The organism is Streptomyces sp. NPDC111744 (assembly GCF_055634995.1).
The window spans coordinates 227,668-285,338 of the sequence record NZ_JBVKCG010000010.1 but is presented as its reverse complement, the minus strand read 5'-3'; the positions used below and the strand labels follow the sequence as shown (position 1 = coordinate 285,338).

At 69.5% G+C, this 57,671-nt stretch carries 43 protein-coding genes, 3 pseudogenes and 1 riboswitch (1 of these 47 running past the window's edge); of the genes and pseudogenes, 12 read left to right on the top strand and 34 right to left on the bottom strand.

Features of this window, described 5'->3' with window-relative positions; genetic code table 11:
* Window positions 1-387: the 5' portion of a helix-turn-helix domain-containing protein gene (locus ACZ7OO_RS23860; protein WP_471507378.1), read on the bottom strand. It extends 360 nt beyond the left edge of the window; only the first 387 of its 747 coding nucleotides appear in the window; its start codon is at window positions 385-387; the stop codon falls past the left edge of the window.
* 255 nt (window positions 388-642) lie between these two features.
* Between ACZ7OO_RS23860 and ACZ7OO_RS23855 the strand changes: the two genes are divergently transcribed.
* Window positions 643-885: a hypothetical protein gene (locus ACZ7OO_RS23855; RefSeq protein WP_471507376.1), complete on the top strand. Its 243-nt coding sequence runs from the start codon at window positions 643-645 to the stop codon at window positions 883-885.
* A complete protein-coding gene (locus ACZ7OO_RS23850) occupies window positions 873-1,118 on the top strand; it encodes a DUF7848 domain-containing protein (RefSeq protein WP_471507374.1) in 246 nt (81 codons plus the stop codon). The genes ACZ7OO_RS23855 and ACZ7OO_RS23850 overlap by 13 nt, the downstream gene beginning before the upstream one ends.
* 678 nt (window positions 1,119-1,796) lie before the next feature.
* On the opposite strand, the gene ACZ7OO_RS23845 is transcribed toward ACZ7OO_RS23850, so the two are convergent.
* The gene (locus ACZ7OO_RS23845; RefSeq protein ID WP_471507372.1) at window positions 1,797-2,222 is read right to left on the bottom strand and encodes a winged helix-turn-helix domain-containing protein; all 426 of its coding nucleotides are present in this window, start codon (window positions 2,220-2,222) and stop codon (window positions 1,797-1,799) included.
* 311 nt (window positions 2,223-2,533) lie between these two features.
* Here ACZ7OO_RS23845 and ACZ7OO_RS23840 point away from each other — a divergent pair.
* The 3 genes and pseudogenes from ACZ7OO_RS23840 to ACZ7OO_RS23830 form a co-directional block, all read left to right on the top strand.
* A pseudogene (locus ACZ7OO_RS23840) lies at window positions 2,534-3,016 on the top strand (replication initiator); the annotation flags it as partial.
* Window positions 3,013-3,204, top strand: coding sequence for a helix-turn-helix domain-containing protein (locus tag ACZ7OO_RS23835; protein ID WP_471507370.1), 192 nt, complete (start codon window positions 3,013-3,015; stop codon window positions 3,202-3,204). The pseudogene ACZ7OO_RS23840 and the gene ACZ7OO_RS23835, both read left to right, overlap by 4 nt.
* Window positions 3,204-4,532 carry a tyrosine-type recombinase/integrase gene (locus tag ACZ7OO_RS23830; RefSeq protein ID WP_471507368.1) on the top strand — a complete coding sequence of 443 codons (1,329 nt, stop codon included), beginning with the start codon at window positions 3,204-3,206 and terminating at the stop codon, window positions 4,530-4,532. Before ACZ7OO_RS23835 ends, ACZ7OO_RS23830 begins: the two co-directional genes overlap by 1 nt.
* Window positions 4,533-4,650: 118 nt before the next feature.
* Here ACZ7OO_RS23830 and ACZ7OO_RS23825 read toward each other — a convergent pair whose 3' ends face one another.
* The 3 genes from ACZ7OO_RS23825 to ACZ7OO_RS23815 form a co-directional block, all read right to left on the bottom strand.
* Window positions 4,651-5,277: a hypothetical protein gene (locus tag ACZ7OO_RS23825; protein WP_471507366.1), complete on the bottom strand. Its 627-nt coding sequence runs from the start codon at window positions 5,275-5,277 to the stop codon at window positions 4,651-4,653.
* A gap of 869 nt (window positions 5,278-6,146) precedes the next feature.
* Window positions 6,147-6,500 (bottom strand): hypothetical protein, encoded by a 354-nt coding sequence (locus ACZ7OO_RS23820; protein WP_471507364.1) that lies wholly within the window; start codon window positions 6,498-6,500, stop codon window positions 6,147-6,149.
* Between the two features lie 728 nt (window positions 6,501-7,228).
* A complete protein-coding gene (locus tag ACZ7OO_RS23815) occupies window positions 7,229-7,645 on the bottom strand; it encodes a winged helix-turn-helix domain-containing protein (protein ID WP_471507362.1) in 417 nt (138 codons plus the stop codon).
* A 314-nt stretch (window positions 7,646-7,959) separates the two neighbouring features.
* On the opposite strand from ACZ7OO_RS23815, the gene ACZ7OO_RS23810 reads away from it, so the two are divergent.
* From ACZ7OO_RS23810 to ACZ7OO_RS23800, 3 genes and pseudogenes are all read left to right on the top strand, one after another.
* Window positions 7,960-9,696: a replication initiator gene (locus ACZ7OO_RS23810; protein ID WP_471507360.1), complete on the top strand. Its 1,737-nt coding sequence runs from the start codon at window positions 7,960-7,962 to the stop codon at window positions 9,694-9,696.
* A complete protein-coding gene (locus tag ACZ7OO_RS23805) occupies window positions 9,693-9,884 on the top strand; it encodes a helix-turn-helix domain-containing protein (protein WP_471507358.1) in 192 nt (63 codons plus the stop codon). The genes ACZ7OO_RS23810 and ACZ7OO_RS23805 overlap by 4 nt, the downstream gene beginning before the upstream one ends.
* Window positions 9,884-11,224, top strand: a pseudogene (locus ACZ7OO_RS23800) (tyrosine-type recombinase/integrase). Before ACZ7OO_RS23805 ends, ACZ7OO_RS23800 begins: the two are co-directional and overlap by 1 nt.
* Window positions 11,225-11,548: 324 nt before the next feature.
* On the opposite strand, the gene ACZ7OO_RS23795 reads toward ACZ7OO_RS23800, so the two are convergent.
* The 4 genes and pseudogenes from ACZ7OO_RS23795 to ACZ7OO_RS23780 form a co-directional block, all read right to left on the bottom strand.
* Window positions 11,549-22,618: a LamG-like jellyroll fold domain-containing protein gene (locus tag ACZ7OO_RS23795; RefSeq protein ID WP_471507356.1), complete on the bottom strand. Its 11,070-nt coding sequence runs from the start codon at window positions 22,616-22,618 to the stop codon at window positions 11,549-11,551.
* 162 nt (window positions 22,619-22,780) lie between these two features.
* Window positions 22,781-23,794 (bottom strand): hypothetical protein, encoded by a 1,014-nt coding sequence (locus ACZ7OO_RS23790; RefSeq protein ID WP_471507354.1) that lies wholly within the window; start codon window positions 23,792-23,794, stop codon window positions 22,781-22,783.
* A 126-nt stretch (window positions 23,795-23,920) separates the two neighbouring features.
* Window positions 23,921-25,138, bottom strand: a pseudogene (locus ACZ7OO_RS23785) (IS30 family transposase).
* A gap of 268 nt (window positions 25,139-25,406) precedes the next feature.
* Window positions 25,407-26,681 (bottom strand): MBL fold metallo-hydrolase, encoded by a 1,275-nt coding sequence (locus ACZ7OO_RS23780; RefSeq protein ID WP_471507352.1) that lies wholly within the window; start codon window positions 26,679-26,681, stop codon window positions 25,407-25,409.
* Between the two features lie 106 nt (window positions 26,682-26,787).
* Between ACZ7OO_RS23780 and ACZ7OO_RS23775 the strand changes: the two genes are divergently transcribed.
* Window positions 26,788-27,966 (top strand): glutamate dehydrogenase, encoded by a 1,179-nt coding sequence (locus ACZ7OO_RS23775; protein ID WP_471507350.1) that lies wholly within the window; start codon window positions 26,788-26,790, stop codon window positions 27,964-27,966.
* A 45-nt stretch (window positions 27,967-28,011) separates the two neighbouring features.
* Here ACZ7OO_RS23775 and ACZ7OO_RS23770 read toward each other — a convergent pair whose 3' ends face one another.
* Entirely contained in the window at window positions 28,012-28,614 is a 603-nt protein-coding gene (locus tag ACZ7OO_RS23770; protein ID WP_471507348.1) for a helix-turn-helix domain-containing protein, read from the bottom strand.
* On the opposite strand from ACZ7OO_RS23770, the gene ACZ7OO_RS23765 reads away from it, so the two are divergent.
* Both ACZ7OO_RS23765 and ACZ7OO_RS23760 read left to right on the top strand, forming a co-directional pair.
* Complete coding sequence (locus tag ACZ7OO_RS23765; RefSeq protein WP_471507346.1) at window positions 28,613-29,131, top strand: GNAT family N-acetyltransferase; 519 nt, start codon at window positions 28,613-28,615, stop codon at window positions 29,129-29,131. The two genes, ACZ7OO_RS23770 and ACZ7OO_RS23765, sit on opposite strands and share 2 nt — an antisense overlap.
* 43 nt (window positions 29,132-29,174) lie before the next feature.
* On the top strand, window positions 29,175-29,777 hold the full coding sequence (locus ACZ7OO_RS23760) for a TetR/AcrR family transcriptional regulator (protein WP_471507344.1): 603 nt from the start codon (window positions 29,175-29,177) through the stop codon (window positions 29,775-29,777).
* A gap of 44 nt (window positions 29,778-29,821) precedes the next feature.
* On the opposite strand, the gene ACZ7OO_RS23755 is transcribed toward ACZ7OO_RS23760, so the two are convergent.
* The 4 genes from ACZ7OO_RS23755 to ACZ7OO_RS23740 form a co-directional block, all read right to left on the bottom strand.
* Window positions 29,822-30,607, bottom strand: coding sequence for an SGNH/GDSL hydrolase family protein (locus tag ACZ7OO_RS23755; RefSeq protein WP_471507414.1), 786 nt, complete (start codon window positions 30,605-30,607; stop codon window positions 29,822-29,824).
* A 145-nt stretch (window positions 30,608-30,752) separates the two neighbouring features.
* Entirely contained in the window at window positions 30,753-31,469 is a 717-nt protein-coding gene (locus ACZ7OO_RS23750; RefSeq protein ID WP_471507342.1) for a DUF6250 domain-containing protein, read from the bottom strand.
* Between the two features lie 208 nt (window positions 31,470-31,677).
* On the bottom strand, window positions 31,678-32,640 hold the full coding sequence (locus ACZ7OO_RS23745) for a M23 family metallopeptidase (RefSeq protein ID WP_471507340.1): 963 nt from the start codon (window positions 32,638-32,640) through the stop codon (window positions 31,678-31,680).
* Between the two features lie 4 nt (window positions 32,641-32,644).
* Window positions 32,645-32,805, bottom strand: a riboswitch (cyclic di-AMP (ydaO/yuaA leader).
* 308 nt (window positions 32,806-33,113) lie between these two features.
* On the bottom strand, window positions 33,114-35,210 hold the full coding sequence (locus ACZ7OO_RS23740; RefSeq protein ID WP_471507412.1) for an alpha-galactosidase: 2,097 nt from the start codon (window positions 35,208-35,210) through the stop codon (window positions 33,114-33,116).
* Window positions 35,211-35,383: 173 nt separating this feature from the next.
* On the opposite strand from ACZ7OO_RS23740, the gene ACZ7OO_RS23735 reads away from it, so the two are divergent.
* The gene (locus ACZ7OO_RS23735) at window positions 35,384-36,181 is read left to right on the top strand and encodes a tyrosine-protein phosphatase (protein ID WP_471507338.1); all 798 of its coding nucleotides are present in this window, start codon (window positions 35,384-35,386) and stop codon (window positions 36,179-36,181) included.
* A 22-nt stretch (window positions 36,182-36,203) separates the two neighbouring features.
* Here ACZ7OO_RS23735 and ACZ7OO_RS23730 read toward each other — a convergent pair whose 3' ends face one another.
* The 20 genes from ACZ7OO_RS23730 to ACZ7OO_RS23635 all read right to left on the bottom strand — a co-directional run bounded on the left by ACZ7OO_RS23730 (window position 36,204) and on the right by ACZ7OO_RS23635 (window position 57,353).
* Window positions 36,204-36,326, bottom strand: coding sequence for a DUF6126 family protein (locus tag ACZ7OO_RS23730; RefSeq protein ID WP_123972047.1), 123 nt, complete (start codon window positions 36,324-36,326; stop codon window positions 36,204-36,206).
* Window positions 36,323-36,946: a helix-turn-helix domain-containing protein gene (locus tag ACZ7OO_RS23725; RefSeq protein ID WP_471507336.1), complete on the bottom strand. Its 624-nt coding sequence runs from the start codon at window positions 36,944-36,946 to the stop codon at window positions 36,323-36,325. The genes ACZ7OO_RS23730 and ACZ7OO_RS23725 overlap by 4 nt, the downstream gene beginning before the upstream one ends.
* Before the next feature lie 91 nt (window positions 36,947-37,037).
* Complete coding sequence (locus ACZ7OO_RS23720) at window positions 37,038-38,423, bottom strand: aspartate aminotransferase family protein (protein WP_471507334.1); 1,386 nt, start codon at window positions 38,421-38,423, stop codon at window positions 37,038-37,040.
* On the bottom strand, window positions 38,420-40,426 hold the full coding sequence (gene dxs / locus ACZ7OO_RS23715) for a 1-deoxy-D-xylulose-5-phosphate synthase (protein WP_471507332.1): 2,007 nt from the start codon (window positions 40,424-40,426) through the stop codon (window positions 38,420-38,422). Before dxs ends, ACZ7OO_RS23720 begins: the two co-directional genes overlap by 4 nt.
* A 27-nt stretch (window positions 40,427-40,453) precedes the next feature.
* Window positions 40,454-41,611 carry a flavodoxin-dependent (E)-4-hydroxy-3-methylbut-2-enyl-diphosphate synthase gene (ispG, locus tag ACZ7OO_RS23710; protein ID WP_471507330.1) on the bottom strand — a complete coding sequence of 386 codons (1,158 nt, stop codon included), beginning with the start codon at window positions 41,609-41,611 and terminating at the stop codon, window positions 40,454-40,456.
* A gap of 4 nt (window positions 41,612-41,615) precedes the next feature.
* A complete protein-coding gene (gene hpnH, locus ACZ7OO_RS23705; RefSeq protein ID WP_471507328.1) occupies window positions 41,616-42,638 on the bottom strand; it encodes an adenosyl-hopene transferase HpnH in 1,023 nt (340 codons plus the stop codon).
* A gap of 5 nt (window positions 42,639-42,643) precedes the next feature.
* Entirely contained in the window at window positions 42,644-43,285 is a 642-nt protein-coding gene (locus ACZ7OO_RS23700) for a 5'-methylthioadenosine/S-adenosylhomocysteine nucleosidase family protein (RefSeq protein WP_471507326.1), read from the bottom strand.
* A complete protein-coding gene (gene shc, locus ACZ7OO_RS23695) occupies window positions 43,286-45,277 on the bottom strand; it encodes a squalene--hopene cyclase (RefSeq protein ID WP_471507324.1) in 1,992 nt (663 codons plus the stop codon).
* A gap of 117 nt (window positions 45,278-45,394) precedes the next feature.
* Complete coding sequence (locus ACZ7OO_RS23690; protein WP_471507322.1) at window positions 45,395-46,522, bottom strand: polyprenyl synthetase family protein; 1,128 nt, start codon at window positions 46,520-46,522, stop codon at window positions 45,395-45,397.
* Window positions 46,522-47,943, bottom strand: a complete 1,422-nt coding sequence (gene hpnE / locus ACZ7OO_RS23685) for a hydroxysqualene dehydroxylase HpnE (RefSeq protein ID WP_471507320.1) — start codon at window positions 47,941-47,943, stop codon at window positions 46,522-46,524. The genes ACZ7OO_RS23690 and hpnE overlap by 1 nt, the downstream gene beginning before the upstream one ends.
* The gene (locus tag ACZ7OO_RS23680; RefSeq protein ID WP_471507318.1) at window positions 47,940-48,080 is read right to left on the bottom strand and encodes a DUF6380 family protein; all 141 of its coding nucleotides are present in this window, start codon (window positions 48,078-48,080) and stop codon (window positions 47,940-47,942) included. Before ACZ7OO_RS23680 ends, hpnE begins: the two co-directional genes overlap by 4 nt.
* Window positions 48,080-49,033 (bottom strand): presqualene diphosphate synthase HpnD, encoded by a 954-nt coding sequence (gene hpnD, locus ACZ7OO_RS23675; RefSeq protein WP_471507316.1) that lies wholly within the window; start codon window positions 49,031-49,033, stop codon window positions 48,080-48,082. Before hpnD ends, ACZ7OO_RS23680 begins: the two co-directional genes overlap by 1 nt.
* Complete coding sequence (hpnC, locus tag ACZ7OO_RS23670; protein WP_471507314.1) at window positions 49,030-49,932, bottom strand: squalene synthase HpnC; 903 nt, start codon at window positions 49,930-49,932, stop codon at window positions 49,030-49,032. The genes hpnD and hpnC overlap by 4 nt, the downstream gene beginning before the upstream one ends.
* Before the next feature lie 359 nt (window positions 49,933-50,291).
* Window positions 50,292-51,086 (bottom strand): ABC transporter ATP-binding protein, encoded by a 795-nt coding sequence (locus tag ACZ7OO_RS23665; RefSeq protein ID WP_471507312.1) that lies wholly within the window; start codon window positions 51,084-51,086, stop codon window positions 50,292-50,294.
* A complete protein-coding gene (locus ACZ7OO_RS23660; protein WP_471507310.1) occupies window positions 51,079-52,008 on the bottom strand; it encodes an ABC transporter permease in 930 nt (309 codons plus the stop codon). Before ACZ7OO_RS23660 ends, ACZ7OO_RS23665 begins: the two co-directional genes overlap by 8 nt.
* A gap of 139 nt (window positions 52,009-52,147) precedes the next feature.
* Complete coding sequence (locus ACZ7OO_RS23655) at window positions 52,148-53,032, bottom strand: glycosyltransferase family 2 protein (protein WP_471507308.1); 885 nt, start codon at window positions 53,030-53,032, stop codon at window positions 52,148-52,150.
* Window positions 53,029-53,772 (bottom strand): CDP-alcohol phosphatidyltransferase family protein, encoded by a 744-nt coding sequence (locus ACZ7OO_RS23650; protein ID WP_352221104.1) that lies wholly within the window; start codon window positions 53,770-53,772, stop codon window positions 53,029-53,031. Before ACZ7OO_RS23650 ends, ACZ7OO_RS23655 begins: the two co-directional genes overlap by 4 nt.
* Window positions 53,773-53,785: 13 nt before the next feature.
* Complete coding sequence (locus ACZ7OO_RS23645) at window positions 53,786-54,847, bottom strand: iron-containing alcohol dehydrogenase family protein (protein WP_471507306.1); 1,062 nt, start codon at window positions 54,845-54,847, stop codon at window positions 53,786-53,788.
* Complete coding sequence (locus ACZ7OO_RS23640; RefSeq protein ID WP_471507304.1) at window positions 54,835-55,584, bottom strand: phosphocholine cytidylyltransferase family protein; 750 nt, start codon at window positions 55,582-55,584, stop codon at window positions 54,835-54,837. The genes ACZ7OO_RS23645 and ACZ7OO_RS23640 overlap by 13 nt, the downstream gene beginning before the upstream one ends.
* Window positions 55,581-57,353 carry a DUF5941 domain-containing protein gene (locus ACZ7OO_RS23635; RefSeq protein ID WP_471507302.1) on the bottom strand — a complete coding sequence of 591 codons (1,773 nt, stop codon included), beginning with the start codon at window positions 57,351-57,353 and terminating at the stop codon, window positions 55,581-55,583. The genes ACZ7OO_RS23640 and ACZ7OO_RS23635 overlap by 4 nt, the downstream gene beginning before the upstream one ends.
* Window positions 57,354-57,671 lie beyond the last annotated feature (318 nt).

Here is a 57,671-nt window from a genome sequence, read left to right as displayed (position 1 = left end):
GGCGGCGCGTTCGGTGAGGAGTTCGTTCAGCCGCGGGTACGCCTCGTGGAGGAAGACGGCTGCGTAGACGAGGATGTCGATCCGTTTCCGGGCCTGGGCGAGGAGGTCGGTGAACGTCGAGACGGGGATGTCGGCCCGCTGCTCGTAGAGCGCGACCAGTTCGGGGCTGATGGCGCGGGCGGGGCGGGCTTGGCGGAGTGCCGGCCAGAGTGCGTGCACGTCTACTCCCAGGGCTCGGGCCGCCTGGAGGGCTGTGGTACGGCGTGGGGTGCGCCCGAGGTTCACCCAGCGCTCGACCGACTTGGGGTCGACCTCGACCTCCTGGGCGAGGGTCGCGTACGTCCAGCCTCCGGCCGCCATGACGGCTCGTAGTCTCTCGTTCGGCATGAGTCTCCCCCTTCGTCTCAGGACGGCACCAGGGACGTTCTACATGGTGCGGGACGTCCCGAAGTGGGGTTTGGTGGAGGTTCCTTCGTCCCGGTGACCGGCGTGAGGATCGGTGCCGACCCTGCGGCACCGACGGGCCCAGGGGCACGCATCCACGCCGCCGAGGAGCGTCACCGTGCGAAAGAGCACCACCCCATCTGTTCCCGCCCTGCGGCTGGACGCCCGATCGCGCACCGCCTCGCCGGGGTGGTCACGATGACGGCCCCCACCCCTGATACCGACGGGCACACCGTCTCGCCCAATGTCGGCGCCCTGGTGGTCGACCGACGGAACGGCAAGGTGGGCGTGGTCATGGGGCATGTGGGGTCGTACGTGCAGCTTCGGCCGCCGCGCGGTGGCCGGGAGTGGGACGTACCGCCCCAGGACGTACGCCCGCCGACCCCGGCCGAGGAGCTGAGCGCCAAGGTGGCCGTGGCCAACCGGAGGTGGGGACGGTGACCCCTCGATCGGTCCTGCGCTACGAGACCTGGACTCTCCAGCCCGACCGCGATCCGGACGCGGAGCCGGTTCTGTACGCGATGCAGTGCGCCGTGGACAGAGAGACGTCGCCGACGAGCGAGGACTTCGCCGAGCCGCAGAACTGGGTGCTGCGGCACTGCGGCCAGAACCCGTCCCACCACACCTACCGGGAGATCATCACCCGGCCCTGGCGGACGTGGCGCCAGCCGTGACCGGCCCTGCTCGCCCCGGAGCCGCACCGCGCTGACCCACCCGACTCCCGTCCCTGCCGGGCGCGACCGATCGAGGCTCCCCCGTCCTCGTCAGCCCGGCAGGGACGGGCCTTCACGTGCGGGCCGTACTCATGGCCATGGTCTTCTGGCCGCCGAGTAGCCGAGGAGAATTTCAGCCCCGGCCCTCACAGAGTGAACGGGCTTGACCATCAGGCAGGCTGGGCGCCTTCCGGTGGCTCGGCGGTCGGCCGCCGGGTAGGCCCTCGGTCAGCGTGCGGCGGGGCTCGGCCAGTCTGGCAGCGCGAGAGCCGGGCCGGGAGCTTTGCTCCCCGCCGGAGGCTACGCCAGCCACCGCCCTCGGTGAGCCCGGCGACGGATGTTGAGGGTCGGCCCCCTGGTCGGCCCTGTGCCTGCGATCCGGCCGTAGGACGGTCGTAGGCGACAACTTGCTGTGCGACGCGCAAGGGCTCCACGCCCACAACATGCTCCCGACGGCACCAGGTTGAGCCCCGCTCGCGCCTGGGACCGGCCGCCCGCCGGCACTCAGCGGGGGGGCGGCTGCTCGCCCGACGGTGGGTCGGTCGGCGATGTTCGGACAGTTCAGACGGGCGGGCGCCGCCTTGAACCTCGTAGAGAAAATCTGAACGCACGTTCCTCGCGCCGCCTGGGGGCGGCGATTCAGCGGCTTCGCTCAATGCCTCCCGCTTCCAGGGCTTCGACGCGGGCGCGGAGGTCGGTGAGCTGCTCGACGGCCTCGGCCAGTGTCTGCTCCAGTGCCTCGACGCGGGCCGCCATACCGCCCCCGGACACAAACGCCGTCTCCGCGTCGGGCCCTGTGTCTGCGTCGGCCCGGTCGTGGTGGGCGACGAAGGCTCCCTTGCCGGGGCGGGAGACCGCCCAGCCGTCCTGTTTCAGCAGGGCCATGGCCTTCTGCACGGTCAGGCTGGAGGCCCCGAACTCCCGCATCAACGTGGTCTGCGTCGGCAGCGCGTCCCCCGGCTTCAGCCCGCCGGAGCGAATCTGCTCCCGCAGGGTTTCGGCGATGACCTCGAACGTCAGCGGCACTCCGCCGCCCGCCGGCCTGCGCCCCCGCCGCGTCGTCATCACGCCCGCCACCCCCGCCTTCCGTGCCCTCTACCAGCAGATTCCGGCCCGTCCAAACCGGGAGACCGGCCCCACACTACCCGCGTCCCGCCACCCACAGAAAGAAATGAGGAGGGATGCACTTGAATGCGCCCGTGGAGCGATGTTAACGTCACGCACCCGCCGGTGATCACCACCGCTCCCGCGCCGACCAGACCTCGCCGGTCCCGGCGTCCGCGCCCAGCTATGAGGCGCCCGTTTCCCTGTGAGCCGACCGCTTCGGCCTGCCCGCGCACCCCGCGCCACCCCTCCTCACGTTCCGCCTTCCGCCGGGCTTCCGAGGCCACTTCTCCACCCGCACCCGCCACTACTCCACCACCCTCGCCCACCTCCGAGCCGAACGCGCCGCCTGGCGCACCGGCCAAGCCGACGCCGCTGCTCCGGCCCCGGTCGGCCCGCGCGCGGAGCAGACGGCCGTCGGCAGCAACGTGTCCACCGGCGGGCAGCCGGTCTCTGACCGGCGCGGTAACCGCGACGACCGCAGTGATCTGACCGCCGGTCACCGAGCCGGTCACTGTGCCGACACGGTCGGTCAGCGCGGCAGCGCGGACACGACCCTCGTCATCTCGCACTGGCAGTACGCCGGGACCGGTCTCCTGCCCGAACTCGCCCACCTCGCCGACCTCCTGGAAGCCAGGTGGCCCACCCGGCCCGACGGACGTCGACCGAATGGCCCCGGTCACTCCGGCGGTCACCGACCCGGTCACCCCGGTCGCCAGCCGTCCGGCGCTGACCGGACGGGAGCCGTCGCATGACCGCCGGCACCGAACTCCTCACCGTCCCCCAGGTCATGGAGCGCCTCCAACTCGGACGCACCGCCGTCTACGACCTGCTGCGCACTCGCCAGCTCGCCTCCATCAGCCTCGGTCGAGCCCGCCGCATCCCCGCCCACGCGCTGGCCGACTTCATCCGCACCCGCCTCGACCAGGAAGCCGCGGCCTGATGACCACGCCCCGAGACACCAGCCCCTCCCGCCGCGTGCGCGCCAACGGCGACGGCACCGTCTACCAGCGCAAAGACGGCCGCTGGGAAGCCGCCGGCTACGTCCTCGCCCCCGGCAACACCCGCAAGCGCATCCGCGTCTACGGCAGCACCCGCAAAGATGCACTGGCCAAGCTCACGGAGAAGATCGCTGTCAGCAACCGCGGCGTCCCCGTCGTCACCGCCCAAGGCAGTCTCGCGGCCTTCCTGGCGTACTGGCTGGCGAACGTCGCCGTCCACCAGCTCCGCGAGACCACCCACACCCGCTACACCGCCGTCGTCGACCAGTACCTGATACCGGGCCTGGGCCGGAAGAAGCTCGCCAAGCTCACCGCCAAGGACGTCCGCACCTGGCTGAACGACCTGCGGACCGTCTGCCAGTGCTGCGCGCGCGGCATCGATGCCGGACGCGACCCCCGTGCGCAGGCCAGCCGCCACCCGCGCTGCTGCGCAATCGGCCAGTGCTGCCGCAGGCGGCTATCACCGCTCACGCTCGCCTACATCCACTCCGTGCTCAAGTCCGCCCTGGAGCACGCCGTCCGCGAGGAAGAGATCCCCCGCAACGTCGCCCGCAACGTCCGCACCGGCACACCCCGCCCCCGCCGCTTCAACCCCCTCACCACCGACGAAGCCCGCCAGTTCCTCGCCGCCACCCAAACGCACCGGCTCGCCGCTCTGTTCGAGCTCGCCCTGCGCACCGGCCTGCGCAAGGGCGAACTCCTCGGCCTACGCTGGGAAGACCTCGACCTCGACAGCGGCACCGCCAGCATCCGCCGCACCCTCCAGCGCACCACCAGCCAGGGGCTGACCGGTCTGCCGACCAAGACCATCAGCTCCGAGCGGCGCATCGCCCTGCCAGCCTCCTGCGTCACCTCGCTTCGCGCCCACCGCGACCGGCAGGCCGGGGAGCGAGACCGGGCGGGCTCGGCCTGGCAGGCCAGCGGGTACGTGTTCACCCGGCCGGACGGGCACCCGATCGAGCCCGCCACACTCACCCGGCACTTCAACGCCCTGCTCCGCGAGGCACACCTGCGACCGATCCGGTTCCACGACCTGAGGCACTCGACCGCGACGCTCCTTCTGGAGCAGGGCGTCGAGCTCGTCGTCATCAAGGAGCTCCTGGGCCATGCCCACATCGGGGTGACGGCGACGGTCTACGCACACGTCCGACTCCGCCTCCAGCGCCAGGCCATCGACCTGCTCGGCCACGCACTCGGGAACCTCGAACAGTCCTCTCCCGAGCCCGACGACAGCGACGACCCGCCGGTTTGTGCAGCACCCGTCCGCTGACGTTGCCGTCAACTACTGCCGTCAGACACCACAGAGGCCCCGTCGATCTCCCGATCGACGGGGCCTCACGCATGGCCGTCTATACGGCTGGATAGCCATTCGCGTGGCACTACCAAATTCAGCGAAGCGCCTGTACCAGGTCAGCACGGACGCTCTCCAGGAAGCCCCAGAGCCCATCAGAGAGCGTCTGCACTCCAGATTCCTCAACTTCGTAGCGTGGGCCCATCAAAGCACCATTGCGGAGCATGAGAACGCGTCCATTCGGAACGGTCATGGCAACAAGTCCACCGCCACCATCCGAACCAAATACAACGACACGCTCAGCGAGGGCCCCTACGACTTCAGTCGGTTGATTGCCAGCCAGTCCATCGGCCACCGAATCAGCAGAGTGAATGAAGATGCCGTTGTCAAGGTCCGGGAGCGAGACGCTCTTGACTCGCGCATAGAACTGAAGAAGTTCCGCCGGAACCCCATGCCCCGAAAGCGCCTGGACTGCCTGCTCGCCCACCTGGGGCGTAGCGCTGACCAGCGCATTAACCCCAGGCGGGTACCCGAACCGGGCCTCGAAGCCGGCAGTGAACTTCGAGGCGAGATCAGCTACCTGGTCCGCCCACTGGTTTAGGTTCTCGCCAGTAATAGTCACCATAGCCTCTATCTGAGCAGCAAAGTCTTGAATTTCAGCGCCCGTGGCATTCGGGTTCATGTCACCAAACCATTTCCACTGATTGGTGATTTCCTGGTGCACATTCGCAAGCCTCGAATTCATCCTGCTACCAGGAATGCCACGCATATTCGAGGGGGCGTCGAAGTCGAAGCCTGCAAAGTCCGGGTGATCGCGGAACTCCTGGTGAATGGCATGGTGGGCATCCCAATCATCCGGAAGGCGCTGGAATCCATTCTTATTGAGCCAGGCATTTGAACCTCCCTCGGTAATTGGTCAGCTTGATGGTCGGGAACTCTGGATCATATCCCGTCGGACAACCCGCGTTGGTGTTGTGGACCAAGATCGGGATGCCGCCCGCCACGACATAGTACGTGTGCTACGCGCACCCTCTCTACCTGCGTTTTCGCAGGTCAAGTGGTATTCGACGGTCCGCTGAGGTGCGGGTTGGGCCGGGGTTGTTCGTGGGTGTTGCCGCTGCGTCAACTACTGCCGTCAAACACCCTCAGCACGCCACAGCGGCCCCACCGGAAGCAAACTCCGACGGGGCCGCTCTACTTTCGCTTATAGCACCCAGAGATCAAACGCTAGAAGCGTGCAGTATCAATCCGTGCGGCGAAAAGGACCGAATCGAGAAGGAGACATAGCATTGCCCTCGTCTTCGTGCCATTCGCAGTGCGTTGCCCTCACAAAGCCAGCAACAGAATTTAGCGAAAACCACTGACCTGGCATCCCCGAAAGATCTCTGAACCCGCATGGATTCCAATCGGGGCGGAGCTCGATTTCCAGCTGCTCATATGTATTCTCTACATGCATAGCCTGGACATTCGAGAAGAGTACATCGACGCGCCCAGGGAGTCCGCCCCCGACGCTCCTGAAGAGCAGCCGCGAGTAACTCACCGAGTAGTGCCAAAGCTGAAATGGCCTATCCCAAGACGCAAGCACGCTGGTCACTAGCGCCTCCCGAAAAACTCAGACTGGTCGAAGATATCGTCCGAGATATCCTGTCCATTCTCATAGAACCTCAATCGACTGCTATCCAAGTTCTCCACCCGGAACGCCCGTTCCAAGAACGCCATTTCCCGTTGCGTTGTATACCAGTTGTCACCCTGGCCCTGACGAACTGCATCATCCAGACGCTGTGCGACAGTACCCTCACTCCCGTCACTCATCTCGAATCCGTCGAGCCTGACGTGAATAGTCGTCTCGGGATGGTCATTTGCCACGTCGCGCACATTTCCCAATGCGCCTTCGAGCGTGTCATTGAGGAAGTGGGTGTAGCCATTCTTACTCGCAAACGACTCCAATCCACCTCCCTTCCTGATACCCAATGCGACATTCGGTATGTCCTTATTGCAATTGTGGACCAAGATCGGGATGCCGCCCGCCACAACATAGTACGTGTGCTACGCGGCCCCTCTCTACCTGCGTTTTCGCAGGTCAAGCCGTATTCGGCGGTCCGCTGAGGTACGGGTTCGGCCGGGGTTGTTCGTGGTTGTTGCCGTCACTACTGCCGTCAAGGGTCTAGACCAATTAGGGGAGCCGTGAGCTCACGGCGGCTCGGCGGTCGGCCGCCAGACCGGCCCTCGGTCGGCTTGTGGCGAGGCTCGTGCGCGGCCAGTCTGACAGCGCGGAGGTCGGGGCGGGAGGGATCGGCCGATGGTGGAGCGCCGGGAGCTTCACTCCCCGCCGGAGACGACGCTGGCCACCGCCCTCGGGGAGCCCGGCGACGGACGTGAGGGTCGGCCCCCTGGTCGGCCCTATGCCTGCGATCCGGCCGTAGGACGGTCGTAGGCGACAACTTGCTGTGCGACGCGCGCGGGCTTCACGCCCACAACATAGCTCCGGCGACACCAGGTTGGGCCCAGCTCGCGCCAGGGTCCGACCGTCTGCCAGCACCTCGCGCGGGCCTCGGCTGCTCGGCCGACGGTGGGTCAGTCGGCGATGTTCGGCCAGCTCAGACGGGCGGGCGCCGCCTTGAACCTCGCAAAGAAAATCTGAACGCACCGCCCTCCGCACCCACCCGGCAAGGGGATCAGCGGTCGCCGGTCTCCAGGGACTCAACACGGGCGCGGAGTTCGGCGAGCTGCTCGGCGGCCTCGGCCAGCGCCTGCTCCAACGCCTCAACGCGGACCATGGTCCCGCCCGCAGGAGCGCTCGCCGCCTCCGGGCCTTCGTCCTTGGTGTGGTCGTAGTGAGCGACGAAGGCGCCCTTGCCGGGGCGGGAGACCGCCCACCCGTTCTGCTTCAGCAGGGCCATGGCCTTCTGCACGGTCAGGCTGGAGGCCCCGAACTCCCGCATCAGCACGGCCTGCGTCGGCAGCGCGTCACCCGGCCGCAGCCCGCCGGAGCGAATCTGCTCCCGCAGGATCTCGGCGATGACCTCGAACGTCAACTGCACCCCGCCGCCCGTCAGCCTGCGCCCGTGCCGCGTCGCCTTTACGCCCCCCACCCCGCCGCCTTCCGTGCCGTCTATCAGCTATTTCCGGCCCGTCCAAACCGGGAAACCGGCCCCACACTACCCGCGTCCTGCCGCCCACAGAAAGGAATGAGGAGGGATGCACTTGAATGCGCCCGTGGGTCGATGTTAACGTCACGCACCCGCCGGTGATCACCACCACCGCGCCTCCGCCGACCAGCCCCTTGGTCCGGCCCCCGCGCCCAACTTCGAGGCGCCCCGTTCCCCTGTGAGCCGATCATTTCGGCCTGCCTACGCCACCCCGCGCCGTACCGCTTCCACGCTCCCGCCGAAAGGCCCCTTTCCGCATGTCCGCACAGCTTCAACTCCCGTACCCCGCGATCGTTCCAGCCACCTCGTTCCCGTCGGCGGCGTTCACGACGCCGACCTGCCCGACAGACTCCACCGCCACAGCCTCAACGGCGACAGGGCGATCGGCGCTGGAACGCCGCGCCAGGCTCACCGCCAAGCTGGCGAAGCTCGCCGCCACCGGCCACCTCGCACCCCTCGCACAGCAGATAGCCGGACTCGGAGGATGCGCGCACCCGATCCGCCTCACCGGCGACCGCACCCGCCTGGACACCGCGACCGGGGAGATCCTCGACCACTTCGACTCCGGCCAGCTCCCGGCCGGCGAAATGCTCGTCCGCTGCGGCAACCGCCGCGCCACCCGCTGCCCCGCCTGCTCCACCGTCTACCGCTACGACACCTACCAGCTCATCGCCGCCGGACTGCGCGGCGGAAAGACCGTTTCGGCGAGCGTGGCCGCGCACCCGCGCGTCTTCGCCACCCTCACCGCCCCCGGCTTCGGCCCCGTCCACAACCAGCCCGACACCAACCGCTGCCACTGCGGCCACACCCACCCCGACAACGACCCGCTTCTCGGCACTCCGCTCGACCCCGAACGGTACGACTACGCGGGCGCGGTGCTGTGGAACGCGCACGCCCCGGCCCTGTGGGCGCGCTTCACCACCCACCTGCGCCGCGAGATCGCGAAAGCGGCGGGGCTCACGCAGCGGTCCCTGCGTGATCACGCCACGCTCTCTTACGCCAAGGTCGCCGAGTACCAAAAACGCGGCCAGGTCCACTTCCACGCCGTCATCCGCCTCGACGGACCCACCGGCCCCGGCAGCACCCCACCCGCCTGGGCCACCACCCAGCTCCTCGACCACGCCGTCCGCGCCGCCGCCGCACGCACCCGTATCCACCACGAGGGCGAACCGCCGAGGCAACCGCAGCCCACCGGATACGTTCCCGCGTCCCAGCCCCAAGGATCAGCTCGGGCAGGGCGGTTGGTGTTCCGATTCGGGCAGCAGATCGACGTCCGCGCGATCCGCGGCACCGACTTCACCGGTAGTGGCCCGGTCACCGACCGGCACGTCGCCGCCTACATCGCCAAGTACGCCACCAAGGGCGCCGAGACCACCACCGGCACCCTCGACCGGCGCCTCCGACTCCTCGCCGAACTCGTCGGCCACGACATCACCGCACACGCCTGCCGCATGATCCACACCGCCTGGCACCTCGCCACCAAACCCCGGCACGCCCACCTCCGCCTGCGGCAATGGGCCCACATGCTCGGCTTCCGAGGCCACTTCTCCACCCGCACCCGCCGCTACTCCACCACCCTCGCCCACCTCCGAGCCGAACGCACAGCCTGGCGAACCCGCCGACACGACACCCAGACCCCAGCCCCATCGTCGGTTGAGACGCAGTCTGGCCAGACGGACGGCAGTCTGATCGGTGACCGCGACGGACACCCCACTGATCTGGCCCCCGGTCACGGCAACATCGCCGGTCAGCGCGTGGACTCCGACACGACCCTGGTCGTCTCCCACTGGCAGTACGCCGGAATCGGTCTCCTGCCCGAACTCGAACACCTCGCCGACCTCCTGACCGCGAAACGGCAGACCCCGCCCAGGCAACCGACCCGAACCCAACGCTCGAAGCACTCCAGTGACCGCGCCGGTCACTCCACCGGTCACCCGGTCGATCACTCCGCTCATCGGCTGCCCCGTGCTGTCCGGACTGGGGCCGTCGCGTGATCGCTGGCACGGAACTCCTCACCGTCCCCCAGGTCATGGAACGCCTCCAACTAGGCCGCACCGCCGTCTACGACCTCATCCGCTCCCGTCAGCTCACCTCGCTCACTCTCGGCCGAGCCCGCCGCATCCCCGCACACGCCCTCACCGACTTCATCCGCACCCGCCTCGATCAGGAAGCCGCCGCCTGATGATCACACCCCGCGACACCCCCGCTTCCCGCCGCACCCGCGCCAACGGCGACGGCGACGGCGACGGAACCGTCTACCAGCGCAAGGACCGCCGCTGGGAAGCCGCCGGATACGTCCTCGCCCCCGGCAACACCCGCAAACGCGTCCGCGTCTACGGCACCACCCGCAAAGAAGCGCTGGCCAAGCTCACCGAGAAGATCGCCGCCAGCAACCGCGGCATCCCCGCCGTCACCGCCCAAGGCAGCCTGGCCGCCTACCTGACGTACTGGCTGGAGAACGTCGCCGTCCACCACCTCCGCGAGACCACGCACACCCGCTACACCACCGTCGTCGCCCAGTACCTCATACAGGGCCTGGGCCGGAAGAAGCTCGCGAAGCTCACCGCCAAGGACGTCCGGACCTGGCTGAACGATCTGCGGACCGTCTGCCAGTGCTGCGCACGCGGCACCGACGCCGGACGCGACCGGAACGCACAGGCAAGCCGCCGCCCGCGCTGCTGCGCCATCGGCCAGTGCTGCCGCAAGCGGCTCTCCCCGCTCACGCTCGCCTACATCCACTCCGTACTCAAATCCGCCCTGGAGCACGCCGTGCGAGAGGGGGAGATCCCTCGCAACGTTGCCCGCAACGTCCGCACCGGAACCCCTCGCCCCCGCCGCTTCAACCCCCTCACCGCCGAAGAAGCCCGACGCTTCCTCACCGCTGTCCAGGGCCACCGGCACACCGCGTTGTTCGAGCTCGCTCTGCGCACCGGGCTGCGCAAGGGCGAACTCCTGGGGCTGCGCTGGGAAGACCTCGACCTCGACGGCGGCACGGTCAGCATCCGCCGCACCCTCCAGCGCACCCACAGCCGTGGCCTGGCCACCCTGCCGACCAAGACCATCAGCTCCGAGCGGCGCATCGCCCTGCCGGCCTCGTGCGTCGCATCCCTCCGCGCTCACCGCAAGCGGCAGGCCGAGGAGTAGAAGGAAGCGGGCTCGCGCTGGCAGTGCAGCAGCCACGTCTTCACGCGACCCGACGGGCACCCGATCGAACCTGCCACCCTCACCCGCCACTTCAACGCGCTGCTGCGCGACGGAAAGCTACGGCCGATTCGGTTTCACGACCTCCGCCACTCGACAGCAACCCTGCTCCTCGAACAAGGCGTCGAACTCGTCGTCATCAAGGAACTCCTCGGCCACGCCCACATCGGCGTGACCGCGACGGTCTACGCACACGTCCGACTCCGCCTCCAGCGCCAGGCCATCGACCTCCTCGGACACACACTCAGCGGACTCGCCCAGCCCTCCGCCGAGACCAATGACGGCGACGACCCGCCTGTTTGCGCAGCACCCGTCCGCTAACGTTGCCGTCAACTACTGCCGTCAGACACCACAGCAGCCCCACCGAGAAAGCGTTCGGTGGGGCTGCTGGGTTTTTCACCGGTTCAATTGAACGTGAATGCTAGAGCTCGATGGGCCGATATGCGAGCGCCTCATCTACCACGTCCTCATCGGAAAGGTCAGGAAATTGATGAAACATGAGTTCAGTCCACGCGGGATGCGCAATAACACTCTGCAGCTCTTCAATAAGCTCAGCGCATCTTTCATCCGAGAACCCACCGCGTCGAATCATCGCAACGAGCTCAAGAGCCCTGGCGCGCCTCCGATCGGGATCGACCAATGCAATCACCTCCCATAGTGGAATCCATCATCGAGGATCTCCGAGTGTAGCCGTGGCGTCACGATCACAAGGTTGCCCATGTCATACACCCCTCCACCTGCCCATATAGGGAAGGCGTGATGCAGGACGTAATTATACTGTCCAGGCATGGACTGGCTTGGAACCACAAACGGCGATCCTCCGTCCTGCATACGCGTCACGTTCGAGGCCGAGAAAGAAGAAGACAAGGCAGAGTCATTCCCAACCGCCTCCCAAAATGCCCCTCGGAAAGCATTGAAGCTACTGAATATCTGCCCGCGCAACTGGTTCGCAATCTGGCCTGGAATGCGCCCGAAGTTGCCGTGCGAACCCCTAAGCCATCCGCTTCCCGCATCCGCAAGACTATAGCCGCCAGTAGCCGGCCCCGGCGTGTTGCGTATCTGAGTTGCGCTACGTGCTGCACCAATTTCACACAAGTCGCCGTCGGTGTTGTGAACCAGGACCGACGTGCCGCCCGCCACGACATAGTACGTGTGGAGGGTGCCGATCGTGAGGTCGTACGTCGTGGTGTGCGCGTGGTACTTGCGGACCGCGGTGACCGTCGCCGTGCCCGTCGGGGTCTGGAGGACGTCTCCGGGGTGGAGGTCCTTGGCGTCGACGAAGGCGGACTGGGTCTGGTCGTAGAAGGGGTGGTGGTACGTGGTGGTGAGAGTGCCCCCGCCGGACGTGGTGGCGGACGGGGCATCGGCCACGGTGGCGGCCGTCAGTTGCTGGTGGTCGGTGTGCGGGTGGTGGATGCCGGCGGCGGTGGTGATCACGGCCGCGGAGGCGGCGAGGCCGAGGGCCGCCCTGGTCAGGATGCGCTTGCCGAGGCCGGGCCGGGGCTTCGGCGTCGGCGTCGGCTTCGCCTTCGTGGGGGCGATGGTGACGTCCACGAAGTCGTGGTCGGTGTGGGTGACGATGACCCGCGTGACGGTGTGGGTCTGGGTGCCCTTCCCGCCGGGGACAGAGTCCTTGATCTTGTCGCCGACCTTGATCTGCTGGATGGGCCGCGTGGTGCCGTCGGCCATCACGACCTCAGTGGTGCCGGTGAAGCTGTGGGGGGCGCCGCATCCTCCGCGGCCGAACACCGCCCCGCCCGCGGTGGCGAGGACACCGCCCGCCGCGCCGCCCACGGCACCGGACACCGTTCCGTCGGCGGTGGCGGCCGCCGCGCCGGACCAGGAGCAGCCGGCGTGGGTCTCGGAGCAGGTGAGCCCGTAGTCGGACGCGCCGGTCGCACCGCCGGACACGCCGCCGATCGTGGCGCCTTCCAGAGTGTTGGTGACGAGTTTGGGCAGCGCGCCGCCGATCGCGGACTCCGCGAGCTTGCCGCCGAGGGCTCCGCCGACGCCGCCGCCGATGGCACCACCCACGGCGCCCAGCACGGTGGATGTGGCGAATGCGCTGACCGAGCAGGCCCCCTGCTGGCCGCCCATGCACTTGCTGCCCTGGTCGACAAGGCCGGCGGCCGCTCCGGCGAGCGCGCCGCAGCCGACGGCGCCGGGGATGGCCAGGGCTCCGCCGCTGCCCGCGGTGACGACGGCTTCGCAGCCGGCGAAGACCACCGTGGATACGGCGAACGACGCGATGGCGGCGGCGTGGTTCTTGAAGTAGGTCGTGGCGGTGTTCACGCGCTTGGCCACGGCCTGGTAGGTGCTGTGGGCGGCGTGGCTCACGAAATTCGACGCGGCGCGCTTGAAACTGGACGCCTTGCGTTTGAGCGTGGCCTTCGCGTCGGCGATCTCCCTGTTGAGTTGGGCGATCTGCCGGTTGAGGCTGGCGATCTCCTGGTCCAGTGAGGCCATTTCCCGGTCGAAGGTGCGGGATACGGAGTCGTAGGCGTCGCTGGCCCAGCCGCTCACGGCGTCCCAGGCGCTGGAGAGCTTGCTCGAGACCCAGTCGTAGGCCTCGCTGGCGTAGTGGGTGACGGCGTGCCAGCCCGAGCTGAGCGCGCTGGTGAACCCGTTCCAGGCGTCGCCGAGCCAGCTCTGGCCGGTGGGGTCGGTGCGGGTGAGGGGGTTGTCGTCGACGTAGGCGAAGGGGTTGGCGGCGGCCGAGTTCGGCACGGGGTTCAAGGACGCGGTGTCCTTGTTCATGAACTGGCCCGTGGCCGGGTTGTACCAGCGGGAGGCCATGTTGACCTTGCCGGTGGCGTTGTCGGTCCAGCCCGACTGGTAGCCGAGGTTGCCGCTGGGGGTGCCGGTGGTGCCGGTGACGTTGCCGAGGGGGTCGTAGCCGGTGGAGGCGGTCAGGGCCGTGCCGGTGCCGGTGAAGTCGCCGACCACGTCGTCGTGCTGGTCGGTGTAGGCCAGGGTCGCCGTCGCGGGGGTGCCGCCCGGTGTGCCGGTGCCGACCAGAGTGTCGCCGGGGGTCCAGGTGTAGGTGCTCGAGCCGTCGGACGCGAGGTTGTTGCCGGTGCCGGAGTAGGTGAAGGTCTTCGTCGCCGCGCCGTTGGCGGTGTTGGTGATGACCCGGCCGAGGGCGTCGGTGAGGTAGGTCTGGCTGCCCTGGGTCAGTTGCTGGTTGAAGGCGTCGGAGGCGAAGTCGGTCGCGCCGGTGGTGCCGGACTGGTGGGTGAGGGTGCCCCGGGCACTGTAGGTGTAGGTGTTCTGTCCGTCGCTGGTGAGCTGGTCGCGGGCGTCGTAGGTGTAGACGTCGGAGCCGACGCGGGTGCGGTTGCCGGAGTCGTCGTACGCGTACGCGGTGGTGGTGCTGCCGTTGTTCCAGGAGGTCAGGCGGTTCGCGTAGTCGTAGCTGTAGGTGTTGTTCGTGGCGCCGGCGAATCCGGTGGTGGTCTTGCTGGTCTCGTTGCCGTTGGGGTCGTATCCGTAGCCGATGGAGGCGACGGTGCTGCCGCCGGGCGTCTTGAGCGTGTCCCCGGTCAGCCGGTGCAGGTGGTCGTAGCCGTAGCTGCGGGTGTCTCCGCCCGTTCCGTACTGGATGCCGGCCAACTGGTTGAGGGTGTTGTAGCCGTAGGTGAGGCGGGTGCCGGTGGCCGGGTCGGTCAGGTTGGCGAGCCGGTCGTTGTTGTCGTAGCCGTAGGACGTGGTACCGGCGGCGTCGGTGCGCGCCGCGAGGAGTCCGTCGCCGTTGTACGTGAAGGAGCCGGCTCCGGCCGATCCGCTGGTGGTCAGCAGGTTGCCGCGGTCGTCGTAGGTGAAGCTCTCGTCGGTGGCGGCGGTGGTTGTGCCGATCGCGGCGGTGACCGCGCTGCGCATCCGGTTGTCGTGGTCATAGGTGAAGGTGCGGTCGGCGGTGGCCGCCTCGGCTCCGGTGCCGGACTGGGAGGTGACGTTACCGATGTTGTCGTAGCCGGTGGTGACGTTCACTCCGCCGGGGGCGGTCCGGGTGACCGGGCGCGCGTCGGCGTCGTAGGCGGTGGTGAAGGTCGAGTCGGCCGCGCCGGTGTAGCTGTAGGTGGATGTGGTCACCGCCGGTTCGATGGTCGACTCGGGCAGGTTCCACACGTTGTAGGTGTAGTAGGTGCTGTTGCCTCGGCCGTCGGTGAAGCGTGTGCCGTTGCCGGCGGCGTCGTAGCCGAACGAGGTCGTGATGGAGTGTCCGTCGTCCACCGGCTGGGTCTCGCCGGTCACGTGTCCGAGGGCGTCGTGGGTGTAGGTGCTGGTGTGCAGACGGGCGTCGGTGGTCGACAGCAGCAGACCGGCCGGGTCGTAGGTCGCCGACTGCGAGGACAGGACCGTGCTGTGGTCGGTGTCGAGTGAGGCGACCCGCACCGGATTGCCGAGTTCGTCGTAGGTGATGGTGTTCTGGGTCTGGTCGGGGAGGGTGACGGTGGTTTTGCGTCCCTGGCCGTCGTAGGCCGTGTGGGTGGTGTTGCCGGCGCCGTCGGTGACCTGAGTGGTCTCGCCGACGGCGTCGTAGCCGTAGCCGGTGGTGACGCCGTCCGGGGTGGTGGTGGAGGCGAGGAACGCGCCGCCGGGATTCTGGGCGGAGACGGTGTAGGAGTTGTTGGTGGTCAGGGCGGTCGCGGTCGGGTACCGCTCCAGGGTGGTCGCGGTCAGGGGACGGCCCAGGTAGTCGTAGGTGGCCTGGGTCTGACCGCCTTCGGGGTCGGTCGCGGACTGAACCTCGCCGTTGGCGTCATACACCGTGTGGGTGACGCCGTTGTTGGCGTCGGTGGTCCGGGCCAGGTCGCCGAGCTGGTCGTAGAGGTTCGTGGTGGTGTGCTGGAGCGGGTCGGTGACGGTCTTGACGTTGCCGGCGTCGTCGTACTGGTAGGACGTGGTCGCGTCCCTGATGACGGTGGAGCTGCCCGGCGGGGTGTAGTCGGGGAGCACCTGGGAGTTCACGCGCCCGACGGCGTCGTAGGTGGTGGTGACGGTGGTGTCCTGGCCGCCGGGGCCCTCGGCCTCGGTGGTCTCGCCGAAGGTGTCGTAGCCGGTGTAGGTGGTGGGGTGCACCAGACCGGGGGCCCCGCCGTTGGCCTCGGCGTTCACCGCGGGGGCGGTGGTGACGGAGAGGTTGCCAGCTTCGTCGTAGTTGAAGTTGGTGGTGTTGGTGTCGGGGTCGGTCATCGACAGCGGCAGACCGCGCTGGTCGAGCTGCCAGCGCGTGGTGGACGCGTCCGAGGAGGCGGTGGTACCGCCGTTGCGGCCGTTGGAGTACAGGGCCGAGATCTCGGTGCCGTTCAGGGCCCGCTGGTAGAGCTGCACGTTGTCGACCGAGCCTGCGACCGCGTCGGTGATGGTGCCGCCCGCGGTCTCGGTGCCGCCGACGGAGAGCGGGCCGGTACCGCTCCATGGCGAGGGGTCGCTCACGGTGGCCGCGAGGGCGCCGTTGACGTACAGCTTGAGCGCACCGGTACCCGCGTCGAACTCGCCGACGAGGTGGGTCCAGGTGTTCAGCGCTGCGTGTGCCGGGGCGACGGCGTCGTAGAACGCCGAGGGGGAGGCGAGGTCCTGGCTGGCCGCGTGGAGGCGGAAGCTGTTGTCGGGGGGCGAGTACTGGAGGTAGAACGACGCCCGGTTGGTGCCGCCCTGGGCCACGAACGTCCGGTACGTGGAGGTGTCGGAGAGGTTCACCCAGGCGGAGACGGTGTAGGAGGAGGCGGTGTTCAGCACGGGCCCGTTGGTGGCGATGACGCTGCCCGAGCCGCTGGTCGATCCGTTGAAGTGGGCCGCTCCGTCCGACCAGGTGATCCCGGAGCCGGCGGTGGCGGTGTTGCCGTTGCCGGAGTTGTCGGGGACCGAGCTGCCCGAGTTCTGGTCCAGCTTCCACCAGGCGTTGGGGTGGCTCGCGCCGTCCTCGTGCACCGACTGGCTGGTGAGGTTGCCCATCGGGTCATAGGTGGAGCTGGTGGTGTGAGTGGTGCCGGTGGGGTCGGTCAGGGTGGTGGTGGCCACCTTGTCGTCGGGCGTGTAGGAGACGCTCGTGGTCCGGTCGACGCCGGCGGGATCCACGGTCGTGGAGGTGACCCGGCTGGCGGCGTCCACGACCGAATTGGTGGTCGTGGCACCGTTGTTGGTGACCTGCGAGGTCAGGTTGCCCGCCGCGTCATAAGTGTTGGACTGCTCGACGAAGTGCTGTTGACCGGTCGGATCACTGCGGGTGACCGTGGCCGTCAGGCCGTTGTCGGTGTAGGTGTACGACGTGACGTTGCCCATGGCATCCGTCAGGGACTGGAGCCGCCCCGCGGGGTCGTAGGCGCGCGAGGACTCGACGAGGTCGCGCGCGGGGGACGGGTTGACCGGGTCGCCTATGTAGTTCTTGAGGGTCTGCGTGAGCAGCTTGCCGTTCGGGTCGTAGGCGTAGGACAGGACGTTTTCCGCCGGGTCCTCGACCGTCGCCTGGTTGCCGTAGCCGTCGTAGGTGTACGTCGTCGTGCCGCCGGCCGCGTCCGTCGTGGTCTTGACCTGGTCGTACGGCGTGTACGTGTACGACTGGATGCGCGAGGTGTCGCCGCCGCCGAGGTCGGCGATCGTCTGGGACGAGATCATGCCGTCGGCGTCGAAGACGGTGCTGGTCGACTTCTGGTGGGTCGCGCTGGTGACCCGGTTGGTGACCGCCGGGTCCACCTCACCGGTGATCTGAGAATCGCCGTCGTAGGTGTACGTGGTGGTCAGGCCCGCCGGGAAGCTGTCCGAGACGGCCTTCTTGGTCAGCATCCGGCCGATGTTGTCGTAGGTGAAAGACGTGACCAGCCCGTCCGGGTCGGTCATGGAGGCGATGTCGCCGCTCTTGAAGTACGAGATCGTGGTGGTCGCGCCGCCCGGGGAAACCGTCCTGTACGGGAGGCCCTTGGGGGCGAATCCACCGTCGGCGGCCGGGACGGTGGTGCCGTCGGTGTACGCGATCGAGGTGGTACGGCCGTGCGGGAATCCGGGCACCGCCGGCGTGGTGACCCCTGTGCGGTTGCCCGCGGCGTCGTAGCTGTACGACGTGAGGTAGGTGTTGTCGGTGCTGGACGAGGAGCGTGCGTCGCGCACCGCGGCCGGCAGATCGTTCTGCGGGTTGGGCGTCAGCTGCGCGCTGGTGTCGTCCGGGAGGTAACTGGTGTACGTGGTCGAGCACTTCAGGGTGGCGAAGTTCTGGCAGGTCACCTTGGACACTTCGTTGCCGCGTACATCGTGGCCTATCGCCGTGATGTTGCCGTCCGGGTCGATGACCGTGTGCTCGAAGCCGCCGGTGTCATAGCCGTACGTCGTCTTGTCGCCCAGGCCGTCGATCTGTGCGACGGTCCGGTAGCCGTTCAGTGGGTCGTACTGGTAGGTGACCGTCTTGTTGCCGGGGTCGGTCACCCGGGCCGTCTCCAGCGGGGACATTCCGGAGGAGTTGCGCCCTGCCGCCCAGTGGGCGGCCACGTCATCGCCCGAGAGGGCGTGCTGGTAGAGCGCCACTTCGGCGATCGAGCCGGTGAAGTAGCTGACGTCGCCGGGCGAGTCGATCCACGACTTCGCGAAGCCGGCCCCGATGTAGAGGTGGTTGTTGCCCTGGTCGTTGGGGGCGCCGGAGTACGTGCCCTGCTGGTTGTCGTCCAGGTAGAGCGTCTGGGTGCTGCCGGACACGGTGAGGACCACATGGTGCCACTTGTTGTCGGTGACGGTGCTCGTGGAACCGAAGGCGGTCCCGCCGCTGCCGCTGCCGCTCCAGAAGTGGCCGTGGACCTTGTTGTCACTGCCGACGTAGAGGACCGGGCTCCAACTGCCGGAGGCGCCGGTCGCGCCCGCGACGGCGACCGACTGGTCACCGATAAGGACGCCGGGCGCGCCGGTCTTGAACCACAGCTCGACGCTGCGCTCCATGTAGGTGTGCAGCAACTGTACGGGCAACTGCACGTACGAGGACGTGCCGTTGAAGGAGGCGGCTGTCTCGTCGGAGAAGGGGCCGCTCACCCCGAGCGTCGTGTCCGCGTACGTCCCTGATCCGGAGTTCTCCTCATCGACCGCCTCGGAGGCACCCGCCGACTCACCGAGCCGGTAGTAACCGACGGACCCTGAGCCTAGAATCGCGCCGCGGTAGACCTGGCTGGACCCCGTCACGGTCGGCGCCGCCATGGACCAGGAGCAGCCGTTCTCGTCGACCAGGTGCGTGACGGCCGTCGTCGTGGGGTCGTAGGTCACCGACGCGTAGGTCTTGCCCGAGGGGCGGGTGACCGTGCTGAGCAGGCTGGCCGGCGCGGTACCCGCCTTGTAGAGGGCAGTGACGTCCGCCTGGACCAGGGGGCGCCCGAAGAAGGAGGCGTCGGCGATCGAACCGTTGAAGTAAGTGCCGTAGATGGTCGATGAGTTGGGGTGCGGCTGGTCCGGCCAGGTGGATCCGAGGTAGCCGGTGCCCAGATAGGCGTGGTTGAACAGCCAGGGCATGTTGCCGGTGAACCCGAAGGAGCCGTAGCCGGCCGAGGTGCCGACCTGGCTGCCGTCCAGCCACATCGTCTGCTTGGTCCAGGAACCGGAGAGGACCACGTGGTGCCACTTGTTGTCGGCCACGGAGGCCGACGTGGTGATGGGCGTGGTCGTCGTGCCGTACCAGAACAGACCGTTGAGTTTGCCGTCGGTGCCGACGTACAGCGACGGTGTGAAGTCGCCCTTGGTCGCCGTGGCCTGTACGGGCATGTCCGAGGAGGAGAACAGCACGCCAGCCGTCGCCTTGGCGGTCTTGAACCACAGGGAGATCGTCTGGGAGCTGGAGCTGCCGAGGCCGAGGTCCGGGAGCTGGACGTACGAGGACGTCCCGTTGAAGCCGGCGGCGGTCGAGGTGCTGCCGGCCAGCGGACCGGCCTGGCCCAGGGTCACGTTGCTGTACGTCGCGTTGTCCACGCCCTCACGAGGCAGGACGGCGCTCGCGGCCGTGGTGCCGGAGGCCTCCGACAGCGGCCAGAACGAGTTGGGGCCCAGGTCGAGGGTCTGGCTGTGCTCCTGCGAGGCGCTCGTGTAGCCGTACCGGGTGCAGCCGGTGCCGTTGGCCGTGTCCGTCGGCGAGCACACCTTCGTCAGCTGGTCACCGGCGTAGAAGTACGCCCAGGTCAGCGCCGTCCCGGACTGACCGGCGGTCACCGGGTCGGTCGTCACGGTGGCGACGTGCGGGCTCGTCGCGCCCGAGGGGGTGTTCCAGGTCAGGTGAACGGCGCGCTGCGAGACCGCCGAGGCCATTGCGGTGATCTGGCCGCCGGTCCAGGTGAAGCTCTCCGCGCGGCCGTTGGCATCGGTGATCGACGCGATGCCGTAGGCGCCGGAGCCCAGCGGGTGTGTGAACGTGTAGACGGTGGCGTTCTTGTCAGTGAGCGTGTAGCCGCCGCCGGTCACGCTCTTGAAGGTCGCGAACCGGCCCTCGGGCGGCGAGAACGACCCGTCGGGGTTCTTCCCGTACCCGACGGCCGAGCCGTCCGGATATGTGACGTACACCGCGGTCACTGCGCCCGTCGAGTCGTACTGCTCGGCGGCCCGGGCGTCGAACACGCTGGACCAGCCGGCGCCGAACGCCCCGGCGGTGCGCGGGTCACGGGAGTTGTAGTCGCGCATCACGGTCAGGGACGGTCCCGGAGTGGCCACGTTCGCGTCCGTCGCCGACGTGGTGTAGTTGCCGACGGCCGGGTTGTAGCCGTGCCCGTCGGTGTTCTGGGAGAGACCGGAGGTGACCACCGGCTGGGGCACCTGCGTCGTGAACTGCTGCCACTGCGGGCCAGGCGAGTAGTTGGTGCCGTCGAAGGCCTGCACTTCCCAGTAGTACGGCTTGCCCCAGGTCAGCTTGCCGGCCGGCACGTTGTAGAAGTTGGCGCTGACGTTGCCGGAGTCGGCGAGCTTCGTGCCCGAGGTGTCGTAGACCTGGAAGTCGTACTTCTGGGTGGTCGTCAGGTTCGGGTCGATGTGCGCCACCGCGGACAGCTGCGGGGTGAGCGTGGTGACGGACGCGTTATTCACCGGGGTGGCGCTGACCACCTGCGGCAGCATGGCGCCGGTGTAGGTCAGCATCAGGCTCGGGGCGTACGTCACGTCGTAGATCGAGCCGAACTGCTTCCAGTGCAGGGCGTCGGAGGTCGACGCGTAGACGGCGAGTCCGTGATCGCTCGACGCGCCGGCTGCCGAGGCCCAGGTGTTGAAGGTCGACGCGGACAGCGTCACCGTCACCCAGTCGCCCTTGCTGAGGTCACCGGCGCTGTTCGCGCACCCGTTAGGCGTGCTCGGGGTGGCGTTGCCGATCGTCGACCCCTTGGACGGCCCCGGGTACGAGGTGATCGAGGACGGCGACCAGGCCGAGCTGACCGGCGCGACGTCGAACCGCTCGGCCGTGCAGGTCGATGACCACACGTCGTACAGGCTCAGCGACGCCGCCGTGACCGAGACCTGCGAACCGTCCAGTCCGAGACCGGGGAACTGGAGGTAGGAGACGGCGGAGTGGGTGCCCGAGTCGTACGAACCCACCTTGATGGTCTGCTCCATCGAGTGGTCGCCGGGACTGCCCGATTCGGCATAGGTGGTGATGGCCTGCTCGTTGTCGACCGAGGGGTCGACGGTGACCGGGAAGACCCGGCCGGGGGCGTGCAGCCACGCCGCGTCCAGCGTCACCCGCAGCACGGGGCGGTCGCCGGACGTCGTCAGGGTGTAGTGGACGGCGCGCGTGGTGGCTCGCTCGCCCGAGCGCCGGTCGACGTGGGAGTCGTAGGCGTAGGCGGGGGGAATCTCGCCTGCCCTCTTGCCGGAGGAGTCGCGCAGCTCGATCGAACCGTCCCGCTGTGGGACGGGGGTGAGGCCCTTCAGGTCGAGGGGGAATTCCCACGAGTTGGCCGCCCGAGCCGAGGAGAGGACGATCGACTCCTTCAGCCCGACCGCGGTCGGCTGCAGCGTCAGGTCGGTGTCCGGCAGCACGTCCGGGTAGGAGACTGTGGAGCCGGAGACCTGGGGCGCGGCGGGCTTCGCTCCGGACAGGCCGTAGGACAGCTGCCGTCCGCCACTCATGGTCAGACGGGCCAGTGCGCCGTCGGACCCGGTGGCGGCGAAGTCAGCCGTGGGTGAGTTGGCCTTCTCCTCCCAGCGGCCGTGCGCACCGTGCACCAGGCGAGTGTCGATGGGCTGCCAGTTCCCCGCTGCGTCACGGTAGTTGACGGGGAGCAGGGAGTAGCTGCGGCTGTAGGAGCCGTCCACGTTCTTGAAGTAGGTCGAGGTCGCGGTGGACTTGGCTGCCACCCGCTTGCTGGTCTTGGCGTTGAACCCGAGCCGGGTCGCACTGGGCCCCTTGGCGACCTTGCGCATATAGGGCTTGGCGAGCGGGAGTTCGCCTCGGCCGTGGCCGGGCTTGCGTCCGACGCCGCGATGGGCACGGGTCGAGGCCGCCGACGCGCGGTGGCTGTGTCCGGCGGCGGACCCGGACCGCTGGCGCGGCAGATGCCCCCAGTGCGGGGACGCCGGGTCCTTCAGCCAGCCCAGTACGTCGGAGAAGCTGGGCACCGACAGCGAGGGAAGGCCGCGGTCGTCCGCCACCGCCGACTCCCCTGTGAGCACCATCGCCAGGCAGGCCAGCACGACCACGGCGGCGGCTCGAACGACCCTGCGGTGCAGGCGAATCCGCCGGGCAGAACGACGGAAACGACGAGAGCGCATCACAGCTCCTGACGAGAATCAGCACATGATCACCAAGCGGGCCGACTCAACACCATCAGGAGCGGGAATCGCTAGATCACTTGAAACTCCCTTGACGGATCTTTAGATACACCTGGAGATATCGCCAATCGAGGATATCCGCAGGGTTACCGGAAGGTGAATTCACTGCTTTGGTGACGCGTCGACCACGGATTCCATCGCTTTCGCCACGGCTGTGCGCGTGCCCGCAGCGGCGGGAATGAAGCGGACATTGTGCGCGGTGGATCCGGCACCAACGGCGACGAATTGCGACTTAGGCGACCTCGGGGCCAATTGCCGCACCGCCGACACTGGTGCCTTGCCGACCGCCAGGACGAGGTCGCAGCGCTGCTGGATCAGGGTGTTCGCGTACGCCTGCGCGTTGGCCTCCGTCTCCGGCCCGGCGACCGCCAGGTAGCTGGCCTTGGCGTGGGTCGCCAGCGAGGCGTCCTTCATCCCCGCCCAAACCGGCGCCGCCTGGGGGCCAGCGACGCCCTTGGCGTCGGTGAGCAGGCAGGCGGCGAAGGACGTGTACTGACGGGCTCTCGGCGCGGGGGTGGCCTCGTCGCCCCCGCCCGACAGGCACAGGGCCACCACCGTACCGGCCACCGCCACCACCGCGGCTCCGCCGCCCCAGGCCCAGAGTTTCTTGCGCACGCGCGCCCACCCCTTCGAAACGAGCGCCGACGCACCGTCGCCGCAAACGGCGCGAGCATAGACCAACCAGTCGAATGACTTTTCCCGCCCGCGATGCGGGCGCCGGTCATGTCGGACATTTCGAGGCGGAGGGAGTTGGGGGCGATTCGGCTTACGGATGAACAGCAGCATTGGGGTGGCTACGAAGTACGACGCCGCGTCGGCCGCGACCGCACGAGCGGCGCCGATGAGGCCGACCAGTGCACCACCGGCGGATCGGCCCGCCACCAGCGCGAACGACCGGCTCAACTGGGTCTTGACGTTGCCCTCGACGAGGTCGGCTCGATCGAGCAGTTGCGGCATGTATGCCTGGTACGCGACCTGGAACGCCACATCGAATACGCCCTTGAGTAATGCGGCGAGATACAAGTGGGGCGTCGTGAGGCAGTCGGGGACCACGGCCAGGGGGAGCGAGCCGAGGATGACGAGCCGGTGGGCGCCGACCCGGTAAAGGTTTTCCACTACAACTGCGGCGAGGGCCGGACCGGGGACGAACAGACCGTGGCGGCGCTTCGCGCCGCCAACAAGCGAGAAGGCCCCCTCGCGGGGGCGGTTTCTAGGGGTCGTTGCAACACGTGGTCGTGTTGATCAGGCCGCGAGCAGTTTATGCAGGCGCTCGGCTGGGGTTTCCCAGCCGAGCGTTTTGCGTGGGCGCCCGTTGAGTTCGGCGGCGACGGAGGCCAGGTGCTCGCGGGTGTGGACCGACAGGTCGGTGCCCTTGGGAAAATACTGCCGGAGCAGGCCGTTGGTGTTTTCGTTGGAGCCGCGCTGCCAGGGGCTGGCCGGGTCGCAGAAGTAGACCGGGATGTCGGTGGCGAGGGTGAATGCGCCGTGGGCGCCCATCTCCGAGCCCTGGTCCCAGGTCAGGGACCGCGTGAGGTGGGACGGCAGGGTCTGGACCGTGGTGACCAGAGCCTCGCGGACGCTCTCGGCGCCGTGGTCGCCGGGCAGGTGCAGGAGCATGACGTAACGGGTGGCGCGCTCGACCAGGGTGCCGATGGCCGACTACCCGTTCTTGCCGATGATGAGGTCGCCCTCCCAGTGTCCGGGCACAGCCCGGTCCTCGGCGTCGGCGGGCCGTTCGCTGATCATGACCATGGGGGTGGTGAACCGCGGCTGGCGCTGCTGGGCCTGGCGGCGCGGCCTGCGGCGGGCGCGGCCGGTGCGCAGGGCGCGGGCCAGCTCGCGGCGCAGTTCGCCCCGGCCCTGGACGTAGAGGGCCTGGTAGACGGTCTCGTGGCCCACGTGCATCTCCGGCCGGTCGGGAAAGTGTGTCCGCAGAGCCTGGCAGATCTGCTCGGGGCTCCACCGCAGATACAGGCGGTCCTGGACGAAATCGCGCAGTTCGGGGTTCTGGCCGATCTTCCCCGGCTTGGGGCGGGGCCGGCGGGCATCGGCACGGGCCTGGGCGGCGTGCGGGCGGTACTGGCCGTTCGCCGGGTGCCGGTTGCGGCGGATTTCCCGGCTGATGGTGGACGGGCTGCGGCCCAGCTCGGCGGCGATCACCCGGACCGTCGCCTTCTCCCTCAGCCGGTCGGCTATGTGGATCCGGTCGGACTCGCGCAGGTACCGCGACGGATCACAGGGCGGCACCACCGCGTTGATCGGTGGTGCCGCCCTCTGATGACGGTCGGCGCTACGGCCGTTGCGCCACCGGCGCCCGGTCTTCTCGTTGATGCCGACGATCCGGCACGCCTCTTTGTTGCTCAGGCCCTGCTGCATGAGCTGGGAGTATGCCTCCCGCTCACGCAGCAGCCGCTTACGCCCCTGAGCCACCGTCCGGATCTCCCGGATCTTGAAGTCCATCGCATCCCCTGGACTGGGGTGTTGACGACCACTAGAACGGAAGGGGGGGCCTTCTCGCTTTCCGCCTGCTACTCAGACCGGATTATCTGAGTGACGACCCTCAATCGGGCGCCCTCGGGCATGGTCGGCAGCAGAATGTACTCGGCCGGTGTCTCGGCCCTCTCAGGACGGGGCGGGCCGTCCAAGGGCCGCAACGTCTCCTCCCCCCTGTCAGGGGATAAGGCGGCCGGACTTTCGACAAGCTCCTGCAGAGTCCCGTCCTCGGACATCACTCGGCCACAAGGTCACGTTCGTCGTCCGCAGGTGCCGGAGCCGGAACCGGGGCGGGCCGAGACTCGGGGCGACGCCACGGGGTCTTGATCGGGTGGGAGACTCCGCGCCACCACGGATCCGCGGGAAGCTGGCCCGAGGGCTCGAAGGGCTCTCCCGGGCGGGGCAGGGCCACCGCCTGGCCGACTCCCTCAGCTTCGTCCTTCGTCCACTCTCCGGGCTCTGCCCACGCATGCAGCGCCAGGTTGAAGGTACCCCAGTGGATCGGCAGCATCACCCCGTGCGGCTCGCCTCCTTGCAGGTCAAGGTGGGCTTGCACGCCTTGGGCGGGCGACATGTGAATGTCCGGCCACGCCCCCGGCAGCGGTGTATATTCCGTGCGGTTCTCGGGCCAGAACTCGCTGTACGCACCGATCTGGATCATCGTCGCGTCGAAGGGCCCATGGTCGGCGCCGATGTCCTTGAAGCCCTCGAAGTAACCGGTGTCACCGCTGTGGTAGATCCGGTGCTGGTCGCCCGCGACGGCCCAGGACGCCCACAGGGTGTGCTGGGTGTTGCGCAGACCACGGCCGCAGAAGTGGCGGGCGGGAGTGGCCGTCAGGGTGAGGCCGCCGACCCTGGTCTCCTCGTGCCAGTCCAGCTCGCGCAGCCGGTCGGCGGGGACGCCCCAGTGTTCGAGGTGGGCGCCGACGCCGAGCGGCACGGCGAAGAGGGTGTCCGTGCCGGCCAGCGCCTTGATGGTGGGCAGGTCGAGGTGGTCGTAGTGGTCGTGCGAGATGACCACCACGTCGACCGGGCCGAGCGCGGCCAGCGGCAGCGGCACCGGGTGCAGCCGCTTGGGCCCGGCGAACGGGAACGGGGAGCAGCGCTCGCCCCAGACGGGGTCGAAGAGGACGCGGTGTCCGTCGATCTCCGCGAGCACGCTGGAGTGGCCCATCCAGGTCAGCCGCAGCCCACCGGCGGCGGGCCGGGCGAGGTCGGCGACGGTGGTGGCGTGCACCGGGACGACGCCCCGGGGAGCTCGGCGGACGCGCTGCTCCTTCTCGAAGTAGATCTTCGCGAAGTCCAGCATCGAGCCTGAGGGGCGGGTGCGGGCGGTACCGCCGGGGTTCTGGAAGACACCGTCCTTGAAGTGCGGTGAGCCCTGAATGCGGGCCATGCGCTCGCCGCCGGGGTCCACGCCGAAGGCAGCGGGCCGCAGCATGCGGAGCCCGGAGCTCAGGGAGCGCAAACGGGTCACGGTACCTCCAGTGGTGTCGCCGAGATGCTCCATTATGGTCGGCCCCTCCGGTGGTCGGCGTTGACACCCTGTCGCCCACCTCCGGATACTGACCCACTGTTCAGTAGCACCCTCCTTCACCAACCCCTCAGGAGCCACTATGGCCGCTCCCCTGATGTCTCTCGTCTGGACCGACCACATCACCGGCCGGCAGGGTTTCCTGGTCGTCGACCGGCTGGTTCGGGGGGTGGCCAGCGGCGGTCTGCGGATGCGGCCGGGCTGCACCCTGGAGGAGGTCACCGGGCTGGCCCGCGGCATGACGATGAAGGAGGCACTGCACTACAACCCCGAGGGCCGCTACATCCCCCTGGGCGGGGCCAAGGGCGGAATCGACTGCGATCCGCAGGACCCGGGGTCGTACGCCCTGCTGGTCCGCTATCTGCGCGCAATGCGGCCATATGTCGAGAGCTTCTGGACCACCGGCGAGGACCTCGGGCTCACCCAGGATCTGGTGGACCGGGCGGCCGTCGAGGCCGGGCTGGTCTCCTCGGTCCAGGCCGTGTATCCGCTGCTGGACGACGAGGCCGCGGCCCGGCGGCGGCTGGCGGACGCCTTCGCCATCGAGGTGGACGGGATCGGTCTCGACGAGCTGGTCGGCGGCTGCGGAGTCGCCGAGTCGGCACTGACGGCCCTGGACCGGGCCGGGGTGCCGTACGCGGGGACGCGGGTCGCGGTGCAGGGGCTTGGCACGATGGGCGGGGCCACGGCGCGTTTCCTCGCCCGCGCGGGTCTCACGGTGGTGGCCGTCGCCGATGTCAAGGGCACGATCGCCAACCCCGCGGGCCTGGACGTCGAAGCGCTGCTGCGCGCGCGGGACGCGTACGGCACCGTCGACCGCGCGGTGCTGCGCCCCGGGGATCTCGAACTGCCGGGCGAAGCCTGGCTGTCCGCCGATGCGGAGGTGCTGGTGCCGGCGGCGGTGTCGTACGTCCTCGACGCGGCCAACGAGCACCTCGTCACCGCCCGCTGGATCGTGGAGGCGGGAAACATGCCCGTGCTACCCGAGGCGGAGGAGCGGCTCGCGGAGCGCGGGGTGACCGTGCTGCCGGACGTGGTGGTCAACTCGGGTACCAACGCCTGGTGGTGGTGGACCCTTTTCGGCGACATCGGGCCGGACGCGGACGAGGCGTTCGCCCACACCCGCCGCTCGATGCGGGCCCTGGTGAAGCTGATGCTGGATCGCGCCGAGTCCGACGGCATGACCCCGCGTGCCGCGGCCCACGCCCTGGTGGGCGACCGGCTGCCGGTGATCGCGGAACGGTTCGGCTGGTACCGGTGAGTGGACGGGCGCTCAGCGGCGCCCGACCCGCAGACCACCGTCGGCTCACGGCTGTGCGTCGCGGGTGAGGACGACGGCGTAGCGGCACGCGGCGTCGGTGGTGTTGGCGAAGACACGCTCGGCGGGCGGCCCGAGTTCCACGGTGTCGCCGGCGTCGAGTTCGTGGACCGTGCCACCGTCGTGGAAGGTCAGGCGGCCGTCGAGGACCCAGACGAGCTGTCGCACGAAGGCGAAGGCGGCCGCCGGGTAGGGCACCCGGGCTCCGGCGGGCAGGCGGATCTCGGCGATCTCCGCCGGGAAGCGCGGTCCGGTGATCTGACGGCGCCGGTAGCCGGTGCCGGGGTCGCGCCACTCGGCCGCGTCGGCGCCGCGCCGCACTCCCCCGGTGTCGGCCACGCCGTCCCGCACGCCTTCGGCGAGGGCGAGCAGGGAGGCGACGCTCAGCTGGAACGCGGCGGACAGCTTGCCGAGGACGACCGCGGTGGGGCTGCTCTCGCCGCGTTCGATCCGGCTGATCATCGCCGGGGAGACACCGGAGACGTCCGCGAGTTCGGCCAGGGTCCAGCGGCGGCGCTCCCGCTCGATGCGGACACGGGCCGCGATCCGCGCCACGAGGGGGTCCATCGGCGGATCTACTATGTTGGACATGAATCCAATATACGAGAGAGGCGGGGCGGTGACGGTCCGTCCGGCCCGACCCGGCGACCTGGAGGCCGTACGCGCGATCCGCAACCACGCGATCGAGCACTCGACGGCGTTGTGGACCGAGACCCCGCAGTCTCCCGTCGAGGGAGCGGCCTGGCTCGCCGCCCACCTGGCGCGCGGCTCGGCTTTCGTGGCCGAAGTGGCGGGCGAGGTCGCCGGGTTCGCGGTGTACGGCCCGTGGCGGGAGCTGGAAGGCTACCGGCACACGGTGGAGGACTCGGTCTACGTCCGCGAGGGCCGGCACGGGCTCGGCATCGGCTCGGCGCTGCTGGGCGCGCTCGTCGCCGCGGCGCGCGAGGCCGGCCACCACGTCGTGATCGCGGGCATCGAGGCGGAGAACACCGCGTCGGTCCGGCTGCACCAGCGGTTCGGCTTCGAGCACGCCGGCACGGTCCGGGAGGTGGGCACCAAGTTCGGCCGTTGGCTGGACCTCACGCTCATGCGACTGCCGCTGGCCTGAGACGGCAACGCGCGCCGAGGGTACGACCGATTAGGGTGACCGCGTGGCGAGAGTGCGGTTGAGTGTGGCCGAGCGGCGGGAGGAACTGCTGCGGGCCGCCATCGAGCAGATCGAGGCGCGGGGTGTGGCGGCGGTACGGATCGCCGACGTCGCCTCGGCCCTCGGGGTGAGCAACGCGCTGGTGCTGTACCACTTCTCGACGAAGGAGAGGCTGGTCGCCGCCGCCTTCGCCTACGCCGCCGAGGACGACCTGGCGCATCTGCGCAAGCTGCTGGGCCGCCGTACGTCGGCGTCGCGCCGGCTGCGGGCGGCGGTGCGCTGGTACGCGCCGACCGGGCAGGCCAAGGGCTGGCGGCTGTGGATCGAGGGCTGGGCGGTGGCGCTGCGCGAACCCGCCCTGCGGGAGGTCACCAAGGAGCTGGACCAGCAGTGGAAGGCGGCGATCGCCGAGGTCATCGCCGAAGGGGTGGCCGCCGGTGAGTTCCGGTGCCCCGACCCCCCGGCCGCCGCGCTGCGGCTGACCGCCCTGCTCGACGGGCTCGCGGTCCAGCTCACCTCGTACCCGGGTGCCCTGCCGCGCTCCCGCGCGCAGGAGTGGGTCGACGAGGCGCTGGCGCGCGAACTGGGGCTGCCCGCGGAGCAGTAAGGGGCGGCCCGCAAGGATGCCGCCCCTTACGCGCTCCTGCCGCCTCAAGCCACGGAAGCGATCCGCATCCTGATGTCGTCCGGGGAGAGCGCTCCCTTGGCCGTCGCATGGTCACCCGACGACTCACCGCGCAGCCGCCGCCCGATCCACGGCACCAGGTGCTCGCGGGCCCAGTGCACGTCGTCGCGGCGGACCTCCAGGGTGCCGCGGGGCGGCAGCGGCGGCCACGGCTGGTCCGGGTCGGCCGGCACCTCGACGCCGAGCACCTGACCGGCCCGCAGGGCCACGCGCGTGTGCCCCTCGGGAGAGAGGTGCAGCCGGTCGCCGTCCCAGGCCCGCCGGTCCTGCACGGTCTTCAGGGACCACAGGTCGAGGACAGGGCAGCCGTAACGGTCGGCGACGGCCCGGACATGCCCGTTGTAGGTGGCGATCTTGCCGCGCAGATGCTTGAGGACGGGCACGCCACGGGTGTCGAACCCGGTGGTCACCAGTACCGTGCCGACGGCTTCGGTCAGTTGGGCCACGGCCCGCTCGAACCGCTCGGCCACCTCGTCGGGGTCGGTGCCTGGGCGGATGATGTCGTTGCCGCCCGCGCAGAAGGAGACCAGGTCCGGGGCGAGTTCCAGGGCCTGCGGCACCTGGTCCGCCACGACCTGGTCGAGCAGTTTCCCGCGTACCGCGAGGTTGGTGTACTCGAAGTCGCCCTCGGGCCGCCGGTCCGACAGCAGTACCGCGAACCGGTCGGCCCAGCCGACGAACGCCCCGTCGGGGCCGGGGTCGCCGACACCCTCGGTGAAGCTGTCCCCCACCGCCACGTACGACCCGATCACTGATGCCTTGTCACTCTTCGAATCGTCTGCCACATCGGACCATGATTCACCTTTGACTGTGACCTACGCGACCGTAATAAGGGGTTGACTGGCGGTGAGATAAGACACTTCTAAATACTTCACCAAGGTTGGAATAAGGCTCTGATCAGCGACGTTGACGTGATGATCGCCAGACGCCGAAGTCACTGAACCTGAAGTGACTCCAGGTGGTACGGAACGCGAAGTACCCACCCTTGTAGGGCTCCAGGTCGGTGTAGTCGAACACCGGTCGGTCGTTGTTCCACCATTGCACAGCCCCGCCGTCGGAGACGATTCGCACATGGTTGGGCTGGTTCGCGACCAGGAGCGGTTCGGTGTAGTCGTAGACCAGCGGCCGTACGCCGGGCTCGCCGACGTAACGGCGGAGCCTGGTCGTCGTGTTGTAGTTGGCGCCGTAGCCGGCGTAGTACGTCTTCAGGTAGTCGTACTCGGCGAGCGCGCCACCGCGCGGGGTGGCGAACAGGTCGTCAGGGGAACGGACGTCGGTGGCGTTCCAGAAGTTGTTGAGGTCCGAGACGCGGTCGTTGGCGCCGCCCGCCGACACCGGTGTGGCGGTGTACCCCAGGACGTACGGCCCCTCCAGCCGTCGCCGGAACCAGACGGTGGCGCCGGCGGGCACGTCGACCTCCAGGACCCCGTGCGAGGCGGCGACCGTGCCGCCCTGCTCCAGCTCCACGAACCACTGGCCGAGACCGTGGCGGAAGTCGTCGTGGGCGATCAGCCGGCGATGCCGGTGCGCGGCGCTCGCCTGCCCAGCGGGCACGAAGGCCGCGAGGGCGGCTCCGGCGGCCAGGGCTCCGAAGCCTCGGCGGGTGGTCGTCATACGGCGGGTTCCTTCCGTCGGGGCGCGAGTGAGGGCGAGCGCATGAGCGGAAAGCGCTTGCACCCGGCGGGATCACTGTGCCGCCGCCCCGCCTTCGCTGTCGACGACCCGAACACTCCTGTCACGAGAAAGCAACGCGCCGAAGGCCGGACCCGGGGATCGGGGGTCCGGCCTTCGGAGTGCGTGTCAGATCGATGGAGGCGCCGGTTCAGCCGACGGCGAGGCCCTTCGAACGGAGGTAGGCGACCGGGTCGACGTCCGAGCCGTAGTCAGGGGTGGTCCGGATCTCGAAGTGGAGGTGCGGGCCGGTCACGTTGCCGGTGGCACCGGAGAGACCGATCTGCTGGCCCGCGGTCACGGTCTGGCCGACCGAGACGGAGAGCGCGGAGAGGTGGCCGTACTGCGCGTAGTAGCCGTCGGCGAGCCTGATGACGACCTGGTTGCCGTAGGAACCGCCCCAGCCGGCCGTGACGACCGTGCCCGCGCCGACGGCCTTGACCGGGGTGCCGGTCGGGACGACGAAGTCGACGCCGGTGTGGTAACCGCTGGACCACATGCTGCCGGCCACGTGGTAGCCGGTGCCGACCGTGGCACCGGTCACCGGGAGGGTGAAGCCGGAGGCCGTCGTCGTCGACGTGTCCGAGGAGAAGGTCGAGTTCGAGGACGACGACGAGGACGAGGACGAGGAGGGGGTGGACGACCGCGAGTGGGACCACGTCTCGGATCGGGAGTCCGAGTTCGGGGTCCGTGTCGTCGTGGTGTGACGGCCGCCGAGGGTGAGCTTGAGACCGGGGTGGATCAGCGAGGGGTTGTCGCCGACGGCCTGCCGGTTGTCGGCGTAGAGCCGGTGCCAGCCGCCGTCGACGTTCTGCTCGCGGGCGATCTTCGAGAGATAGTCGCCGGGCACCACCGTGTAGGTGTGGTGTGTGGAATTCTCGGTGGCGGAATTCTGAACGGCCGACTTCTGAACGGCGGCCTTCCGTACAGCCGTCTTCTCGATGATCGGAAGCGACTGCGTGGCCTTTTCGGAAACGGACTGCGCGGTGGCCGCGTGGGCGCCGGTCGCCCCCATGAGCGGCAGAGCCAGCGCGGCGCCACCGGTTCCGGCGACGGCCATGGAGCGGGTGAAACGCTGGGTCTTGGGGCGGCGGTGCTTACCCTTCGCGGGCATGACGCATTCCTCTCCGGCGCCTGCGAGGTGAGCTGTCGGGTTCGGGCTGGAGCTGCCCGGCCACGCGGGATGACGTGGCTGTACCCCTAGCCGTCCCGGGAACCGGAACAGGCGGTCATACCTGGTGGGTCCCCCGCTCCTGCCGTGCACGGGTGAGTGTGTGTGGGGATTCCGGGCGGCGGCAGGATTCGGCGTTCCGTCCGGATGCGTGGCGAACGTAAGCGAGCAAGACGCACCCGGACAAGCCATCGGTTCCGGCTGTCCGAGTTTCGCTTGATCCGTTACGGGGATTCCCGGTCGCCCTCCGTGCATCCCGGCTTTCCTCGCTTTCCTGATCCCCTTGAAAAGCACGGGAAGTACGTGGACATGACGAGCGACGGACGGTCACGAATATGACGCTCCTCACGCACGTCACGCCACGTCCCTCTATTCCAGAGCGAGTTGCAATGAAGGAGCCAATTCGGACAGAAGACTCAGATGCGGCGCAGCCGGAGAACTGCCGCATCCAGGTCACCGCGCAGCTCTGTGCGCAGCCCATGATGCAACAGAACAGCACCTCGGTGCACTTCGCCCGTTTCACGGCATTCATACGACGCTGTCGGGTCGAGCCCCTGCAGTCGCAGCGCCGGCATCGGCTCGCCGTAGCTCTGCGCCTGGAGCCAGGCGAGGACCACGGTCTCGTCGCCGAGCGTGTACTGCACCGCGCTGAGCCCGCCGGTCGGCGGCCGCAGCCGGAACTGGTCGCCGCGCTGCACCAGGGGCCGGATGTCCTTGTAGAGCTCCACCCAGCGGCCGGCCTCGGCGAGCTCTTCCTCGGTCCACTGCGAGAGGTCGCCGCCGACGCCGAGCGCCCCCGCCATGGAGCTGACGAAGCGGAAACGCAGCGAGCTGACCCGGCCGTTGAGCTGATGGTTCGGGCTGTCGGTGACCCAGGCGGACATCACCCGGGCGGGGTGGATCTGGCTGAAGCCGTGCTGGATGGCGAGCCGGTCCAGCGGGTCGGTGTTGTCGGAGGTCCACACCTCGTCGGTGCGGCTCATGATGCCGAGGTCGATCCGGCCGCCACCGCCGGAGCAGGACTCGATGGCGACGTTCGGGTGGGCTGCCCGGAGCCGGTCGAGCAGGGCGTACAGCCCGCGGACGTGGTCGACCCACAGGCGCTGCGGGTACGGCTCGCCGGGCCAGCCCGCGTCGGTGAAGCAGCGGTTGAAGTCCCACTTGACGTAGTCGATCGGGGCGCTGGACAGCAGGGTGTCGAGCTGTTCCCAGAGGTACTCCTGGACGTCCTCGCGGGCGAGGTTGAGGACGAGCTGATTGCGTAGTTCCGTCCGCTTCCGTCCCTGCTGGTACTGGACCCAGTCGGGGTGCGCGCGGTACAGGTCGCTGTCCGCGTTGACCATCTCGGGTTCGACCCAGATGCCGAACTGCATACCGAGGGCGTGCACATAGTCCGCGAGGGGCCTGAGCCCGTTCGGGAAGCGGTCGGGGTTGGGCGTCCAGTCGCCGAGGCCCGCGCGGTCGCTGGTGCGGGCGCCGAACCAGCCGTCGTCGACCACGAACAGTTCGACGCCGATCGCGGCGGCCCGCCGGGCGAGGGTGGCCTGCTGCTCCTCGGAGATGTCGAAGGTGGTGGCCTCCCAGGAGTTGAACAGCACCGGCCGGTCCCGGTCTGCGTCCGGGATGATGTACGCCCGCTGGTAGGCGTGCCAGGCGCGGCTCGCCCCGCCGAAGCCGCCGTCGGTCCACAGGCCCGCGAAGACCGGGCTGGTGTACGACTCGCCCTCCGCCAGCATCAGCAGGCCCGAGTCGTCGTAACCGGCGCCGCCGGTGATCTGCACGCGCGCGTCGGGGAGTTGGGCGACGGCGATCCGCCAGGAGCCGGACCAGCCGAGGGCACAGCCCCAGACCTCGCCACGCTCCTCGGTGGCGTCGGTGTCGAGGGCGACCCAGGGCAGGTGCTGGTGGCCGGTGTGGCCGCGGCGGCTGCCGATGACCTTCTCGCCGTAGGTGAGCGGGGCGCTGGTGAGGCGGGACTCGGCGGCCCAGCGGCCGTGCAGCTGGGAGAGCCGCCAGCCCTCGCGGTCGGGTAGCGTCCAGGCGGCGGGGTCGGCGCGCAGCAGCTCCACGCGCGCGTCACCCTGGTTGTCGACGGTCACCCAGCGCTCGACGACATCGCCGCGCATCCGGTAGTGCAGGGTGATGAGGATCCGGTCGTCCCGGAAGCGAAGCCGGAGTCCCTCACCGTTCGCGGCATCCCCGGTGCCGCCGTCCGTCTCGTACGACTCGAAGGTCCACTCGGTGCCGCGGCGTTCCTCGGTGCGCACGGAGAGCGCGGGGCGGACGAAGCGGGGGCCGCCCTCGACGGGGTACTCCTCACGGCCGTCCAGCGGGGACTCGAAGGCCCAGTAGCGGGGCAGCGCCCGGGTGCTGAGTTCCTCGGCGTCGGCGAGCCCGATTTTGGGGCCCCAGTGCAGGTGGAGCAGCTCGTCGTCCTCCGTGAGGTGCAGCGCGTAGCTGCTGCCGGGGCCCGACAGGAGCCAGGTACGACCGTTCTCGGCGATGTCCACCACTAGAAACCTCACACAGGTGCCAACAGATCCGCTCAAGCACCAACATCATCAAGGCCACGGGCCCCTGAAGCAACGCCTGTGGACAACTCATTGCCCGCGGAAACCGATGTCGTATGGTCGACCCAGTGCCCGTCGACGAGGAGCGCCGACGGGGCCGGCCGGGAGGAGCCCCCGTGACGCAGCAGGTCCCGTCCACCGAGCCCGAGCTGGCCGGTGTGCGTAACTTCCGTGACGTGGGTGGCCTGCCGACCGTGGACGGGCGCCGGGTCCGGCAGGGTGTGCTGTTCCGCAGCGGGCATCTGGCACACGCGACGGAGCAGGACGCGCAGTTCCTCGCCTCCCTCGGTCTGCACACGATCTTCGACTTCCGCAACGCGGCCGACCAGAAGCTGGAGGGCCCGGACGTCGAGCTGCCCGGCGTGCGGAACCTGAACCTGCCGCTGACCGACCCGGCGCACGGCGCCGAGTTCTGGACGATGGTCCGCGAGGGCGACATCGAGCAGCTGCGCGGACTCCTGGGCGATGGCAAGGCCGCGAACCGGATGGTCAACTCGTATCGCACGATCGTCAGGGACCGTACCGACGAGCACTCGCGCGTGTTGCACGCGCTCGCCGAGGACAGCGTCCCGGCGCTGATGCACTGCGCGGCCGGCAAGGACCGGGCGGGGATCTCGATAGCCGTGACGCTCCTCGCGGTGGGCGTGGAGCGGGACGCGATCCTCGCCGACTATCTGGAGTCCAACGCCAAGCACCGCCGCTACAAGGTGCGGCGCAGCGGCGGCGGGGACAGCGCGTACAGCCCCGAGGTGATGGAGCTGCTGAGCCCGCTCTTCGACGCCCGCGCGGAGTATCTGACGGCGGCCTTCGAGAGCATCGAGAAGACGTGGGGTGACGTCGAAACGTACCTGGAGCAGGGTCTGAAGGTCACCCCGGAGGTCCGCGAGCGGCTGCGCGCCCGCCTCCTCGACTGAGGCCGGGCGGCCACGGGAGGGCTCAGCCCTTGCCGCCGACGGCGAACAGCAGGTAGAGGAACGCGGCGAATACGTGCCCGACGGCGATGTAGATGATCAGCCGGACCCACAGGGCCCGGGGGAACTTCTCCTCGATGTTGCTCACGGCAGCTCTCCAGTGATCGGCCCCAGGCACAACGCGGCCAGGGGACTCTGCAGCAGGGTGTGGACGAACAGGAGCTCGACCCCGTCGTGGTCCTCGGCGGCGAGCCGGTGCGGGGTGAGCGAGTCGAAGTGCGCGCTGTCGCCGGGCGCGAGCACATGGATGGTGTCGCCGAGGCGCAGCCGGAGCCGCCCGTGCAGGACGTACAGCCACTCCTCGCCGGGATGCACCCGGACGATGTCGCCCTGGGTGCCGTACGGCACCCGGACGCGCAGCGCCTGCATGCCCCGGCCGGGCGCCCCGGCCTGCCAGTACGTCCAGCCGCCCGCCTTGGTCGGCTCCATGTCCGCGGCACGCACGAGCGCGTCCCGGTCGGCGACCGTCTCGCCGAGCAACTCGGAAACCGTCGTACCGTAGACACGTGCGAGCGCGAGCAGCATCGGCAGCGAGGGCTGGCGCTGCCCGGTCTCCAGCCGGGAGAGGTGGGCCGGCGACAGCCCGGCGTCCCGGGCAGCGGCCTCCAGGGTGAGGCCGGCGCGGCGGCGCAGAGAGCGCAGCTGCGGGCCGACGGAGGGCAGGTCGTCGCCGGGACCGGCGGGCGGCGCCGGGTCTGAGGCGTTCATACCTCTATTGAGCCTGGCTGTTGCCTCAGCGGCAAATTCCTTGCCTCTCAGACAAAAAGCGGGGCCGCCCGCAGCAGGCCCCCGCTGGGCGTCAGCGGTTGGCCACCGCCTGCTTGATGAGGGTCTTGCTGAAGTCCCACATCAGGCCGCCGCCGCTGTGGGCGTCGTCCATCACGTCCGTGAAGGCCGCCACGAAGCGGTCCACGTCCGACTCGTCGACGATCAGCGGTGGGATGAGCTTGATGACCTCCAGATGGTCGCCGGAGACCTGGGTGAGGATCCGGTGCCGTTGCAGCAGCGGTACGACGACCATCTGCGCGAACAGACCCTTGCGGGCGGCCTGGAGCATGGTCCAGCGGCTGCGCAGCTTCAGTGAGCTGGGCCTGCCGAACTCGATGCCGATCATCAGGCCCCGGCCGCGTACGTCGGCGAGCAGCTCGTACTTGTCGATCAGCGCGGTGAGCCGCGACTTGAGCTGCTCCCCCACGGCCCGGGCGTTGGCGACGATCTGGTCGTTCTCCATGACGGAGAGAACGGCCAGTCCGGCCGCCATCGCCTGGGCGTTCGCGCCGAAGCTCGCCGAGTGGACCAGGACGCGGTCCATGGACGAGTAGACCTTCTTGAAGATCCAGTCCTTGCCGAGGGTCGCGCCCACGGGGACATAGCCGCCGGACAACGCCTTGGCCACGCACACCAGGTCCGGCTCGACGCCGTCCTCGTGCTGGTAGGCGTAGAAGTCGCCGGTGCGGCCGAGGCCGGTCTGCACCTCGTCGGCGATCAGCAGCGCCTTGTGCCTGTGCAGCAGTTCCTGGGCGCCGCGCAGATAGCCGGGCGGGGCCTCGTGCACGCCCTTGCCCTGGATCGGCTCGACGATCAGGGCGGCGACATCGCCCTTCTTCAGCTCCCGGGCGAGCGCGTCCAGGTCACCGAGGGGGACGGCCGTGTCGGGCAGCAGCGGGGCGAAGCCGTCCCGGAAGCCGTCCTCGCCGTTGACCGACAGCGAGCCCGTGGTCAGGCCGTGGAAGGCGTGGTCGCAGTAGAGGACGCGCGGTCTTCCGGTGGCGAAGCGGGCGAACTTCAGGGCCGTCTCGACGGCCTCGGTGCCGCTGTTGCCGAAGAACACCCGGTCCAGGTGCGGGGTGTGGATGAGGAGCCGTTCGGCGAGCAGTCCGGGCAGCGGCTGGCAGTCGAAGCGGGTGAGGTCGGCAAGCTGGGCGTCCAGGACGTCGTGCAGGGCCTTGCGGACGACAGGGTGGTGGCGGCCCAGACCCATCACCCCGAACCCGGCGAGCATGTCCAGGTAGTCGTTGCCGTCCGCGTCCCAGAAGTGGGCGCCCTCGGCGCGCTCGTAAACCTTGTCGAAGCCGATGGTGTGCAGCATGCGCGGGAGCTGGTGGTTCAGGTACTTGGTGTGCAGCTCGTAGCGCTCGGCTCCGCGCTCGGCCAGCAACGCGCCGAGGTCGAACTCCGTACTCATTGCTTCTCCTTGTCGGCACCCCGCAGGGGCGCGGGGCGCGTCGATGTGCGGCTGCCGCCGCGGGGCGCGATCAACCCAGCCGGTGCCGCACCCGCCACACGACCTCGCCCGGTGTCCCCGCGGGCGCCTTCGGCCCCCCGCCCCGCGAGGCTCGCCCCGATCCGCCCGGCGATCTCCACCGGCGTCAGCCCGATGTCGGCCAGCACTTCCCCCCGCTTCGCATGCGCCAGAAACTGCTCCGGAATCCCGAACCGGCGTACCGGCACGTCCACTTCGGCGTCACCGAGCGCGAGCGCGACCGCCGCGCCGACGCCGGCCGCCCGGCTGTTGTCCTCGACGACGGCCACCAGCTCGTGCTGTGCCGCCAGGACCGGCAGCGCGGGGTCCACGGGCTTGACCCAACGGGGGTCCACGACCGTGCAGCTGATGCCCCGAGCGGCCAGCAGCTCCGCGGCCTGAAGGCACACCGGCGCCATCACGCCGACCGCGACCAGCAGTACCTGAGCGTCCGCGCCCCGATGCAGCACGTCCAGCCCGCCGATCCGGTCGACGGCCGGGATCTCCGGCCCCACCGACTCCTTCGGGAAGCGGACCAGGGTGGGCGCGTCGTCCACGGCGACCGCCTCGCGCAGCTGGAGGCGCAGTTGTTCCGCGTCGCGCGGGGCGGCGATCCGCAGGCCCGGGACCACCTGGAGGACGGACATGTCCCACATGCCGTTGTGGGAGGCGCCGTCGACACCCGTGACGCCCGCCCGGTCCAGGACGAACGTCACCCCGCAGCGGTGCAGCGCCACGTCCATCAGCAGCTGGTCGAAGGCGCGGTTGAGGAAGGTGGCGTAGACGGCGACGACCGGATGCAGTCCGCCGGTCGCGAGGCCGGCCGCCGAGACGGTCGCGTGCTGCTCGGCGATGCCGACGTCCCAGACCCGGTCGGGGAAGCGCTCGGCGAACTTGCCGAGACCGACGGGGTGCAGCATGGCGGCGGTGATCGCCACGACGTCGTCCCGTTCCTCGCCGATCCGGACGATCTCGTCACCGAACACCGAGGTCCAGGAAGGTCCGTTGGACGGCGCGAGCGGCTCGCAGGTGAGCGGGTCCATCACGCCGACGGTGTGGAAGTGGTCCTCCTCGTGGGCGAGCGCGGGCTCGTAGCCGCGGCCCTTCTCGGTGAGGCAGTGGACCAGCACGGGGCCGTGGAAGCGTTTGGCGCGTCGCAGCGCCGACTCGACCGCCTTGAGGTCATGGCCGTCGATCGGACCGACGTACTTGAGGCCCAGGTCCTCGAACATGCCCTGCGGGGCGAAGGCGTCCTTGAAGCCCTTCTTGGCGCCGTGCAGGGACTCGTAGAGGGTGTTGCCGACGATCGGGGTGCGCAGGAGTACGTCCTTGCCCCAGGCCAGCACCCGCTCGTAGCCGTCGGTGGTGCGCAGGGTGGCCAGATGGTTGGCGAGCCCGCCGATGGTGGGGGCGTACGACCGTTCGTTGTCGTTGACGACGATGATCAGCGGCCGGTCCCTGGCGGCCGCGATGTTGTTGAGCGCCTCCCAGGCCATGCCGCCGGTCAGCGCGCCGTCGCCGATCACCGCGACGACATGGCCCTTCTCCCCCTGCACCTGGCGGGCCTTGGCGAGGCCGTCCGCCCAGCCGAGCGCGGTGGACGCGTGGCTGTTCTCGATGATGTCGTGCTCGGACTCCTCGCGCGAGGGATATCCGGACAGGCCGCCCTTACCGCGCAGCTTGGAGAAATCCTGGCGGCCCGTCAGCAACTTGTGCACATAGCTCTGGTGACCGGTGTCCCAGAGAATGCGGTCGACCGGGGACTCGAAGACCCGGTGCAGTGCGACGGTCAGTTCCACGACGCCCAGGTTGGGGCCGAGGTGACCGCCGGTCCTGGCGACCGCATGCACCAGGAACTCGCGTATTTCTTCGGACAGTTCACGAAGTTCCGCCTCGGACAGCGCCTTCAGGTCGCGTGGTCCCCGGATGGTCTCCAGAATTGTCACGCTCGGCCCCCTCTCGGTCCGTGCTGTTCAGCTCACGGTGACGGCGGGTGCTCCGGACCCGGCGCCGTCCTGCTCCATCTGCTCGGCGATCTTCATCGCTTCCTCGATGAGGGTCTCCACGATCTTCGACTCGGGCACGGTCTTGATGACCTCGCCCTTCACGAAGATCTGGCCCTTGCCGTTGCCGGAAGCGACGCCCAGGTCGGCCTCCCGGGCCTCGCCGGGGCCGTTGACCACGCATCCCATGACGGCGACGCGCAGCGGCACCTCCATCCCCTCCAGGCCGGCGGTGACCTCGTCCGCCAGCTTGTACACGTCGACCTGGGCGCGGCCGCAGGACGGGCAGGAGACGATCTCCAGGCGGCGCTGCCTGAGGTTCAGGGACTCCAGGATCTGGATGCCGACCTTGACCTCCTCGGCGGGCGGGGCCGACAGCGACACCCGGATGGTGTCGCCGATGCCCTGGGAGAGCAGCGCGCCGAAGGCGACCGCCGACTTGATCGTGCCCTGGAAGGCCGGGCCGGCCTCCGTGACACCGAGGTGCAGCGGGTAGTCGCACTGGGCGGCCAGCTGCCGGTACGCCTCGATCATGACGACCGGGTCGTTGTGCTTTACGGAGATCTTGATGTCCCGGAAGTCGTGCTCCTCGAAGAGCGAGGCCTCCCAGAGAGCGCTCTCCACGAGCGCCTCCGGGGTCGCCTTGCCGTACTTCTCCAGGAGCCGCCGGTCGAGCGAGCCGGCGTTGACCCCGATCCGGATCGGCGTGCCGTGGTCCTTCGCGGTCCGCGCGATCTCCCGCACCTGGTCGTCGAACTTCTTGATGTTGCCGGGATTGACGCGGACGGCCGCGCAGCCGGCCTCGATCGCCGCGAACACGTACTTCGGCTGGAAGTGGATGTCCGCGATCACCGGGATCTGGGACTTCCTGGCGATGGTGGCCAGGGCGTCCGCGTCGTCCTGCGTGGGGCAGGCGACGCGGACGATCTGGCAGCCGGACGCGGTGAGCTCGGCGATCTGCTGGAGGGTGGCGCCGATGTCCGACGTACGGGTCGTGGTCATCGACTGCACCGACACCGGGGCACCGCCCCCGACGGCCACCGGTCCGACGTGGATCTGCCGCGACACGCGCCGCTCGGCGATCGGCCGGGCCGGGACCTCGGGGAGGCCCAGGGAGATGGCGGTCATGCGGTCACTCCCGGTTTCCGTTGACCGTCTCGCGCATCGCGCGCAGTGACTCCTTGAGGGAGCCCATGGTGGCGAGGACGGCGGTGGGCTCGTAGCCGCAGTGCGCCATGCAGTTGGCGCAGCGCGGGTCCTTGCCGCGGCCGTACTTGTCCCAGTCGGTGTCCTCGATGAGTTCGCGGTACGTCGGTACGTACCCGTCGCTCATCAGGTAGCAGGGCCGCTGCCAGCCGAAGAGCGAGTAGTTCGGGATCGCCCATGCCGTGCACGGGAAGTCGACCTTGCCCTCCAGGAAGTCCAGGAAGAGCGGGGAGTGGTTGAGCCGCCACCTGCGCCGGTTGCCGCCCGCGAAGGCCTTCTTGAACAGCTCGCGGGTCTGCTCCACGCCGAGGAAGTGTTCCTGGTCGGGAGCCTTCTCGTAGGCGTAGGCGGGCGAGATCATCATCTCGTCGACCTTGAGGTCGTCGTTGAGGTAGTTGAGCACCTCGATGATGGTCTGCGGTGTGTCGGTGTTGAAGAAGGTCGAGTTGGTGGTCACCCGGAAGCCGCGCCGCTTGGCCTCCTTGATGGCCGCCACGGCCTCGTCGAACACGCCTTCCTTCGCAACGGACTCGTCGTGCCGCTCGCGCAGCCCGTCGATGTGCACGGCGAAGGAGAAGTACGGGGAGGGCGTGAACTTGTCCAGTTTCTTGCGCAACAGCATCGCGTTGGTGCAGAGGAAGACGTACTTCCTCTTGGCCACCAACTGCCGGACGATCTCGTCGATCTGGGGGTGCATCAGGGGCTCACCGCCCGCGATGGACACCATCGGTGAGCCGGACTCAAGAACCGCCCCGACGGCCTGCGCGACCGGCATGCGCTGCTTGAGCACACCCGCCGGATGCTGGATCTTGCCGCAGCCCTCGCATTTCAGGTTGCAGGCGAACAGTGGTTCCAGCTCCACGATCAGCGGGAACTTGTCCCGCTTGCGGAGCTTCTGTTCGGCCAGGTATGTAGCGATCTTGATGGTCTGGCGCAGCGGCATGGCCATCTGGCTCACCTCCGGGGGAGCAACAAAGAACGGTGCCATTCGAAAAAAGCGGGAAGAACGGATCGAAGAACGCGGAAAGCCGATATTCCACCGCGCACTGTGCCGATCCGGACGAGTTCATGTTCAGGAGCGTCCACGACCACCCTGACGGCCGCAACCGGGCGATCGCCCGCGTGCACGGCGCTCAGGAGCGTGGCCGCCGATTCCATGTCGACCGCGATTGCGCCGGTCGCGAGCAGATCAGACCGTTCGTGACCGCGGACGACGTGATCGGAACCGGTGACAGGGCCGGTGTGGACGGTGCGGCCGGGCACGGCCCGCACCAGTTCTTTCACGAGGAGTTCGGTGCCGACGCAGGGGACACTGCCGCGCGGGTCCCGGGTCTCCTCGGCGACGACCAGGTCGCCGGGGTGCATCCCGGGGGCGAGTCCCGCGCAGAAGCCGGTGGCCAGGACTGCGGCACCGGCCAGTGCCGGGTCGGCCAGGACCCGGGTGACGGACCGTTCCGCCGCCCTGGGGCCCATGCCGGTGCGCAGCACGGTGACCGGCCCGCCCGCGCCACCGCGTTCGCCGGCGCGCAGGGCGAGGTGCTCGATGCCGAGCGCGCAGGCGATCAGCAGCGGAGCCGGAGCGGGCGTGGTGCTCATTCAGCTCCTCTCGGCCTCGGGCATGGGCTCGCCGTGGACGTAACGGCCGAGCGCGGTGAGCGGGAAGACCTGCCGGTAGAGGTGGTAGTTGATGGAGAAGTCCCAGGGGAAGCCGGTGCCGGTGAAGTAGGGCTCGTCCCAGGAGCCGTCGTCGTGCTGGGTCTCGGCGAGCCACCGCACGCCCTGCTCGACGGCCTTGGAGTCCTTCTCCCCCGCCGCGAGCAGCGCCATCAGCGCCCAGGCCGTCTGGGAGGCGGTGGAGGCGCCGCGTCCGCTCCACTCAGTGGCGTACTTGTAGGAGCGCAGGTCCTCGCCCCAGCCGCCGTCCTCGTTCTGGACCTGCTCCAGCCAGGTCACCGCGCGCCGGATCGCCGGGTGCGAGGCGGGCAGCCCGGCCGCGGTCAGCGCGGGCACCACGGAGCCGGTGCCGTAGACGTAGTTGACGCCCCAGCGCCCGAACCACGAGCCGTTCGGCTCCTGTTCGGCGAGCAGCCACTCGATGCCGCGCCGGGTGCGCGGGTCGTGGGACATGCCCTCGAAGGCGAGCATCTCCACGACGTGCGCGGTGACGTCGGCCGAGGGCGGGTCGATGACCTCGCCGAAGTCGCAGAACGGCAGCCGGTTGGGGAACGGGCTGGTGTTGTCGACGTCGAAGGCGCCCCAGGCGCCGTTCTTCGACTGCATGCCGAGGTTCCAGCGCACCCCGCGCCCGATGGCGTTCTCCATCCGCTCGGGGTCGTGGTGCTTGATCCGGCGCAGCGCGAGGACGACCTCGGCGGTGTCGTCGATGTCGGGGTAGTTGTCGTTGTGGAACTCGAACGCCCAGCCGCCCGGCGGGAGGTTGGGGCGCTTCACGGCCCAGTCGCCGGGCCGCACGATCTGCTCGCCGAGCATCCAGTCGGCGGCCTTGACCAGCTGGGGGTGGTCGGCGGGCACGCCTGCGTCGGCGAGGGCGATGGCCGCCAGACAGGTGTCCCACACCGGGGACTGGCAGGCCTCGATCATCCGGGCGCCGTCCTCGCGCCAGACGGCGTAACGATCCAGCGACTCAAGTCCCGTGCGCATCACGGGGTGTTCGAGGTCGTAGCCGAGCAGGTACAGGGCGATCATCGAGTACACGGCCGGCGGCTGGATGCCGCCCCAGGCGCCGTCGTTCTCCTGGCGTTCGACGATCCAGCGGGCGGCGGAGTTCAGGGCGGAGCCGCGCAGCCGGCGCAGGGCGACCTTGCGGTAGCCGCGGACAACCTTGTCGAGCCGCTGGAAGACGCCCTCCCAACTGGCCACCGGAGCCAACGGCTGGGGCGGGTTGGGGTTGGCCGGGTCGGTGTGGAGCTCGTCCAGCGGGAAGGGTGCGGGGCGCACCGGGCGTTTGGCCGAGACGACGGTGAGCGGCACGATGGTCTGCCGGGCCCACTGGCCGAAGTTGTAGATGCTGAGCGGGAACCACTTGGGGAAGTACAGGAGTTCCGGCGGGAGTTCGGGCAGGTCCTCCCACTTCCACCAACCGAACAGGGCGAGCCAGATCCGGGTGAAGACCCGGGCGGCGGCGATCCCGCCGCGCTCGCGGATCCAGGCCGAGGCCTGCGCCATGTGGGGCGCGTCGGGCGCGTCCCCGGCCAGCCGCAGGGCGACGTACGCCTCGATGGTGGTGGAGAGTTCGCCCGGGCCGCCGTAGAAGGTGGCCCAGGTGCCGTCCTCCCGCTGCTCGCCGCGGATGAAGAGCGCGGCGGCGGCCGTCGTGGACTCGTCCTGGATGCCGAGGAACTGACGGAGCAGCAGATCCTCGGCGTCCATGGTGACGTTGGTCTCCAGGTCACCTTTCCACCAGCCCTGCGCGTCCTGCCGGGCGAGCAGATGGTCGGTGGCACGCCTCACGGCGCGTTCGGCGGCTTCTTGTACCCCGGCCGCCACGGGGGTGGTGAGGTCGGTGCTGGCCGCGGCAGCGCGGGGCGGCAGGGTGGCCCCGGTGCTTCCGTCGGTCGTCGCTGTCATGGCTTCCCCTTCGTGCAGTCGTGCGAAATCGTTCTGCTGTGGGTCCGCCGTCGGCCGGTGCTGGTTGCGCGCTCGCACCGGCCGGCGACTACGCGAGGGCTATTCGACCGATAGTGATCATCTCTTTCGTACGACGACGAAGTCGGCCAGCGCCGTGAACCGTGCCCGGACCTGGTCGGGCATGTCGACGGCGTGGAGGGCTTCGATGGCGATGGTGTGCTGACGACGCGCCTCTTCGGCGGTCCACTCGCGGCCGCCGGCCTCCTCGATGAGGGCGGCGCGGGCGGCGAACTCCTCCTCGGAGAAGTTCTCGAAGTCGCTGCTCTTGGCGTCGGCGGCGAGGATCTCGCCGAGTCGCTCCGAGGCGGGACCGCCCGCGGCGAGCGCGGCGACGACCGGCAGGGACTTCTTGCGCTGGCGCAGGTCGCTCCAGGTCTGCTTGCCGGTGGCCTCCGGGTCGCCCCAGATGCCGAGGAGGTCGTCGACGGCCTGGAAGGCGAGGCCCAGGTGATAGCCGTACTTCTCCAGGGTGTCGGCGGTGCGGTCGTCGGCGCCGCCGAGCACCGCGCCGATGGAGCTGGAGGCGGCGAGCAGCGCGCCGGTCTTGTTGCCCTCCATCTCCAGGCACTCCTCGACGCTGACGCGGTCGCGGTGCTCGTAGGAGATGTCCTGTGCCTGGCCGTCGATCAGGGCGCGGGTGGCGGTGGTGAGCCGGCGGGTGGCGCGGCCGGCCTCGACGGTGCCGAGTTCCAGCAGCACCTCGTTGGCGAGGGCGAAGAGGGCGTCGCCGACAAGGATGGCCTGGGCGGGGCCGTGCACCTTCCAGACGGTGTCGCGGTGGCGGCGCTGTTCGTCGCCGTCCATCAGGTCGTCGTGCAGCAGCGAGAAGTTGTGGACGAGTTCGACGGCGACGGCGCCGGGGATGCCGACCTCGGGGCCGGCACCGGTGACCTCGGCGGAGAGCACGGCGAGCGCGGGCCGTACGGCCTTGCCGCCGTCGCCGTCGGCGGGGTTGCCCTCGGCGTCGATCCAGCCGAAGTGGTAGGCGGCCACGGTGTCCATGGGGGGTGCCAGGCGGTCGACGGCCGCCTTCAGTACCGGGTTGGCAAGGGTCCGGCCGCGCTCCAGGAGCGCGGTCACGTCCACCGCGTCGGCAGCCGCCTCGGCCGGGGGCACAGTGGGCACAGTTTCTCCTCTTGTTGCGGTACCGGGGGTGCGGGGGCCTGCCGCCTGCTGAGCGGGCATCACGCCGCCTCCTCGAACTCGAAGAGGTGACGGGGGCGTGGCCGGCCCAGGGTGTGCAGCGCGGCGTCGGCCGCGTTCACACCGCTGCGGACCGCACTCTCCATGGTCGCGGGCCACCCTGTGGCGGTCCACGCTCCGGCCAGGTAGAGGCCGGGGGCCTTGGTGCGGGCGCCGGGCCGCAGCCGCCCGACGCCGGGGGTGGGGGCGAAGGTCGCGGTGCGCTCCCGGGTCACGAAGAAGTCCTTCACCCCGGCGCCGCGCGCGCCGGGCAACAGTCGTTCCAGTTCGGGCAGATAGCGCTCGCGCAGGACTGCCACGGGAACGTCGATCTCGTCCTGTGCGGCCGACTGGGACAGTGCGAGGTACTGGCCCTCGCGCAGCCCGGAGGCGTGGGTACGGTCGAACACCCACTGGACCGGGGTGCCCAGGGCCGCGAAGAACGGCTTGGTGAGCACCGTACGGTCGTAGACGACATGGACGTTGAGGATCGGCGCGTTGCCGATCTCCAGAAGATTCTCCGGGGCGTCGAGGGCACCCTCGGGCAGCAGGTCGTACGCCTCGCGCTGGGCCACGGCGAGCACCACGGTGTCGGCGGTGTGCGTCTCGCCGGGAACCTGAACGCTCCACGTCCCGTTCTCGTTAGTGGAGACGGAGGTGACGCGTGTACGGACCTCGGTGCGCACGCCCGCGGAGTCGAGCGCCTTGCGGGCCAGCCGGTCGTGCAGTTCGCCCAGCGGCACATGGGCCCAGCCGATGTCGGCCGCGCCCGGGTCGGACAGCAGACCGGTCTTGAACACCATCGCGGCGAGCGCCAGGGAGGCGTCCTGGGCCACCGCGTTGAGGGTGGCGACCCCCACCAGGTCCCACAGTGCCTCGATGGCCCGCGCAGACTGGCCTCGGGCAGCCAGCCAGCTGCCGAAGTCCTGTGTGTCGAGCGATGGATCGCCGAGATCGAGTGCCCGGAGTGCGAGAGCGGCCTGGCCGACTCTCGCGCGCTCGGCGAGCGAGAGATGCGGGTAGGCGGCGAGGCTGCGCCCCAGGTGCAGAGGCACCGGCAGGGTGTCCCGGCGGAGTCTGCCGAGCCGGCGCCCCTCGGGCTTCGCGAGGTCGAGCACGGGCACGTCGAGCCGGTCCTGCAGCGGTGCCAGCGCCGCGCCCTCGATACGGTCGAGGAACCAGCGGTAGGCGGTGCAGCAACGCAGGTACACATGCTGGCCGTTGTCGACGGTCAGGTCGCCGCGCCGGAAGGAGAAGGCGAGCCCGCCGAGGCGCGGCCTGCCTTCGAGCAACGTCACGTGCACCCCCGCGTCGGCGAGCGCCAGCGCGGCCGTGACCCCGGCCAGGCCGCCGCCGATCACCACGGCGGTGCGCCCGGACGGGATGTCGTCGTGCGTCCCTTCGGATCGCGTGCCGTCGGTCATCCTGCAGCCTCCCCTACCCGCCCGCCGTGCCGGTGGAACGGGGCAGACCGGGCCGTCGCAGTCAGGGACGCCGCGCCGCGCCGGAGGGTTGCCTGCCGTTTCTCTCCGGTGGAGTCAGCTTGGCCCACTTTGTCCATCAGGCGCGCCTCCTGACGGTCCGTCGGGACGTGTGGCGCCGGGTGTCGAGTCCGGACAGGCCGCGTACGGCGACGTACGCCTTCTCGCGTCCGGGCAGCGAGACCCGGCCGCGCAGCACCGCCTCCGGCTCGCGCTCGATACGGTCGAGCAGCCGGCGGTAGATGCCGGCCATGGCGGCGACACAGGCGCCGCTGCGCCGGTCGAGCATGGGCAGCAGCCGGTAGCCCTCGGCGAAGAGGGCACGGGCGCGCCGTACTTCGAAGTGCACCAGGCCCGCGAAGTCCGAGCCCTCCGGCGGGGTCGGCCCGTGGAACCCGGCCGCGCAGCCGAACTTGGCGAGGTCGTCGCCGGGCAGATAGGTACGGCCGTTCCCGGCGTCCTCGCGGATGTCCCGGAGGATGTTGGTGAGCTGGAGCGCGAGGCCGAGCGTGTCGGCATACTCCGGCGCGCGCTCGGCGCCGCGCGCCCCCGGTTCTGTGCCGAACACACCGAGCGAGAGCCGGCCGATCGCGCCGGCCACGCAGCGGCAGTAGACCTTGAGATCGTCCCAGGTCTCGTAGGTCTCGCCGCGTACGTCCATCAGCACGCCGTCGATCAGCTCATCCAGGCCGCCCAGCGGGATCGGGAAGGCCTGGGCGGCGTGGGCGAGGGCGACCGCGACCGGGTCGGTGTCGTCCTCGTCGACCGCGCCGTCCTGGACCCGGGCGAGCAGCGCCCGGGTGTCTTCCAGGCGGGCCGCCTTCATGTCGTCGGCCAGCACGCCGTCGCCGATGTCGTCGACGCGCCGGGAGAAGGCGTAGAGCGCCGACATGGCGCGCCGCTTGGGCGCGGGCAGCAGCCTGATGCCGTAGGCGAAGTTACGTGCCTGCTGTCCGGTGACGGTCTCGCAGTAGCTGTAGGCGGCGAGTACCGGTGCGGACACAGGTGTGGGAGAGTCCACGGTCCGGATCACCCCTCTCCTCGCAGAGTCACGCCCACCTCACGCAGCAACCGGCCCTTGCCGGGCTTGGGCGGGCCGGGAAGTACGTCGTATTCGGCGGCGGCGATCGCAGCGATCGCCGCCCTTCCCCCCGCAACGAACCCCGCGAGCAGCAGCTTCAACCTGCCGTGGACGCTACCCACCAGGGGGGCGCCTTCATTCAGGAGATCGCGGGCGCGTTGTGCTTCGTATGCAACCAGTGCACGCACCGATGCGCCCGTGGTGTTCCTGGCGAGATCCGCCTCCTGGACATGAAAGCGCTTCATGTCCACGGCGGGCAGATAAATCCGGTCGCGGCCGAGGTCCTCGGCCACGTCCTGGAGGTGTTCGACGATCTGGAGTGCGGTACAGATCGCGTCCGAGAGCCGGATCCGCTCGGGGGTCGAGGTGCCGGTTATGGCGAGGACCAGGCGGCCGACGGGGTTGGCGGACAGCTCGCAGTAGGCGAGGAGGTCGTCGTAGGTCTCGTACCGCCTGACGAGCTGATCCTGACGGTTGGCGGCGATCAGCCCGAGGAAGGGCCCGGGGGCGAGTGAGTGACGGCGGACAGTGGCGCTGAGACGGCGCAGCAGGGGGTGGTGCGGGGTGCCGTCGAACACGCGCCGCAGATCGGCCTCGAAGGCGTCGAGCAGGACCAGGCGGTCCTCGGCCTCCTCGGGGCCCACTCCGAGCAGCCGGGCGTCGGCGCCGCCGGGGGCCAGGTCGCCGTCACCGATGTCGTCGACGAGGCGGGCGAAGCCGTACACCGCCATCAGGTCGTCTCGCCATGCCCTCGGCAGGAAGAACGGGGCCACCGGGAAGTTCTCGTCGGCGGCCTTGTCCAGGGTGCCGCGCTCGGCGTCTCCGGTACGCGCCGGGGTGGCCGCCGTCACCGTTCGCTGCCCGGGGCCGGGACGGCGCGGCCTGCGTTGAGCTGGGGAGTTTCCGTAGCCATTGCCGTCACATCTCCCGTTCTACACTGCCGACCCAATACACACTATTTCGGACACGCCGCCCAGCAATCCGCGGGGCGGCCCGGCCGACGGTGTCGCGCATTATCGCCCCACTTGCCGCTTTCCGGGACCGGTACAGCTTACGTTGTACAACGCATCGAGGTTCGTCGGGGTGTCCCGCAGATCACAACAACACACCGATTGGCTCCAAGATTCCTAAGGCGGGCCGGAGTTGACGTTTCCTTTGCAGACGCCGGGCCCCGCCGGAAAGGTTCCGACGGGGCCCGGCGTCCACTGGGCTACTTGCCCGTGAACTTCTCGTACTCCTTGAGCACCTCTTCGGTCGGGCCGTCCATACGCAGCTCACCGCGCTCCAGCCACAGGACCCGGTCGCAGGTGTCGCGGATCGACTTGTTGTTGTGGCTGACCAGGAACACGGTGCCCGCGTGCTCGCGCAGTTCGCGAATCCGGTCCTCGGACCTCTTGCGGAAAGCCGCGTCACCGGTGGCCAGCGCCTCGTCGATCATGAGGACGTCGTGGTCCTTGGCGGCCGCGATGGAGAAACGCAGCCGCGCCGCCATACCGGAGGAATAGGTGCGCATGGGAAGGCTGATGAAGTCGCCCTTGTCGTTGATACCGGAGAAATCGACGATCTCCTGGTAGCGGTCCCTCACCTCCTCGCGGGACAGGCCCATCGCGAGCCCGCCGAGGATGACGTTCCGCTCGCCGGTGAGGTCGTTCATCAGGGCCGCGTTGACGCCGAGCAGCGAGGGCTGCCCGTTGGTGTAGACCCTGCCCTTCTCGGCGGGCAGCAGGCCGGCGATGGCGCGCAGCAGGGTGGACTTGCCGGAGCCGTTGGAGCCGATCAGGCCGATGGCCTCGCCACGGTAGGCGACGAAGGAGACACCGCGGACGGCGTGCACCTTGCGGACACCCCGCTCCTCGCCGCGCCTGAAGATGCGGCTGAGGGCGGCCGTCGCGCTGCCCTTGCCGCTCTTGGCGCCGTTGACGCGGTAGACGATGTGCACGTCCTCCGCGATGACGGTGGGGATCCGATCCCCCTGGTTCCACTCCGCGTCGTTCAGCTCAGCCACGGCCGTACCGCTCCTCCGCCTTCCAGAAGTACATGAAACCGCCGCTGAAGACGACCAGGGCCCAGGCCAGCGCGACGGCCCAGACATGCGGCGGGAGGTTCTCCGAACCGTAGCCGTCGATGAGCGCGAAGCGCATCAGGTCCATGAAGACGGCCGCGGGGTTCACCTGGAGCAGGAGCCGCGCCCACTCCGGGCGGTGCTCCATCATCTTGCTGATGGAGAACATGACACCGGACATGTACATCCAGGTGCGCAGCACGAACGGCATCAGCTGGGCCAGGTCCGGCGTCTTGGCGCCCAGGCGGGCCACGATCAGCGCCAGGCCGGTGTTGAAGAGGAAGAGCAGGGCCAGGACCGGCAGGACCAGCACCCAGGACAGGCCCGGGGTGGTGCCGAAGCCGATCACCACGGCGACCATGACGATCATCGAGAACAGCAGCTGCTGGAGCTGCTGGAGCGCGAAGGAGACGGGCAGCGCGGCGCGCGGGAAGTGCAGCGCGCGCACCAGGCCGAGGTTCCCGGAGATCGCGCGGACACCCGTCATGATCGAGCTCTGCGTGAAGGTGAACGTGAAGACGCCCGTGACCAGGAACGGGATGTACATGTCCTGGGACATACCGCGGCTGGCGTGCAGGACGACACCGAAGATGAAGTAGTACACAGCCGCGTTCAGCAGGGGCGTGGCCACCTGCCAGAGCTGGCCGAGTTTGGCCTGGCTGTACTGGGAGGTGAGCTTCGCCTGCGAGAAGGCGAAGACGAAGTGCCGGCGTCCCCAGAGCTGACGTACGTACTCGACGAGCGAGGGACGGGCGCCGCTCACCGTGAGCCCGTACTTGGCGGCCAACTGCGCCGCCGTCAGGCCCTCGTCGGGCGACGGCACCGCGTTCACCGCGATCCCGGCGTCATGGGTTGTCTCACTCAAGGATGGAAGCCTTCGTCCTCGGATTCGTCTTACGTTCGTCTTACGGAATTGTGCTATCGGAGGTGACACGTACCCGCCATGGGACACGTTCCCGGGGGCGTCCGCGCGCCAGGCACGCGGACACGCACCTTGGAGCTTCTCAGATCACCGGGGGCCGACCCAGTCGCGTGAGCTTCCACACGGTCCGCCAGCGCATGGGCCGGCGGGGTCCGCACGGGGTGGTCCAGCCCTCGCGGAAGCCGGCGAACCAGGCGTGCAGGGCCGGGCGCGAGGGGCGGCGCACCAGGGTCAGCAACAGCCACACCCCGAGGTAGACGGGGACCAGGGGGGCGGGCAGGTTGCGGCGAGCCAGCCACACCCGGTTGCGGGCGACCATCCGGTGGTAGACCGCGTGCCGGGAGGGGGCGGTCGTGGGGTGGTACAGCACCATGTCGGAGCGGTAGTCGATCATCCAGCCGGCGTCCAGGGCCCGCCAGGCCAGGTCGGTCTCCTCATGGGCGTAGAAGAACTCGTCCGGCAGTCCGCCGACCTCGGCGAGGACCTGGGTACGGACGGCGTTGGCGCCGCCGAGGAAGGTGGTGACCCGGGAGGAGCGCATCGGGTCGGAGGCCCGAAGCCTCGGCACGTGCCGGCGCTGGGTCCGGCCGGTGTCCGGGTCGGCGATGCGGAAGCTGACGATGCCGAGCCTCGGGTCGGCGGCGAAGGCCTGCCGGCACAGCTCGGCGGTGTCGTGCCCGGGGAGCAGTCCGTCGTCGTCGAGAAAGAGCAGTATGTCGACATCGCGGCCGCTGGGGCCGAAGGCCTCTATGCCGACGTTGCGGCCGCCGGGGATCCCGAGGTTCTCGGGCAGCTCCAGGGTGCGGACGCCGTCCGGGACCTCCGGGACGGGCGAGCCGTTGCCGACGACGACCACCTCGACCGGGTCGCCGGCCTGCTTGGCGACCGAGTTGAGGAGGGCCCGCAGTTCGTCGGGGCGGTTGCCCATGGTGATGACGACCGCACCGACCTTCAGCCCGGCGCTCACCGCAGCCTGCTCGACGCGAGGACGGAGACCAGGTGCAGGAGGGTCTGCAGCAGCGCGATCCCGGCGAGTACGGCGGTGCCGAGCCGGGTGTAGAAGAGGTCGCCGCGGACCTGGTCGACGATCGCGAGGGCCAGGATCAGCAGGGATGCCTCGATACCGAGGATCAGCCGGTGGAACTTGAACGCGGCGGCGGCCCGGCGGGCCAGCGCCATCCCGGAGGAGCGCATCTCGGCGGCGGTCTCCTTGACCACGGGCAGCCCGGCCTGGTGCCGGGCGACCCCGACGAGGTCGGTCTCGGCCTTGATCAGGATCGCGCCGAGCGCGCCCAGGGTGCCCAGGAAGGCCCACAGCCAGTCGATCCGGCCGCTGCCGAACAGGTCGGCGGCGCGCAGCCCGAGCCCGACAAGCACGGCCGCGTCGGTCAGGTATGCCCCCACCCGGTCGAGGTAGACACCGCCCAGCGAGTACTGCTGCTTCCAGCGCGCGACCTCGCCGTCGACGCAGTCCAGCAGCAGGTACAGCTGGACGCAGACCACACCGAGCACGGCGCCCGTGATCCCCGGCACCAGCAGGGCCGGGGCAGCGAGCACACCGAAGACGGTCATCAGGTAAGTGAGCTGGTTGGGCGTGACCCTGGTGTTCACCAGGTAGCGGTCGACCCGCAGGGACACCTCGCGCATATAGAGGCGCCCCATCCAGTGCTCACCGCTGCGCCGGTCCTTGACCCCGACGGGGTGCACGACCGGACGTAGTTCAGCTACCGATGGCCTTGACATAGTCGGTGTAGAAGTCCTTGATCTGATCGGTCTTGAGGTCGAGGTGTTCGAGAATGGTGTAGCGGCCGGGGCGGGTCTCCGGGGCGAACTCGACGACCCGGACGAACTCGTCCACGGTGAAGCCGATCTCCTCCGGCAGCACCGGCAGTCCGTGCCGGCGCAGCACATCGGCCATGAACGCGGACTCCTCGTGGGATCCGCGCAGATACATCGCGAAGGCCGCGCCGAGCCCGCACTGCTCGCCATGGCTGGCGGCACGCCTCGGGTGGAGCAGGTCGAAGGCGTGGTTGATCTCGTGGCAGGCGCCGGAGGACGGGCGGGAGTCGCCCGACACCGACATGGCGATACCGCTGAGCACCAGAGCCTCGGCGAGCACCTGGAGGAAGTCGTTCTCCCCAATGCCGCCGGGGTGGCGCAGCACCGCCTCGCCGGCCTGCCGGGCCATGGCGGCCGCCAGTCCGTCGATCTTCTCGCCGTTGACGCGGTGGGACAGCTCCCAGTCCGCGATCGCCGAGATATTGGAGACGGCGTCCCCGATGCCCGAGCGCACGAAGCGTGCCGGGGCCTCGCGGATGACGTCGAGGTCGATGACGACCGCGATCGGGTTCGGCACACCGTAGGAGCCGCGGCCCGCGTCGTTGTCCAGGGTCGCGACCGGCGAGCACAGACCGTCGTGCGCAAGGTTCGTCGGGACGGCGACCAGGGGCAGGCCCACGCGCGCGGCCGCGAACTTGGCACAGTCGATGATCTTGCCGCCACCGAGGCCGACGACCGCGTCGTAGTGGCCGGCCTTGATCTCGCCGGCCAGCCGGATCGCGTCGTCGAGGGTGCCGCCGCCGACCTCGTACCAGGTGGCGCCGGGCAGGCTCGGCGCGATGCGCTCGCGCAACCTGCTGCCGGAGCCGCCGCTGACGGCGACGGCGAGCCGGCCGGAGTGTGAGATACGTTGGTCGGCGAGCACGCTCGCGAGGTCGTCGAGGGCACCCGGGCGGATGTCGACGACGACCGGCGAGGGGATCAGCCTGGTCAGTACTGGCACGCGATCTCCCGTCCCCGGGCGAGATCGTCGTGGTTGTCGATCTCGACCCACCGGACGTCGCCGATCGGCGCCACGTCGATGCGGAAGCCGCGGTTGACCAGCTCCTGGTAGCCGTGCTCGTAGAACTGCTGCGGGTCGCTCTCCCAGACCGTCTTCAGCGCGTCGGCGAGCTCGGGAGCCGCGTCGCCCTCGATGAGGGTGACGCCGATGTACTCGCCGGTGGCCTCGGCGGGGTCCATCAGCTTGGTGATCTTCGTCATGCCGCGGCCGTCGACGACGACCTTCATCTCCTCGTCCGCGAGGGACTTCACGGTGTCCAGGGCGAGGATGATCCGCTTGCCGTCGCCGCGGGCGGCGAGCAGCGTCTTCTCGACGGACACCGGGTGCACGGTGTCGCCGTTGGCGAGGATCACCCCGTCCTTGAGGGCGTCACGGCCGCACCACAGGGAGTAGGCGTTGTTCCACTCCTCGGCCTTGTCGTTGTCGATGAGGGTGAGCTTGAGGCCGTACTTCGCCTCCAGGGCCGCCTTGCGCTCGTACACGGCCTCCTTGCGGTAGCCAACGATGATCGCGACCTCGGTCAGGCCGATCTCGGCGAAGTTGCCGAGGGTCAGGTCGAGCACCGTGATCGAGTCCTCTATCCCGGCAGGCCCCACCGGCACCAGCGCCTTGGGCAGGCTGTCGGTGTAGGGGCGCAGACGCCGTCCGGCGCCGGCCGCCAGCACGAGGCCGATCATGCGGGTTCTCCTTCATCGTGTACGGCGGGCGCCCCTGCGGACACCCAGAAGCGGATGCTCTCGACGAGCACCAGCCCGGCCACGGCCACGGCCAGGACCGTGAGCGCGACCTTGAACTGCGTGACGGTGAGCACCGCGGCCACCACCGTGACCAGCAGCGTTCGCCCCTCCTGCCCCCCGATGGCGCGTACCAGCCAGGCCGGCGGCGCCCCGGCGTTGCCGCGGATGCGGTACACCGTGTCGTAGTGATGGTAGGCGACGGCGGCCACCAGGCCGAAAGCCGCAGGAAGGGTTCCGTTCACCCCGGATTTGCTTGCGAGGACGAGGACGGTGCCGTATTCGGCGGCCCGGAAGAGGGGCGGGACCAGCCAGTCGAGAGCGCCCTTGAGCGGGCGGCCGATGGCCTGACCGGAGGCCAGGGCATAGACGACGGCGCCCGCGACCGGTGCCCAGGTCACACCTGAGAAAAGGGACACGGCGAGAACCGCCACTCCGGCGAGCGTCACCAGGAGCGGGGAGCCGAGCGGGGCGGGCATCGCGCGGGACACGAATCCGGCGAGCGGGCCGTTGTCGGCCAGGTCGGCCAGCGCCTCCGCCGCCCGGTCGGTACGCCTCGCCCTCCGGGTCAGCGAGCGCAGCACCCGCCCGGCCGTGGTGTAGGTCGCCGCGAAGGCGCAGCCGACCAGCAGCACACAGAAGGTGATCCGCGGGGTCGTCACCGCGGTCAGGACGGCTATCAGTGCCCATCGTTCGCCGATGGGCAGGACTATCATCCGGCGCACCCAGACCGTCCAGCCGACGCCGTCGAGCTTGTCGGAGAGGGCCGCGGTGGGGCTGGTGTTGGCCGTGGCGTCGTGGTTGGCCTCGTTGAAGGAGAAGTCCACCACGTGCCGGCAGGTCTGCAGGATCATCGCGCCGAGGGCGAGGGCCCATACATCGTCATGGCCGCCGCCCCGGGCCGCGCCGAGGGCTAGGCCCGCGTAGTAGGCGTACTCCTTGGCCCGGTCGAAGGTGGCGTCCAGCCAGGCGCCGAGCGTGGAGTACTGCAGGGAGTAGCGGGCGAGCTGGCCGTCCGTGCAGTCCAGGACGAAGGACGCGATGAGCAGGACGCCCGCCGCGACGAACCCGGCACGGGTGCCGGTGGCCGCGCAGCCCGCCGCGACGAGGGCGGTGAGCAGGGAGGCGGTGGTGACCTGGTTGGGAGTCAGTCCGCGCTGGGCGCACCAGCGGGCGAGGTAGCGGGAGTACGGGCTGATGAAGAAGGTGGTGAAGAAGCCGTCGCGGGACTTCACGGCCGACTTCAGGCGTACGGCCTCGTCGTCGACGGCGGCGACGGCCTGCCGTGCCTCGTTGCGGGCCTGTGGGTCGGCGGGGACGGCGGCGACCAGACTGCCCAGCTCGGGGCGGTGCACGTCGGTGTCCAGGGCGGTGACCAGGCCGTCGACGGCGAGGGCGGTGCCGCCGCCGGCGGCGGCCTCCCGGGCCAGCGCCCGGCTCAGGGCCTGACGGCCGGCCGGCTGGGCGGTGACGGCGCCCGGGATCGCGGCGAGCGGGAAGCGCGGGTCGGTGAGGCCGAGGCGCAGGGCGTGCACATGGCCGACGAAGCGGGCGTCGACGACGGCGACCCGACGGTCGGCGGGCACGGCCGCGAGGAGGGTCGCGGTGTCGGCGCTGTCCGAGGCCACGGACACCTCGAAGCCGAGCGCCCGCAGATCGCTCTCCAACGACGATCCGGGGACCGGCTGGCCGGTGACGATGGCGGTCGACAACCGAACTCACTCCCTGGGTGCCGGCGCACGGGCGCCGGTCTACTGCATGGTCGGGCGGGGTGTGCCTGGTGGCCCCCGGATGGCATTCGGCAGAGGTTAGCGGATGGTGAGGACTTCTTGTTCACCGGGCGTTCACGGCACGGACCACCTACTCTGCCCCGGCCTTTGCCGAGATCATCATCCGTGATCCGGCCCCCGACCCACAAACCGCGCTCACGGAACGGGCATTGAGGACATGGGGAGTAACCGAGGGTGCCCTGAGCTGGGATTGGTTTCCGCAGGTCAGGGCAGATGACAACGGTGTTCACTGCCGCGTTG

Excerpts from the sequence above, each read along its gene's own strand:
- ACZ7OO_RS23700 (WP_471507326.1), bottom strand. The coding sequence starts at position 43,285 with ATGAGCACCACGCCCGCTCCGGCTCCGCTGCTGATCGCCTGCGCGCTC.
- ACZ7OO_RS23765 (WP_471507346.1), top strand. The coding sequence starts at position 28,613 with ATGAATCCAATATACGAGAGAGGCGGGGCGGTGACGGTCCGTCCGGCC.
- ACZ7OO_RS23720 (WP_471507334.1), bottom strand. The coding sequence starts at position 38,423 with ATGAGTACGGAGTTCGACCTCGGCGCGTTGCTGGCCGAGCGCGGAGCC.
- ACZ7OO_RS23640 (WP_471507304.1), bottom strand. The coding sequence starts at position 55,584 with ATGATCGGCCTCGTGCTGGCGGCCGGCGCCGGACGGCGTCTGCGCCCC.
- ACZ7OO_RS23795 (WP_471507356.1), bottom strand. The coding sequence starts at position 22,618 with ATGCGCTCTCGTCGTTTCCGTCGTTCTGCCCGGCGGATTCGCCTGCAC.
- ispG (WP_471507330.1), bottom strand. The coding sequence starts at position 41,611 with ATGACCGCCATCTCCCTGGGCCTCCCCGAGGTCCCGGCCCGGCCGATC.
- ACZ7OO_RS23690 (WP_471507322.1), bottom strand. The coding sequence starts at position 46,522 with ATGCCCGCTCAGCAGGCGGCAGGCCCCCGCACCCCCGGTACCGCAACA.
- ACZ7OO_RS23855 (WP_471507376.1), top strand. The coding sequence starts at position 643 with ATGACGGCCCCCACCCCTGATACCGACGGGCACACCGTCTCGCCCAAT.
- shc (WP_471507324.1), bottom strand. The coding sequence starts at position 45,277 with ATGACAGCGACGACCGACGGAAGCACCGGGGCCACCCTGCCGCCCCGC.
- ACZ7OO_RS23745 (WP_471507340.1), bottom strand. The coding sequence starts at position 32,640 with ATGCCCGCGAAGGGTAAGCACCGCCGCCCCAAGACCCAGCGTTTCACC.
- ACZ7OO_RS23830 (WP_471507368.1), top strand. The coding sequence starts at position 3,204 with ATGACCACGCCCCGAGACACCAGCCCCTCCCGCCGCGTGCGCGCCAAC.
- ACZ7OO_RS23750 (WP_471507342.1), bottom strand. The coding sequence starts at position 31,469 with ATGACGACCACCCGCCGAGGCTTCGGAGCCCTGGCCGCCGGAGCCGCC.
- ACZ7OO_RS23780 (WP_471507352.1), bottom strand. The coding sequence starts at position 26,681 with ATGGAGCATCTCGGCGACACCACTGGAGGTACCGTGACCCGTTTGCGC.
- ACZ7OO_RS23770 (WP_471507348.1), bottom strand. The coding sequence starts at position 28,614 with ATGTCCAACATAGTAGATCCGCCGATGGACCCCCTCGTGGCGCGGATC.
- hpnH (WP_471507328.1), bottom strand. The coding sequence starts at position 42,638 with ATGGCCATGCCGCTGCGCCAGACCATCAAGATCGCTACATACCTGGCC.
- ACZ7OO_RS23845 (WP_471507372.1), bottom strand. The coding sequence starts at position 2,222 with ATGACGACGCGGCGGGGGCGCAGGCCGGCGGGCGGCGGAGTGCCGCTG.
- ACZ7OO_RS23725 (WP_471507336.1), bottom strand. The coding sequence starts at position 36,946 with ATGAACGCCTCAGACCCGGCGCCGCCCGCCGGTCCCGGCGACGACCTG.
- hpnE (WP_471507320.1), bottom strand. The coding sequence starts at position 47,943 with ATGACCGACGGCACGCGATCCGAAGGGACGCACGACGACATCCCGTCC.
- ACZ7OO_RS23835 (WP_471507370.1), top strand. The coding sequence starts at position 3,013 with ATGACCGCCGGCACCGAACTCCTCACCGTCCCCCAGGTCATGGAGCGC.
- ACZ7OO_RS23680 (WP_471507318.1), bottom strand. The coding sequence starts at position 48,080 with ATGGACAAAGTGGGCCAAGCTGACTCCACCGGAGAGAAACGGCAGGCA.
- ACZ7OO_RS23775 (WP_471507350.1), top strand. The coding sequence starts at position 26,788 with ATGGCCGCTCCCCTGATGTCTCTCGTCTGGACCGACCACATCACCGGC.
- ACZ7OO_RS23810 (WP_471507360.1), top strand. The coding sequence starts at position 7,960 with ATGTCCGCACAGCTTCAACTCCCGTACCCCGCGATCGTTCCAGCCACC.